The sequence below is a fragment of the Bacillus nakamurai genome (genome assembly GCF_001584325.1).
Taxonomy (GTDB): Bacteria; Bacillota; Bacilli; order Bacillales; family Bacillaceae; genus Bacillus; species Bacillus nakamurai.
Genome location: NZ_LSAZ01000001.1, coordinates 56,842 through 104,513 on the forward strand (window position 1 = coordinate 56,842; position 47,672 = coordinate 104,513).

Genomic DNA, 47,672 nt, shown 5'->3' on the forward strand with positions numbered 1-47,672 from the left:
ATGGTAATATGATAGGTCAATTGAGTAATAAAAAAATCTTTTTAAGTGCTTTTTTCATCATTTTGATCTGTTCATTACTCTTCCAATTTAGTATTTCAGATAAGATATTGAACACTTATTATTCTTCTGTCGGAGAAAATACCTATGACGTAGGGGAAAAAAGTGTGCGTACAATTGTAATGTTTCTGCAAGGTTTTATGATTTTTACGACTTTTGTAGAGATTTTGATTGGCGGATTTATTTTATTTGTTGTGGCTTTTATCCTTGGTTCGAAAAAACCAAAAAAAATATATCTTCTCCTATACACTTTAACTTCTCTGATTTTGGCATTTAAAATGTTTATTCTTGCGATTGTAAACTACTTAACTGCTGATTCCTCTCTTATATATTCAGCGAGCGGCACTTCATTGGATTTGCAGCTGCTAGACCCGTTTTTTTTGATATCGATTGCGGCTTTGTATGTTGTCAGCGGAAAATTGACTGATTTGAACAAAGGAAAGAGACTTATTTTGACAGGAAGTTTTGTTTTATTAAAGCTCATTACTATTTTCTTTAATTATTTTATGGTGGATAAGATTTAGCCCGGGGGAGAGCAAATGAGGCTGAATTTTATTATAGATTAAAAAAAGAACAGGAGATGTTACGATGAACTTAGTGAAATCTAATAAAAAATCTTTCTTGTTATTTGGTGCAGCTCTTGCTGCTGCTGCATTAGTTTACGCACTTTTATTAACTGGTACAGAGTTAAATGTTGCAGCGGCTCACACATTTTCGGCAAATGCTGAATTAGCTTCAACCCTTGGTATCTCTGCAGCAGCTGCTAAAAAAGCAATTGATATTATTGATGCTGCGTCTACAATTGCGTCTATCATCTCTTTAATCGGTATTGTCACTGGCGCAGGTGCTATTTCTTATGCTATTGTAGCAACGGCAAAAACTATGATTAAGAAATACGGCAAAAAATACGCTGCCGCTTGGTAAGGTAAATTCATAAATACCCGCTCTTTTTGGACAAGCTGCAAAAAGAGCCTCTCCCCCAAAAACATATGGTAAGGATGAAATTATGAAAGTAAAACAAATAGTTGCTCTTATCAAGTATAATACCCTGTCATCATTTCGTAAAAAGAAGGAAGATTGGAGTATTCCTCATCTAAGTAACAAATTATTGTCAGCTATCATTATTTCTTGTATATGTTTCTATTTGATTTTATTAGGATGCGGCATTGTATTCGGAACAAAAATGGTTGAGCTTCCCGTTAAAGCGTGGGGGCAATTTGTTTTAATAGCGGTTTCGCTTGAGCAGCTTTTTTGGTCGGCTGGCTTTTTTAAAGAAAACCATCATGCGTTTCTATTGGATACGCGTAAAGTCATTCATCAATTAAAAAAAGTTCGTTTTTTACAGCTGTTTTCTGTGTTTATCGGGCAGTCACTCAAAAAAACGATTATCATTTGGTACCTTTTTGTTTTTCCTTTATTTTTATTTTTAAGCAGTGCTGGTATGTCTAAAGTTTATCCTGCTGCCGTATTCATGTTAGGAACAGTTTATTTTTGTCTTAACTTATTTTTATCTATGCTGTTTTCATATGTTTTATATGCTCTTACAAATATATGGAGCAAACTATTTTATTTTAAAGTAATGAAAGGGATTTTATTTGCCTTCAGTTTGTTGATTCCGCTTGTAATTGGGTATATTGTTTATCTTCTTGTGTTTGGCGGGCATACAATGAGGGACATCTCCGATTTTATGGAATCGCCAGCTTTTAAACAAATATTAATGAATACGCCATATGTGTTTTTAGCATTCCGTGCACATTCTGTTCTGTTCTTTGTCACAGCGCTGGCTGCTGCGGGGCTTTTGGTCATAGGGCTGTTTAAAATATGGTCTGCTGCTCTGAAAAAAATGGATCTCATCCCTTATATTTATTTATCAAAAACTGATTTTTCACCGAGGCTGCAATTAAATAGTAAGCATAAAATCTTTCGTGCCATCTTTCAAAAGGATTTGCTGTTCTTATTAAGAATAGACGGTTTTTTTATCAGGAATTTTGGCAGTATGCTTTATCTGTTAATGTTGTTTATAGGCTTTAGCATTCCGCTGCTTTCCCATCATTTTACCGGATATTCAACAGCTGCAATTGTTTCAGCTTCGGTCGTCATTGCTAATTTTTCTTATCAGCTCGTAGGAGATGCGCTGAAAACAATATTGTCAGTTGACGGAGAAATAAAAAATCAGCATCTGTTTCATCGAAATATTAAAAATGCTTGGCAAATGGTGTTTCCGAAAGTATGTATTTATAATCTTTCGGTTTTAATATACTCGTTCATTATCTCCATTTTGATAACCTTGTTTTTTCCATCTTCTGCGGCGCTGACTATCTACTTGTTTATTGTATTTGTATGTTCGGGTTTTTTATACAGTCTTGCACAAATTTCAAGCACTGCGCTGTATCCCAAGAAAAACTGGGAACATCTTTATGAAATTGGAGAAGCGGGAAAAGCAAAGACGTATAACAATTTATACGGTTCCTTTATTTTCATTGTGTCGCTTCAAATAGCTGCAATTACGACATATCTGATTTATAAAAAACCTGAACTTGAAACGATACTGATTCACTCGGCTTCAGGTGTTTTGATCCTGTTCACGCTATTAAACTATGGAGTCATGTTTCTTTTTCTTCGAAGAATCAATATGGCGGAAAGGTTTGCGAACAATGATTAAATTGGTGAATATACAGAAAAATTATAGTGAAAAACAGGTGTTAAGAAATGTTTCTTTTGAAGTGAAAAAAGGTTCAATCTATGCTTTGTTAGGGACAAATGGAGTTGGAAAAACAACAACATTAAAAATTATTTCCGGGTTGCTTAAACCAACTTCCGGGTACGTATTGATTGATGGAAAAGAGATGGATTCAGAGCAGGGAGGGCAAATATCAGCTGATATTGGATTTGTACCCGACCATGCGTTTTTATATGATTATTTAACTGGAGTTGAATACTTACGTTTTACAGCCGAAATGTTTCAAGTACCTTCTCAACAGACAAATGATTATATTGACAATATGTTAGATACAGTAAAGCTTTCTCAAGACGGGAACCAGCTCATTAAAACGTATTCACACGGCATGAAACAAAAACTGTCAATTGCGGCCGCACTCATTCATCAGCCCAAAATTTTAATTCTTGACGAGCCGTTAACCGGCATTGATTTAATAAGCGGGAAGACCATACGCACGTTATTAAAAGAGTACGTAAAAAGAGGAAATACAGTCTTGTTATCTACTCATTTGCTGGAGCTTGCTCATTCTTTGTGTGATACGATCGGTATAATTCATGAGGGAATCTTTGCAGCGGAATATCAATCATCACAGCATTCTTTAGAAGAAATTGAAGAAATGGCTGAGAGTATATATACATGATGAGCCGGATCTCGCAGTCAGTTAAGATGTCCTTCTTCCCCTTGATCGCATCATTGCTGTTTTTTATAGGCGGTGTGGTTACTGCAGTGTTTTCAGATGATTTTTTTTCCGCGGCGCCTTATAACGGTTCGGCAGGCGCAGTTGAATTGTTGAAGAATAATGCAATAGCTTGTCTGTTTTTAACGGCAGGTTTTTTTACTTTTGGTTTAACCTCGATATTTTATTTGTTTTCTAATGGGTTTATTTTGAGCGGCTCGATTATAGAAAGCCTGCATAACGGAGTTCCTTTTTATCAGATTATTTTACTGCTAATTCCTCATGGAATCTTTGAAGTGCCTGCGTTATTATTAAGTGGCGTTATTGGTTTTAAGAGTGTTGAACTGGTCATTAGGCTGTGCTTTTCTAAGCAAAAAAAGATTATGATTACGATGTTTAAACATATGGGCATTATGGTGCTGTGCATTATTTGTTTACTTATCGCTGCGGCAATAGTTGAGGCTTATATCACACCAATATTTAAGTAGAAGGGGCAGAATGAATATGAGAAGTAAATTATCATTGATCGGAGTGCCGATTGTTATGATCATAGGGTATGTCATTTCTTTATCCTTTGAGTGGTTATTTCCTGTTCTTACTTTTGGGGCAGCGGGATTGTATATTTTTTTATTTGCCCCTTTTCATAAAATGATTCGCTACGTTTTTTTGCTTATCTTTCTCATTAATCTTTTGTCCAGTATTGTTCTCTATTATAATATTTAAAAAGACATTCAATACATGAATGTCTTTTTTGTAATTGCTGTTTAAAATTTATCGCCATTAAAAATCGAGTTTTTCACGATGACGTAATCAACATTTCGAATCGCCTCAAGCTTGTTTCCGCCGGCGTAAGAAATTGAGGATTGCAGATCCTGTTCCATTTCAGTCAGCGTGTCTTGTAAAGAGCCTTTATGCTCGACATGCATTTTTTTGCCCTCAACATTTTTCTTCTCGCCTTTTTGATATTCGGAAGCGGAACCGAAATATTCCTTATACAGCTTTCCGTCTATTTCAATCGTTTTTCCCGGTGATTCTTCGTGTCCGGCAAACAGTGATCCGATCATGACCATTGCTGCTCCGAAGCGGATTGATTTCGCGATATCGCCGTGCGTGCGTATGCCGCCGTCTGCAATAATCGGTTTGCTCGCCGCTTTTGCGCACCAGCGGAGTGCGGCTAATTGCCATCCTCCCGTTCCGAAACCTGTTTTTATTTTTGTGATGCAAACCTTCCCTGGACCGATTCCCACTTTTGTCGCATCAGCACCCGCGCGTTCTAATTCCCTTACGGCTTCCGGCGTTCCGACATTGCCTGCAATGACGAAGCTTTCCGGCACATTCTCTTTAATAAATTGAATCATCTCAATCACGGCATTGGAATGGCCGTGGGCGATGTCAATTGTGATGTAATCCGGCACTAGCTGCTGTTCTTTTAATTCCCGGATGAAGACATAATCATTTTCCTTCACGCCGACACTGATGGAAGAAATAAGCCCGCGCGCTTTCATGTCTTGGACAAAGGATAACCGTTTTTCCGGCTCAAAACGGTGCATGATATAAAAGTAACCGTTCTCCGCAAGCCAAATTGCGATGTTCTCATCTATAATCGTTTGCATATTTGCCGGTACGACCGGAAGCTTAAATGTGTGCCCGCCCAATGTCACGGATGTATCACATTCAGATCGGCTGTTCACAATACACTTTGCAGGAATTAATTGAATATCTTCATAATCAAATGCGTTTTCCATACATAACACCCCTAAAAACGAATGATAAAATTAATAAACAAATAAAATGTTCGTCTTTTTATAATGTACTTCGTTTTGTAGCTGATGTCAAATATTTTCATGTTTCTTTATGGTAAGGCGAATGCCGGCGGCTTGTCATCCGTACGGAGTTTGGTTATCATAGTGGTATTGGATTTTCAGATCAACTGTTTGTCTTTATAGATAGGGAAGAAACAAGAGGGAGGGTTCGGTGTGAACCAAGAGCAGCACGAACACAATCCAAAAGCCCAAAAAATTCAGGATCGGATTATTTTAGGAACGATCTGGGTCGTGTCAGCACTTGTCATTGCGCTCGTTGTCGGAACGGTCATGAATTATATTTGGATGTTTAAATAAAAAAGAGTCTGTGCCAAGATGACACAGACTCTTTTTTATTATTATTTTTCAAACATGCTTGTGGAATGCAGAGGCTGGACGCGCGCTTTCGGGTCCATGTAAGCCTTTGCGTTGTTCACGGCTGTCGGCGCTTCGCCGAAACCGCTGGCGATCAGTTTTACTTTTCCTTCATATGTGCAGATGTCTCCCGCAGCGAAGAAGCCTTCAATATTAGTTTCCATTGTGCTTTTCACCACAATGGAGTTTTTTTCGATTTCAAGTCCCCAGTTTTTAATCGGGCCAAGAGAAGAAACAAAGCCGTAGTTTACGATCAGGTCATCAATTTCGACAATTTCTTTACGGTCGCCTTTCACTTCTTCAAGCACGAGCTGCTCAATCCGGTCTTCACCGACAAGCTCAGTCGGAACAAACGGCGTAAGCACTTTTACTTTAGAATTATGCAGGTTTTCTACACTGTGCTCGTGCGCGCGGAATTTGTCGCGGCGGTGAATGATGCTTACTTCTTTCGCAATCGGCTCAAGCATAAGCGCCCAGTCCACTGCGGAATCTCCGCCGCCCAGAACCGCAACGCGTCTGCCCGCGAATTGATTGAGGTCGTCAATGAAATAATGAAGGTTCTTTCCTTCATATTGTTCAGCTGATTCAAGCTCAAGCTTTCTCGGCTTAAATGCTCCGTTTCCTGCAGTGATGATCACTGTTTTTGAATAATGCGTTTCTGAGTTCGTTACAAGCTTAAACACGCCGTCTGCTTGCTTTTCAACTGATTCAACGGCTTGCTCTAAGCAGATTGTCTGATCAAATTTTTCCATCTGCTCTTTCAGGTTATTCACGAGCTCTTGTGCGCGGATTTTCGGGAATCCGGCTACATCATAAATATATTTTTCAGGATACAGCGCGCTGAGCTGGCCGCCAAGCTGGGGCAGGCTTTCAATGATTTTGACGCTTGCCTGTCTCATTCCCCCGTAAAATGCAGTAAACAGGCCGACCGGGCCGCCGCCGATAACCGTAATATCGTAAACCTTTGAATCCTCTTGCATACCAAATTGCCTCCTAAATGAAAATTGTTATTAATTATAACATACAATTTGAAACTATGACGAGTGGAGAAACCCGCTCGGCCGCTTCATTCTTGAAAAATATTCATGCCGCCGCTAAGATGGGGACAAATTCCATTCTGTTTTTTCCTGAATGTTTTCCGTTTCTCCCGGATAGTATGGTGATATGCAGACATGTGCGGTTTTCTAAAAAATTTATAATTCATTTCATAAAATCCCGCCAATAAGCTGAAGCTATTACAAATGTTGATTTGATAATGCGTCTAACAGCAAAAAAAAGAAGGTGGATGTGATGGCATTGAATAAACCCAAAATTGTGGTTTTAGGTGCAGGTTATGGTGGATTAATGACAGTGACGAGGCTTCCGAAGCATATCAGCGCAAATGATGCTGAGATTACTTTAGTCAATAAGCACAACTATCATTATGAGACGACATGGATGCATGAGGCGAGTGCAGGAACGCTGCACCATGACCGCTGCAGATATCAAATAAAAGATGTGATAAATGAATCGCGTGTCAAGTTTGTGCAGGATACGGTGAAAGCGATTGATGTTCAAAATAAAAAAGTGAGCCTTTCAAATGGAGACATTCCATACGATTATCTTGTCATCGGGCTTGGCGCCGTTCCGGAAACATTCGGTATTAAAGGTTTAAAAGAATTCGCATTTCCGATTGCTAATATCAATACGTCGCGCCGGTTGAAGGAACACATTGAGCTGCAATTTGCGACATACAATACTGAGGCTGAAAAGCGTCCCGACCGCTTAACCATTGTCGTCGGCGGCGCGGGTTTTACCGGCATTGAATTTCTGGGTGAGCTTGCCAACCGCATGCCGGAGCTATGCAGAAATTATGATGTTGATGAAAGCCTGGCCCGGATCGTCTGCGTCGAGGCTGCCCCGACTGTCCTGCCGGGCTTTGATCCAGAGCTTGTAGATTACGCCGTCCATTATCTTGAAGGGAAAGGCGTTGAGTTTAAAATCGGCACTGCTGTTCAAGAATGCAGGGCAGACGGTGTCATGGTCGGAAAAAAAGACGAAGAGCCTGAAGAAATTAAATCGCAGACCGTTGTGTGGGCGGCAGGTGTGCGCGGACATCCGATCGTGGAGGAAGCAGGTTTTGAAAACATGCGCGGCCGTGTCAAGGTGAACCCTGATCTTCGGGCGCCCGGTCATGATAATGTCTTTATTCTCGGCGACAGCTCCCTTTTTATAAATGAAGAGACGGAACGGCCTTATCCGCCGACTGCGCAGATTGCGATGCAGCAAGGGGAAACAGTCGCTAAAAACTTAGGCCGCTTGATGAAAGGGGGCCAGCTTGAAGAATTCAAGCCGGATATTAAAGGAACGGTAGCTTCCCTCGGAGAGCATAACGCGGTCGGAGTCGTTTACGGCAAGAAGCTGAAAGGCACGCCGGCGTCCTTTATGAAAAAGGTAATCGACAACCGTTCATTGTTTATGATCGGAGGACTCGGTCTGACACTGAAAAAAGGGAAATTTAAATTCTTCTGAAAACCCGCAGGCGCGGGTTTTTATTTCTTTTAAAAAATGGCGGAACGAAAAGGATACAGAAGTAAAAATAAGATGTTTCCGCTTACATCAAATGATTTGTCACATCTTCTGACTTGGTGCTTGACAATGAGATATGTTATATTATCAGAAAATTAAGAAAAAAGGGTGATCCGCATGAAAACGACAGCAAAAAGCACTGTGGCCGCGTGCCCGTTCTGCTCTGGTAAAGGTTATTTTCAATTGCTTCTTGGCGGCTCCGAAACATGTCCCTCCTGCCAGGGAAGCGGCAAAGAGAGACGCTGATTTTTCCAGACGTTGACTTTTTTACCGCCCCCGAGGTACACTGAAAGTGCTTTAGGGGGGTGGTTGTTTATGATTAGTCTGCCTGTCGTCATCATCTCAATTGTTTTATTTTTTGTTTTGTTTTTCGGCATTGGCTTTCTGTTAAACATGCTGCTGAGGATGTCTTGGATTATGGCTGTTGTATATCCGATTGTATGCCTTTTCATTATCAGCAATAAAAAGATGATCAGTTACGTGCAGGCCCCGGGAGAATCTTTTCAAAGCTTGTTTCAGCGCGTGATGTCATTAGCGATCGCCGATGTTGTGATTTTGGCCGGCGGACTGGCCGGAGCTATTATGTCAGGCATTGCGATTAAGGCGCTTAGAAAAAGAGGATATCAAATGTTTTAAGCTCGCTTTCTTATTTGAGAAAGCTTTTTTTGTATGATGCCGCTTTTGTATAGTGTCTCCCCGAGTTGGGAACAATGACTCGGAGGAGAGGTGATTGATATTGACGATAATCAGGCGCATATTCATGATCGTGCTCTTTTTGGGTGCATGTAACGCCACATACTTTGCCATCACCGGAGTGGAAGCGAAGGACCTGTCGAACTGGATGATTAAAAATCATGGGGAACAATTGGAGAAAATACGTATCCCGCTTCAGTCATTACAGGATCATCCGAAAAGGAAGGCTTCAGGCGAAGTAAAGCCATTGGAAGAAGCTTTTGATTGGAAACGCTATCCGTCACATAAGGTGACTGCAACCGGATATACGGCCGGGGCGGAATCAACGGGGAAATCCCCGGGCCACCCGCAGTACGGCATTACATATTCAGGCGTGAAGGTCAAACGTGATTTATATTCTACGGTTGCCGCCGATCCGTCTGTTTTTCCGATCGGGACCATTTTGTTTATCCCGAATTACGGGTACGGAGTAGTGGCTGACACCGGTTCAAAAATAAAAGGCAGCCGTCTTGATCTCTACTTTGACACTGTGAAGGAAGTTTATAACAACTGGGGCAAAAAAACACTGGATGTTTATATCGTAAAAAAAGGTAACGGAACGGTTACCGAGAAAGAATTAGTAAAGCTGAATGAAACAAAGTCTTTACAAGTATTCAGAAACCAGTATAAAACCGTTAAAGAATAAAAACGCCTCAGCACTCGCTGAAGCGTTTTTTTACATAAAGAAATAATTTAAAATCAAGGTCAGCACAATGCCGGTCAGACCGCCGAAAAACACTTCAATCGGCTGGTGGCCGAGCAGCTCCTTCAATTTTTTCTGTTTTTCTTTCTCCTCCGCCTTCGGAAAATCCTTCGCCTCGCTGACAAATCGATTAAAATCAATGACCAGTTTATTGATGACCGTCGCCTGCTCGCCCGCATGGCGCCTTACACCGGTGGCGTCAAACATCGTAATGACGGCGAAAATCGCGGCGACTGCAAACAGAGGCGAATCCAGACCGCTTTCCAAAGCTATGCCCGTAGACAGCGCCGTTACGGCAGCGGAATGCGAGCTTGGCATGCCGCCAGTGCTTGTCACAAGGGACCAGTCAAGTTTTTTGGATACGATAAATTGAATGGGCACTTTTACAACTTGGGCAAAGATAATTGCAGCAAAGCTCGCCAGTAAAGGAAAATTCATAAATACATCCATATGTGACATCCTTTCTATATAAAACAGTCAAATGGAAACGAAAAACTGCAGGAAACGGCCATAGTTTGGTAAAATAAAATCAATGGAAAAATGTTTTATCATTATACCATTTTACATAACAAATACCCACCTAAGGAGTGTGTGTTCATGTTTTATGCGGCTGATCAACTGCAGCATCCTGAAACACTGGTCGTCGGACTTTTTCAAAAAAGCAGGCTTAACGGAATCGCGAAGGAATTGGATGATGAACTGAACGGACATTTGACACAGCTGTTAAAGGACGGTGATGTGTCTGCGAAACGAAATCGTGTATCAAAAGTATACCCTCCGCTCGGCACAGGTATGAAACGTATTTATTTTATCGGGTTAGGAAGAGAAGCGAATTACTCGTTTGAAGATACAAAAGAATGCTTTGCCCGCGTATTTCAGCAAATACATCAAGACAAACAACAAGAAGTGTCTGTACTGTTTGATACGTTTGTTTCAAGCGAGGTGCCGGCAGCTGATGCCGCTCACGCGCTGTCTGAAAGCTGTCTGCTTGCTGTTTACGAGGTGCAGGATTATAAACATAAATCGAATGAGCCTGATCAGGAGTTAACCTCCGTCTGGGCGGTGACGGATGAAGATCTGCGGGAAGTGCAGGCCGGCCTGAACGTCGGCGCGGCATACGGGCAAGGAACGAATTCGGCCCGAACGCTTGTGAATATGCCGGGAAATATGCTCACGGCGACTGATTTGGCGTCATATGCCGCTGAGCTTGCGGCAAAATATGATTTTGAATGTGAAATTTTAGAGAAGGATGAGATGGAAGAGCTCGGGATGGGCGGATTACTCGCCGTCAACAAAGGCTCGACTGAACCGCCGAAAATGATTGTCCTTAAATATCAGGGCAAAGAAAACTGGGAAGATGTCATCGGCCTTGTCGGAAAAGGGATTACGTTTGATACGGGCGGATATTCCATTAAGCCGAAAACAGGCATTGTAGGCATGAAAAGCGATATGGGAGGCGCAGCTTCCGTCTTAGGCGCAATGGAGATTATCGGGGAACTTCGTCCTGAACAAAATGTGCTTGCCGTCATTCCGTCAACGGACAATATGATCTCCGGCGATGCCATGAAGCCCGATGATGTCATCGTGTCGCTCAGCGGAAAAACCATTGAAATTTTAAACACCGATGCGGAAGGGCGGCTCGTGCTGGCAGACGGCATTACATATGCCAAGCATCACGGGGCATCTGTCCTCGTAGACGTTGCAACCTTAACGGGGGGCGTGGTGGTCGCGTTAGGAACGGAGACGACCGGCGCCATGACAAACCACGCGGCCTTTTATGAGCAGGTCGCCGACTCGGCAAAAGAATGCGGAGAGCCGATCTGGCAGCTGCCGATTACAGAAAAGGATAAAAAACGGGTGAGAAACAGCCAGATGGCCGATCTGAATAATTCGCCGGGACGGGAAGGACACGCGATTATGGCGGGAACGTTTATCGGCGAATTTGCCGAGAACACGCCTTGGGTTCATCTCGATATTGCCGGGACGGCAACAGCCAATAAGGCGACGTGCTTCGGGCCGTCCGGCGCAACCGGCGTCATGGCAAGGACCTTGGCTACATTGGCCGAGCGATTTACGCCCCAAGCATAACCGCAGCCCGCTGCCCTGGAGCAGCGGGTTTTTGATTTCCAAAATCTTTAGTTGACTAAAGCGCAGAATATATGTTAACTTTAATTATCTACTACATTAGCAAACTAAAGGATTTTTGGAGGGAATATCATGAATGCTGTTGTTGTCGCAGTGCTGCTTATGCTCGTATTAAGCCTGCTGCGTGTCAATATAATCATAGCCTTAATGATCGGGGCGTTGGCCGGCGGCCTGACAGGAGGTTTGGGGCTCGGCGAGACGGTGAAGGCTTTTACGGACGGTCTCGGCGGCAATGCCACTGTCGCTGTCAGCTACGCGCTTCTCGGTGCGTTTGCCGCAGCGTTAACGAAGACGGGGCTTCCTGATGCAATGGTTGAAGCGTCTGTCAAATTAATCGGAAAAAAGGAAGATACACGAAAAAAAGCACTCTCTAAAGTGTTAATTGTCCTGATTATTTTAATCATCTCATGTTTTTCGCAAAATGTGGTGCCCGTTCACATCGCGTTTATTCCTGTACTGATTCCGCCGCTTTTGAAAATATTTAATGAACTTGAAATGGACCGCAGATTGGTCGCGTGTGTGATGACATTCGGTCTGACGGCGCCGTATATAGTTCTGCCTGTCGGTTTCGGTCAGATTTTTCAGGGCATGCTGAGAGACAATATGGAATCTGCCGGTTTAAAGGTGCCGCTCGGCGATATTCCTTATGCCATGATCATCCCGACGGCGGGAATGGTCGTCGGCTTAATTTTGGCTGTTATCTTCTTCCGTAAGCCGAAAAAATATGAAATGAAAGAAATTCCCGGATTATCGTCTTCCCCTTATACGAAAAAAAGCATAGCGATCGCCGTTTTGTCGATTGCTGTGTCACTTGGGGTTCAGCTCTATCTTTCACAGGTGTTGGGAGTAGAGGGTATGATCATGGGGGCGCTTGCCGGCCTGTTTACACTGTTTGTCACCGGTGCGATGAAACGCAATGAAGCTGATAAGCTGATAACAGACGGCATGGTCCTAATGGCTTTTATCGGCTTTGTCATGCTCGTTGCGGCAGGTTTTTCAAATGTATTGAATAAAACAGGCGATGTAGCCTCATTAGTAAAAACGTCAACAGGCCTTATCGGCCACAGCCAATCAATGGGCGCGATCCTGATGCTGATTGTCGGTTTGTTAATCACAATGGGAATCGGTTCTTCATTTGCAACTGTACCTGTCATTACCACCATTTTTGTGCCGCTGTGCGTTCAGCTCGGTTTCAGTCCGATGGCAACAATTGCGGTGATCGGGGCGGCCGCTGCGCTTGGAGATGCCGGATCTCCTGCAAGTGACAGTACGCTTGGCCCGACTTCAGGCCTCGGTGCGGACGGACAGCATCACCACATTTGGGATACGTGCGTACCGACGTTCATCTTTTACAACATTCCGCTTATTTTATTCGGCTGGATTGCTGCGCTTGTTCTGTGAAAAAAGGCTCCCTTATCAGGGAGCCTTTTTGGCCGTTCTTATATGGATGACGTATGATTTCTTTTGAAACCTGTCGCTTTATGAATAGAACGATAAATGGCGGGTGCAATAAAAGCCAATAAAATGGCTAAGATGATATCTTTTATGAAAAACCAAACCATATAAAACCAGGCTGTACCATAGCTGATCGGCGCATGAAGCCACAGTTTCAGCGCAATATACATATAAGTCGTGCCGATCACATAAATGACGCCGGTCCCGATGAGAGAAGCTGCGATATAAAGAAACCGGCCGGGCTCAGCTTTTCTTTCTAACAGCCAGCCTGCGGCAAATGCTGCCGGAATGTAAGCGAGAATAAATCCGCCGCTTTTTCCGAGAAATGGGGCAAAGCCCGCTGAGAATTGAGCAAAAATGGGTGCCCCGGCTAATCCGGCCAGTGCATAAACCGTCATCGCAATGGCTGCGCGCCTGCTGCCGAGAAGCATCGCCGCTAACAGACAAAAGAACGGCTGAAGAGATAAAGGAATTCCCGCAACTTGCAAAAAGGGAGCCATTGATGTAATGTTGGCGCCGACACCCATCAGTGCGGCAAACATCCCGATAAGCGCCATATCGCCGGCACGAAGTTTACGTTGATTCATCTGTTTTCCCCCTTATACTTGTACCAGAATAGCGTAATGGAAGCAAAAATAATTGTCAACATGATTTTTTCGAAGGTTTACAAAAATGGAGGTGCCATATGTTTTTCGGGAAAACGAAACAAACAGCACAATCGGAAAGAGTGCCGCCCAACCAAAATGTCACCACGAAATTCCCCGTGCTGCACGCCGGAAATGTTCCTTACTATGAAGATTTGTCAAAGTGGAACCTGCAAGTTTACGGTCTTGTTGATCAGCCGATGCTGTTAAGCTTTGAAGATATAAAATCATCATTTCCGAAAACCGAATCAGAAAATGATATTCACTGCGTAACGGGCTGGTCCCGGCTTGACAATGTATGGGAAGGAGTGCGGGCAAAAGATATCGCTGAGAAAGCGGGGGTGCAAAAAGAAGCGGGATACGTCATTCTTCACGCCGAGGAAGGCTGGACCGCCAATCTGCCGCTCTCCGATTTCACACGGGAAACATCTTTACTCGCATACGCCCATAACGGTGAGCCTTTAACGCCGGAGCACGGCTATCCGCTCAGAGGCGTTTTTCCCCATCTCTATTTTTGGAAAAGCGCCAAGTGGCTGCGCGGCATCCAATTCACGAAGGAAAACCACCCCGGTTTTTGGGAGAAAAACGGCTATCATATGAGGGGTGATCCGTGGAAAAATCAGCGTTTCGTATGGGATTAATTCATATCACGCAATAGTGCTTAGGTACCTTATTGATGTAAGGTGCCTTTTTTATATGGAAATCCATTGACTTTGTTTGGCAAAAAATCTATTATTTGAGGTGTCTTTTGATATTGAAAATCATTATCAATAAGTATATATAAAGCAATTAATAAAGAGGGGATGGACTGATTATGGACGGAAAAAAAACAAAGCAGGAAATTGTGACGGGCGGGCAATTTACGATTCCGGGTACAGAAGTGAGAAAGATGCGTTCTCGGAAAGGAGACCGTGTATATCAAATTTTTTTGTCCAGTCCGCTGGAAGAACCGCCTCCGTCCGGTTTCCCCGTCATTTACCTGCTTGACGGCAATTCCGTGTTCGGAACGATGGCGGAGGCTTTACGGGTGCAAAGCCGCCGGCCTGAGAAAACAGGTGTTGTTCCTGCTGTGATTGTCGGAATCGGTTATCCGACTGACCAGCCGTTTTCTGCCGTGCGCCACTGTGATTTTACGCTGCCTCTGCCCGAATCAGAGCTGCCGGTGCATCCGAAAGGGGCGGCGTGGCCTGAGCATGGAGGAGCAGAAGAGTTTTTGTCATTTATTGAGGAAGAATTAAAGCCTGAAGTGGAGCGCGATTTTCGCATCGACACAGGCAGACAGACGATTTTCGGCCATTCATTGGGCGGCCTTTTTGTGCTGCAAGTGCTTTTAACAAGACCTGAGCTGTTCCAGACCTATATTGCAGGAAGCCCGTCCATTCATTGGAACAAACGGTTCATCCAAGAAGAGGCGGAGCGCTTTGCAGCACGCCTGCGGGATGCAGAGCTTGACGTAAGCGTTCTCTTAGCGGCCGGAGAAATTGAAAAAAGCCATAAGAGCCGGATTCCCGAGCATGCAAAAGCACTGTTTTCGGTATTATCAGAGCTTGAGAGCAAAGGAGTGCGTGCCGAATACCGCGAGTTTGAGGGCGAGGGCCATATTTCCGTTCTCCCGGTATTAATCAGCCGGGCCCTGCGGTTTGCCCTAAATCCGGGCGGGCCTCATACCTCATTTTCATCTGTCTGAAAAAAACGGGTACTTCGGACTAAAAACGGCTGATTCCAAATTTCTAATTGACTGAGAGATTTGATTTGGATATGATTGTCTTGAATCATAATTGATAATGATAATCATTATCAATACAGGAAGGGTATGATGATATGGACGCATTGGGAATGAAAGGGAAAACCGCTTTCGTCACCGGCGCCGCTCAAGGCATTGGAAAAGCAACGGCGCTGGCCCTTGCTGAACAAGGCGTGAATGTGGCCGCTATAGATACGAATGAAGAGAAGCTTCAAGAGCTTACGGAAAGACTTCAAAGTGAAGGCGTGCGCGCTCAAGCTTTTACCGCTGATGTATCGGACAGTGCTGCTGTAAACGATGTTACTGCGGCAATTGAACGTGAGATGGGGCCTATTGAGATACTGGTCAATGTCGCCGGAGTGCTTCGGCCGGGGCTGATCCATTCCCTCAGCGACGAAGACTGGGCAAAAACATTCTCCGTCAATACAACCGGCGTGTTTAACGTCTCGCGCGCAGTCAGCCGGTACATGATAGAGCGAAAAAAAGGCGTCATCGTTACGGTCGGATCAAATGCGGCCGGCGTACCTCGGGCGTCCATGGCTGCTTATGCCGCGTCAAAAGCGGCAGCCGTCATGTTTACGAAATGCCTCGGACTGGAGCTTGCGGAATATAACATCCGCTGCAACATCGTGTCTCCCGGTTCAACCGAAACGGAAATGCAGAGGGCGCTTTGGCAGAATGAAAATGGGGCCAGAGATGTAATTGCAGGCTCTCTCGACACATATAAAACAGGAATTCCGCTGAAAAAACTGGCAAAGCCTTCTGATATTGCAAATGCCATTCTTTTTTTAGCCTCTGAACAGGCAAATCATATTACGATGCACGATTTATGCGTCGATGGCGGCGCTACTTTAGGCGTTTGATTCACGATAAGGAGGTACGGACATGTCAAACCAACATTTATTGACGGAGATGTCAGCAAAAGAGGTGCTTGAAGCTTATCAGCCAGGGGCATTCTTTTTAGCTTCCCCCCGCAGCACGATGCTTGCGGAAGGGATATTTGCGAAGGTGCCGGAAGCAGAGGCCGATTCGCAGCTGGACACGCTGCCTGAACGTGTAATGCGTACGCTTGATCAGGCGAAACGCTCCGGTATAAAACATCCGATTGTGGCAGGGGCCATTCCTTTTGACGGCACAAAGGCTTCACAGCTTTTTGTCCCGAGAGACGTTCATTTGGCCGAATCGCTTTTATTTATGCCAATTACACCTGAAAAACCGCAGAGAAATACATACGACATTTTGCCCGTGCCGGAGCCTGAGGGCTACATGAGCGGTGTGGAGAAAGGCGTTTTCAACATTACGGACGGCCCGCTCAGTAAGATTGTGCTGTCAAGAACGCTCCTTCTGACCGCAGAAAAGGATATTGATATTCATCAGGCCGTTAAGCATTTGGCGCAGCACAATCCGCACGGCTATACGTTTGCCGCAGATGTGACAGGAACATCAGAGACGCGGAAAACACTTTTCGGCGCAAGCCCTGAGCTGCTTCTTTCTAAAACCGGAACGGAGATTATGTCCAATCCTTTGGCGGGCTCAAGACCGCGAAGTGCAGATCCGATTGAGGATCAAAGAAGAGCGGATGAATTGCTGGCTTCAGCCAAGGACCTGCATGAACATGCCGTTGTCGTCGCTGCCGTTGCCGCTGCCCTTAAACCGTTCTGCCGGGAACTTGATGTGCCGGATAAACCGTCGCTCATCCAAACGGAGGCCATGTGGCACCTTTCAACCGAGGTGAGGGGAGAGCTTTCTGATCCGTCAACGACTTCACTTGAGCTGGCTATTGCTCTTCATCCGACTCCGGCGGTATGCGGAACGCCGACAGATGCGGCACGGGAGGCGATTTTTGATATTGAACCGTTTGACCGCGGATTTTATACGGGAATGGCAGGCTGGTGTGATGCGGAAGGTGACGGAGAATGGATTATCGCACTGCGCTGCGCAGAGGCGGAAGCGCGTTCTCTCCGCCTGTTTGCAGGCGCCGGAATTGTCGCCGGATCAAAACCTCAGGATGAATTGGACGAGACATCTGCTAAATTCCGCACGATGCTCCGCGCGATGGGGCTTTATCAAGATGACATGTAATGGAGAAAGGGGAAATGGATCGTGCTGACTGGATTTACGCCGTGGCCGAAAGAGTTAGAGGATCAATACCGCAAAAACGGCTGCTGGAAGGGTGAAACCTTCGGAGGAGTGCTGAAAGAGCGGGCCGCTTTATATGGAAATTGTACTGCCGTTACATGCGGAGACGCACATTGGAGCTACAAAGAATTAGATGAAAGAGCAGATCGTTTAGCGGCCGGCCTGTACAAGCTCGGAATTCGAAAAGAAGACCGGGTCGTGATACAGCTTCCGAATATAGCTGAGTTTTTTGAAGTGATTTTCGCGCTGTTCCGCTTGGGGGCGCTGCCTGTTTTTGCGCTGCCTTCCCATAGAAGCAGTGAGATTACGTATTTTTGTGAGTTTGCAGAGGCGAAAGCCTACATCATTCCTGATACGCATTCAGGATTTGATTACAGAGGCCTTGCAAGGCAGGTAAAAGACAAGCTTCCGTCTTTGGAACATGTGATTGTGGCGGGAGAGGCTGAAGAATTCCAGCAGCTGAGCCGCCTGCATACGGAGCCTCTTCGGCTGGAGGAAGTAAGCCCGGCGGAGGTTGCCTTTTTGCAGCTGTCCGGAGGCAGCACAGGGCTGTCCAAACTGATTCCCCGAACCCATGATGATTACATATACAGTTTGCGCCTCAGTGCGGAAATTTGCGGACTCGATGATCAAAGTGTCTATTTGGCTGCCCTGCCGACTGCACATAATTATCCGCTCAGCTCACCGGGTGTTCTGGGAACTTTATATGCGGGGGGACGGGTTGTCTTATCACCGACGCCGAGTCCTGATGATTGCTTCCCTTTGATTGAACAAGAAAATGTGACCATTACCGCGCTCGTTCCGCCGCTTGCGATGGTGTGGATGGAAGCTGCGGGTTCACGCCGAAATGATTTATCCAGTCTCCAAGTGCTGCAAGTGGGAGGCGCGAAATTCAGCGCCGAGGCGGCCCGCAGGGTGAAGACCGCGTTCGGGTGCACGCTCCAGCAGGTTTTCGGTATGGCGGAAGGCCTGGTGAATTATACGAGACTGGATGATCCTGAGGACATCATCGTCAACACTCAAGGTAAACCGATGTCACCATTTGACGAGGTGCGGGTGATAGATGATGACGGACGGGATGTAGAACCCGGCGAAACCGGCCATTTGCTTACGCGCGGTCCTTACACGATCCGCGGTTATTATAAAGCGCCTGAGCATAATGAAAGGTCATTTACCGCTGACGGTTTTTATCAAACAGGCGATATCGTCAGACTGACGCCGTCCGGCTATATCGTCGTCGAGGGGCGTGCGAAAGATCAAATCAATCGGGGCGGTGAAAAAATCGCCGCTGAGGAGGTAGAAAACCATCTTCTTGCCCATCCTGCCGTTCATGATGCAGCCATGGTGTCAATGCCAGATGATTTTCTCGGCGAGCGGTCCTGTGTGTTCGTCATACCAAAAGGAGAAACGCCAAAACCGGGAGAGCTGAAAGCGTTTTTGCGAAAACGGGGACTTGCTGCGTATAAAATTCCCGACCGGATTGAATTTATCAGCTCATTCCCGCAAACGGGCGTCGGGAAGGTCAGTAAAAAGGACCTTCGGGAAACGATCGCCCAAAAACTGAAGCCTGCCCAAATCGAACTATAATCATAAAAGGAAGTGTTTACATGGCTATTCCGGCTATTCCTGCATATGCGCTGCCAACAGCGTCAGATATGCCGAAAAATAAAGTATCATGGAATCTTAATCCTAAACGCGCGGTGCTTTTAATTCATGACATGCAAAATTATTTCGTCGATGCCTTTATGAAGGGAGAGTCCCCGATCACGGATGCGGCGGCCAATATCAGCAAATTAAAAGAGCAGTGCAAGGCGCTCGGTATTCCGGTCGTATATACCGCTCAGCCGGGGAGCCAAGATCCGGCCGATCGTGCCCTTCTGACAGACTTTTGGGGTCCGGGGCTTAAAAGCGGCCCTTACGAGGAAAAAGTCATCAAGGAGCTTGCCCCCGACGATCAGGATATTGTCCTGACAAAATGGAGATACAGCGCGTTTAAACGAACCAATCTTCTGAACATCATGCGTGAAAGCGGGAGAGACCAGCTGATCATTACGGGAATTTATGCGCACATCGGCTGCCTCGTGACGGCCTGTGAGGCGTTTATGGAAGATATCCAAAGCTTTTTTATCGGGGATGCGGTTGCTGATTTTTCTGCAGAGAAGCACAAGATGGCTTTAACATACGCGGCAGAACGCTGTGCGTTCACTGCTTTGACAAGTGAGGTGCTGGAGTGTCTGAACGGAGTGTCTCACTCCGGTGAGGAACCGGGGGTTGAGACAGGTTCCGCGGTTCTGACGAAAGGCAGGGTGCTGGAGCAAATTGCGGCGCTCCTTCAAGAATCGCCGTCTGATATTGATGAGCATGAAGATTTACTGGACAGAGGGCTTGATTCGGTCAGAATCATGAGTCTTGTCGAACAATGGCGCCGTGCGGGAGCTGAAGTCACTTTTGTCGAACTGGCGGAAAACCCGACGCTTGAAGAGTGGTGGAGACTGCTTTCTTCCCGATCTCAAAAAGTCTTGCCGAACGCAGATTATTTATAAGGGAGAGAATAGAATGCATGATACACAACAGCTGCCTCTGACAGGCGCCCAGGCCGGTATCTGGTTTGCACAGCAGCTTGATCCTGATAATCCGATTTACAATACAGGCGAGTATATTGAGATTAACGGCATAATTGATGTTCAACTGTTTGAAACGGCGCTTGAGCGCGTTTTAACGGAGACTGCATCGTTACACGCCCGATTCGGAGAGGATATGGACGGGCCGTGGCAAATCATCAATCCGTCTCCAGAGATTACACTTGATGTGATCGACGTCAGTGCGGAAGCTGATCCGAAACAGGCGGCTCTCCGCCTGATGCAGGCCGATCTGGCTGAACCTGTTGATATTACTAGCGGCCCGCTGTTTCGTGAAGTTTTATTTAAGGCGGGGCCGGAACGCTTTTTCTGGTATCAGCGCATTCACCATATTGCGATAGACGGCTACGGTTTTTCACTGCTGGCCCGGCGTACGGCACAAATGTACACCGAAATCACAAGGGGACGTCCGGATGATGGGCGCTCCTTTGGTTCTTTGCCGCAATTGATTCAAGAAGATCACGATTATCGCGCCTCGGAGAGGTTTCGGGAGGATCGTGCCTTTTGGCTGGAGCGGTTTGCGGACGGGCCTGATGTCGTCAGTTTGGCGGAAAGGGCGCCGAGAACGTCGAATAGCTTTCATCGCTGCACGGCTTATATGTCTGAACCGGCTTTAACCGCCTTGAAGTCATTCCCCAATTGGCATGAAGTCGTCACGGCGGCGGCAGCGGTCTATATTCACCGTTTGACAAATGCAAGGGATGTGGTGCTCGGATTGCCGATGATGGGCCGTATCGGATCGATTTCACTGAATATTCCGATCATGGCGATGAACCTTCTTCCGTTACGCCTTTCTCTCCGCCCGGATATGAGCTTTCACGAGGCGGTCAGCCAAGTGTCAAAAGAAATCCGCAGCATCCGGCGCCATCAAAAATACCGTCATGAAGACCTGCGCCGCGACCTTAAATTGATAGGTGAAAACCGCAGGCTGTTCGGCCCGCTCATCAATGTGATGCCGTTTGATTACGGACTTGATTTTGCGGGGGCGAAGGGCACTGTTCATAATTTGTCAGCAGGGCCGGTTGATGATCTGTCGATTAACGTCTACGACAGATCAGACGGCACCGGTTTGCGGGTGGACTTTGACGCGAATCCGGAAGTATACAGCGCGCAGGATGCAAAAGATCATCAAAACCGCTTCCTGCTTCTGTTGGAAACCGCCGTACACAATCAAACGGAAAAAATCGGGAGGATCAATCTTCTGCTTGAGAACGAGCGCAGCAGCGTGCTGAAACATTGGAATGACACAGCAAAGACACAAAGGCAAAAATGTTTGTCAGACCTGTTTCACGATCAGGCTGCCAAAACACCGGACCGCCCGGCGATCATCAGTGAAAACGAAGAACTGAGTTACGCCGAACTGAACAGGCGGGCGAATCAGCTTGCGCATTTGTTAAAGGAAAAGGGGCTTGGGCCAGAGCAATTTGCAGCATTGCTGCTTCCCCGGTCAGCGGACTTGGTGATCAGCATGCTCGCCGTTTTGAAAACGGGAGCCGCTTACCTGCCGCTTGATCCTGATTTTCCATCTGACCGGATCACATACATGCTCAAGGATGCACAGCCTGTCTGTCTGATTACCTCTTCGGATTTGTCAGACCGTTTGCCGGGAGAAAGCAATGCGGAAAAGATCATACTGGATGATCCGGTGACAGTAAAAGCAGCCGCCAAGCATACCGCGGACAGCCCCATTCAAACGGACGGCATTTCACCTCTTCACCCCGCATATATCATTTATACTTCGGGGTCAACAGGCAGACCGAAAGGCGTTGTTGTCACTTTAAAAAGCGTCAGCAATTTCCTATTATCCATGCAGGAAATGTTCCCGATCGGAGCGCAAGACCGCCTGCTAGCCGTCACTACTGCGGCGTTTGATATTTCAGGGCTTGAGCTGTTCCTTCCGCTCATCAGCGGAGCGGGCTGCGTCATTGCCCGCAAAGAGACTATCCGGGAACCGCAGGCGCTTTCGAAAATGATCCAATCGTTTGGTATTACGATCATGCAGGCGACGCCGACATTATGGCACTCGCTTGTCACGAATGAACCGGAAGCGCTCCGAACGCTTAAGGTGCTTGTCGGGGGAGAAGCGCTTCCGAGCTCACTTATGCAGGCGCTGCTCGCATTAGGCTGTTCGGTTACTAATTTATACGGGCCTACTGAAACAACAATCTGGTCATCCGCTCAGCCGCTTAAAAAGGGACAAGCCGGAGTGCCTCCGATCGGAAAACCGATTTGGAATACGCAGGTATATGTATTGGATGCTGCACTGCAGCCCGTCCCGCCGGGAATTGCGGGCGAACTTTATATCGCGGGCGCCGGGCTTGCCAGAGGCTATTATAATCGGCCTGATTTAACGGCGGAGCGCTTTGTTGCTGATCCGTTCGGCCCGGCGGGTGCAAGGATGTACCGTACCGGAGATCTCGTGCGCTGGCGCGAGGATGGCTCGCTCGATTATATCAGCAGGGCGGACCATCAAATCAAAATCCGCGGGTTCCGAATTGAATTAGGCGAGATTGAAACGGTGCTGTCGGCGTATCCCGGTATGATGCAGGCCGCTGCGGTTGTTCGTGAGGATCAGCCGGGAGACAAGCGTTTGGCGGCTTATGGCGTGGCAAAACACAATCTTGATATCGCTGAGCTGCGTGCGTATATGGGCGAAAGCCTGCCGGATTACATGGTTCCGAGCGCCTTTGTCCAGCTTGAAGAACTGCCGTTAACACCGAACAAAAAGCTGGATCGCAGCGCTTTGCCTGCGCCGGATTTTGCCGCTGTCCTTTCGGAAAGAGGGCCGCGCACACCGCAGGAGGAAATATTGTGCGAACTGTTTGCAGAGGTACTCGGTTTGGCACGGGTCGGCATTGATGACGGATTCTTTGAATTAGGCGGACATTCGCTGCTGGCGGGACGCCTGATGAGCCGGATTCGTGAGACGATGGGAGCGGAGCTTGGCATCGGCCGGCTGTTTGATACGCCGACCGTTGCCGGCCTTGCCGCACAGCTTGATACCGCAAGAAGCGCACGGCCTGCATTAAAGCCGCTTGACCGGCCGGAGCATATCCCGCTGTCATTTGCGCAGCTGCGCCTGTGGTTTCTCTATTGCCTTGAAGGTCCGAGCCCGACTTACAACATCCCGGTTGTCGTCCGTATGTCAGGTAAGCTGGATCAATCAGCGCTGGAAAACGCTCTTTACGATGTCGTCAGCCGCCATGAAAGCCTCCGCACCATTTTTCCGGAGAATAAGGGTTCATCAAGCCAGCTTATTTTACCTGCTGATGACGCGCGGCCGGTATTTACCGTGACAAACACAAACGACAGCGAGCTTCATGATCTGATTGCGGCGGCGGCCCGCTACCGGTTTGATCTCGCAAAAGAGCCGGCCATCCGCGCCGAGCTGTTTGACCTTGGCGAGGACGAGTATGCGCTGTTGGTGCTGCTGCATCATATTGCAGGTGACGGCTGGTCCTTAAATCCTCTCATGCGTGATTTGTCTGCGGCCTATACCGCGCGCCGTTCGGGCAGAAAACCCGAATGGGCGCCGCTGGGCGTTCAGTACGCAGATTATGCGCTCTGGCAGCAGCAGCTTTTAGGCAGTGAGAATGATTCTGAGAGCTTAATCGCGCGCCAGCTTGATTTCTGGAAGAAGACGCTTGAAAACGTACCGGATCAGCTGGAGCTGCCGGCCGATTTTCCACGGCCTGCCGAATCAAGCTACAGGGGAGGCGCCATTCCGCTCAAAATAGATCAGGATCTTCATGCCCGCCTCTTGACACTTGCCAGAGACCGGCGGGTGAGCCTGTTTATGGTGCTGCAATCAGGGCTTTCAGCATTGCTGACCCGGCTTGGTGCAGGAACGGATATTCCGATCGGCAGCCCGATAGCCGGCCGGAGTGACGATGCATTAGGTGAGCTTGTGGGCATGTTCATCAATACACTGGTGCTCAGAAGCGATACATCGGGTGATCCTAGTTTTTCTGAACTCCTTGAGAGAGTCAGAGAAGTCAATCTGGCGGCCTATGAAAATCAGGACGTTCCGTTTGAGCGTCTCGTTGAGGTGTTGAATCCGGTTCGTTCCCGGTCGAGACATCCGCTCTTCCAAGTAATGCTCGCTTTCCAAAATACGCCTGATCCAGTGCTCAGCCTTCCCGAAATCGAAACAAGCCTTCAAATCAACAGCGTCGGTGCGTCCAAATTTGATTTGACGGTGGAATTGGCCGAACAGCGCCATGCCGACGGCACACCTGCGGGTATTGAGGGGCTTCTTGAATTCAGCACTGATTTATTTAAAAAAGAAACGGCGGAAGCACTTGCGGGCCGTCTGCTTCAACTGCTTGCCGAAGCCGCGGCTGATCCGAACAGGCCGATCGGGAGCTTATCTATTCTTTCTGATGAAGAGCGCCGTAACCTATTGCCTGACTGGCGAAAAAAACATCACATTCAGCCTCAGAAGAGTCTGCCTGAATGGTTTGAAATGCAAGCCGCCCGAAAGCCTGATGAAACGGCGGCAGTATTTGAAGAAAGGGAGCTCACGTACGGAGAGCTGAATCAAAAAGCCAATCAGCTTGCACATATGCTGATTGCCCGGGGCGTCAGGCCGGAGCAATTTGTCGCACTGGCGCTCCCGCGTTCCCTGGACATGATTGTCGGACTGTTAGCCGTCCTGAAAGCAGGAGCCGCATATTTGCCGCTTGATCCGGATTACCCGGCTGACCGTATCGCTTTTATGCTGCATGATGCCAAACCTGTATACATGCTCACCAATCGAGAGGCTGCGTTAAAGGTATCTGCCGGATGCGATGTGCCGTCATTTATACTTGATGACCCGCACAGTGCAGAGGAGCTCAAACAATATGCAGGTACGAACCCTGAGGATGCCGACCGTATGTGTCCGCTGTCGCCGCTTCATCCGGCTTACGTCATTTATACGTCAGGCTCAACGGGCGTGCCAAAAGGCGTCATCATTCCGCACCATAATGTGGTCCGGCTGTTTGAATCGACGCAGCACTGGTACCATTTTGATTCCGAAGATGTGTGGACGATGTTTCATTCCTACGCGTTTGATTTCTCTGTCTGGGAAATTTGGGGGCCTTTGCTTCACGGGGGACGGCTCGTCATCGTGCCGCATGACATCAGCCGATCGCCTGAAGCATTTTTACGCCTTCTAGCAAAAGAGCGGGTTACAGTGCTTAACCAAACTCCGTCTGCGTTTTACCAGCTGATGCAGGCGGAAAAAGAAAATAAAGAGCTCGGACAAAAGCTTGCGCTCAGATATATCATCTTCGGCGGCGAGGCGCTTGAACTGAGCAGGCTGGAGGACTGGTATACCCGCCATCCTGACAGTAAGCCGAAGCTTATTAATATGTACGGCATTACAGAAACCACGGTGCACGTCAGTTATCTCGAATTAGACAAAAACATTGCCGAACTCAGGGCAAACAGCCTCATTGGCTGCGGCATTCCTGATCTGAGCGTATATGTGCTTGATGACAGATTGCAGCCAGTGCCTCCCGGAATAACCGGTGAGATGTACGTTTCCGGACAGGGTGTGGCACGCGGTTATTTAGGGCGGCAAAGCCTGACTGCGGAACGCTTTGTTGCTGATCCGTACGGGCCGCCGGGAACCAGAATGTACCGGACGGGAGATTTAGCCCGTCTGCGGACGGACGGCTCGCTCGATTATATGGGCCGGGCTGACCATCAGATTAAAATCCGCGGATTTAGGATTGAACTGGGAGAAATTGAAGCCGTTCTCGTCAGACATCCGGATGTGGAGGACGCTGCTGTAGTCGTTCGTGAAGACCAGCCGGGAGATAAACGGCTTGCCGCTTATCTTGTCTGTTCTGATAACAGCGCTTTTGATACAGGGGACATGCGCCGCTTTGCCGGAGAAAGCCTGCCGGATTACATGGTTCCTTCAGCCTTTGTGAAAATGGATGAACTGCCGCTGACGCCGAATGGGAAACTCGCCCGGAAAGTGCTGCCCGCCCCTGACTTTCAAGTGGCGGTCACCGGACGGGGGCCGAGAACACCGCAAGAGGAAATGCTGTGTGAGCTGTTTGCCGAAGTGCTTCATTTGCCGCGGGTCGGCATAGATGACCGGTTCTTTGATTTAGGCGGACATTCATTGCTTGCAGTTCATTTAATGAGCCGCATTCGGGAAGCGATGGGAGCCGAGCTCAGCATCGGGACATTATTTGAAGCTCCTACAGTGGCGAGCCTTGCCGAACGGCTTGAATCGGGAACAGAAACAAGCGCGCTGGATGTTCTTCTGCCGCTCAGAACGGCTGGGGAAGAAACGCCGCTGTTTTGTGTCCACCCGGCCGGCGGCCTCAGCTGGTGTTATGCCGGACTGATGTCATCATTACAAGCGGAGTATCCGATTTACGGATTACAGGCGAGAGGCATCGGGAAAAAAGAACAGCTTCCGCAAAGCTTAGATGACATGGCAGCGGACTATATTCATCAGATTCGCACCGTACAGCCGAAAGGCCCGTACCGCCTGCTCGGCTGGTCTCTCGGAGGAAATGTGATTCAGGCTATGGCGACGCAATTACAGAGCCAGGGCGAAGAGGTTTCTCTTTTGGTCATGCTTGACGCGTATCCGAATCATTTTCTGCCGATTAAAAATGCGCCGGATGACGAAGAAGCTGTTATTGCGCTGCTTGCTTTAGGGGGATATGACCCGGACAGCCTCGGAGATCAGCCGCTTGATTTTGACAGCGCGCTGGAGATTCTCCGACGTGAAGGAAGCGCGTTAGCCAGCCTGGATGAATCTGTCATGATGAATCTGAAGGACACATACGTCAATTCTGTCGGTCTTTTAGGAAAATATATGCCTCAGCCGTTTCATGGAGACGTTCTGTTCTTCAGGTCCACGGTCATCCCTGAATGGTTTGACCCGATTGAACCGGACACATGGAAACCGTATATTACGGGAGAAATTGAGCGGTATGATTTAGACTGCCGCCATAAAGATTTATGCCAGCCGGGCCCGCTCGCAGACATCGGCGCGATCCTGGCAAAAAAATTAAACGGCCGGCGTACAGTCCGGTAACGGAAGGAGAGAGCTGACATGACAAATCCCTTTGAACAAGAGGACGGAATATACCATGTGCTGGTCAATGCCGAAGGCCAATACTCACTTTGGCCGGCCTATCTTGACGTGCCGGACGGATGGGAAGCTTGCGTGAAGGACGAGAAACGCAAGGTGTGTCTGGAGTATATCGAGACAAATTGGCGTGATATGAGGCCTGAAAGCCTGAAACAGACTGAACCTGCCAAGATGTAATGAAAGAAGCCTGCCGATTCATTCGGCAGGCTTTTTATACGAAAAATCAGCTGTTAAGCTGTGTGTGATCACAATCCTTAAAGGGATGCCCTTCCTCATTTGTGCACCAGGACTGAGACAAGAAAGCTAAAAAGACTGCGGCCCACTGGTCTGAAAATTGGATCAAAATGCCGCCGTCGTGCCAGATGCCGTTATCTTTTTTCCAGCGTGTATTTATCGCGTTCCCTTGGTTCATATGAATATTATGCATGCCGTTTGTCGGTTTGAACCCGAATACCTTATCAGCCGCCGGCTCAGGCCCGAATTTAGAGCCGTAAATATAGACGGTTGCTTTTTCTGCCTTGGCCTTTTGCATATAGGTTTCAATAAAATCATTTAAATCATTATCCGGTCCCGTGACTTCATGCGGGAGCGGCTCCATTTTCTGCGGATCAAACAGTCCGCCGCGCACATAATCCAGCGCCAGTTCACGATTGGTCTCATCAATCGCGGTAAATCCATACGGCATGTTCGGAAGCAGGGTAATGGCGCTTGCGTCAAAGTGATCGCGTGCCGCATACAGAACCTCTGATTCCTTTGAGCTCGACATGACATTGATCGCGCAGCGATAGCGCGTATCAGGCTCGCCAAGCATCTCGACTTGAAAATGCGGAGAATCATCATCTGTTTCCCTTCTCATATCTAAGACAGTGCCTTTTAATACACCATAGTGCTGAACAGCCATATGAATCCTCCTTTTTCTTTCGGGATATGAATTGATATTCGAGGCGGCGGGGCTGTTTTCCTTTTGATGAAAAAAGAAAAAGGACGGCCGGTCAATCGGCCATCCTTTTCATTTCTATTAAGCTCCTGTCACTGAACTTTGCAGCGCTTTCTCAGCAGGCACGTAATCGTAGCCTAAGTCTTTGGCAACCGCTTCATACGTCACATGTCCGTTTGCCGTATTTAAGCCCGCTTTGAGCGCAGGGCTGTCTGCAATTGCAGCGGCTGCGCCTTTATCGGCGATTTCAAGCGCGTAAGGGACGGTTACATTTGTTAACGCAAGCGTCGATGTGCGAGGTACGGCGCCCGGCATATTGGCCACGGCGTAGTGAACGACACCGTGTTTTTCGTATGTTGGGTTATCGTGAGTTGTAATATGATCAACGGTTTCAACGATGCCGCCCTGATCGATGGCAACATCAACAATGACTGATCCCGGTTTCATTTGTTTTACCATTTCTTCCGTAACGAGAGTCGGTGCTTTGGCGCCCGGGATGAGCACGGCGCAAATCAGAAGATCCGCTTCCGCCACGGAGTCTGCGATATTGACAGGATTTGAGATCAGTGTTTTAATCTGATGCCCGAAAATATCATCAAGCTGGCGAAGGCGGTCGGCGTTTACGTCGATCATTGTCACATCGGCACCGAGTCCGACAGCCATTTTCGCGGCGTTTGTTCCGACGCCTCCCCCTCCGATAATGGTGACTTTTCCGCGGGATACGCCCGGTACGCCCGCTAATAAAATTCCCTTTCCGCCTTTTGGTTTTTCAAGGAACTGGGCGCCGATTTGAGCGGCCATTCTGCCGGCCACCTCAGACATTGGCGTAAGCAGCGGCAATGAACGCCCGTCAGTTACCGTTTCGTATGCAATGGCTGTCACGCCTTTTTCTGTAAGCGCTTTAGCTAATTCCGGCTCTGCGGCTAAATGAAGGTATGTGAATAAGACCAGGCCTTGACGGAAATACGCGTATTCCTCAGCCAGCGGCTCTTTTACCTTCATGACCATTTCGGCATCCCATACTTGCTTTCTGTCTTCAAGAATCTCCGCGCCTGCGGAAACGTAATCTTCATTTGTAAAGCCGCTTCCAAGGCCCGCTCCGGATTCCACAAGAACCCGATGGCCGTGTCCGACAAGCTGTGAAACGCCTCCAGGTGTTAATGCAACTCGGTTTTCATTGTTTTTGATTTCCTTTGGAACCCCGATAATCATGTCTGTTTCCCCCAATGTTTGTGTGATGCTTTAAGTGTAGCTTGATTTTTGTGAAAATTCTTTGTTTGAAACAGAAAATAAAAAAACACGGATTTGTGAAATTTCACAAATCCATGCTTCGAAGTTTGATATCAAGGTAAATCGTAAACTTTTCATTGATGTTTTTTAAATCAATTTCCGCGATTTGGCTGATCCGTTTCAGCCTGTAATTTAACGTATTAACATGAATGTTGAGCGCTTTAGCGGCGGCGTTGACATTACTGTCCGCATCAATAAAACGTTCAAGCGTCTTCACCATATCTGCCTGATGCTCTCTGTCGTATTGTTCAAGTTTCGATAATGAATAGTTCATATAACCGCTGTGCTTCCGCTTTTCATCCAATACATCCAAGTATTGATATATACCGAGCTCCGAAAAGCTGAAAAGGTGTTTGGTTTCTCTCACAAACCGTTCTTTCGCTTTTAAAACAGAAAGAGCTTCCTGATAGGAACGGTATACATATGAAATAGATTCGTATATTCCGCCGAACGCAATAGACACATCCTCAATTTTATAGCGCTCTTTCAGCTGTTTTTGAATATGAAGGGCGAAATGCTTCAGGTTTTTAAAAGGCTGATCGGTTTTCGGCGCGGTTAACAAGATTAATTCATTCGAATCCGCCGTCGCCAAAAGGACGTGAATTTGCTGGGTTGTTTCCTGTAAATATTGCAGCTGCTGCTCGGTTTTTTCGGTCAGCTCCTCATTCAGACGGATAATCATCACACTGAACGCGGGCGGCAGCGCCATTCCGAGCTTATGAAACCCTTCGGCCATCTCGGTTTCTTGATAAATATGCCCGGTCAGCATCTTCCAAAAAAACTCCTGGCCGCGCTCTTCAATTTTCGTTTTACGGATTTGCAGATGCAAAAGCTTATTCCGCACTGCTTTGGCAGCGAGCTGGAGCGTCTGCAAATCATCTTCATTCAGTTTTTTTTTGACCTCCAGCGCCCAAATAAATCCGAGAACCTGACTGTTTTTCCAGATGGAAATGGCAACGCGGTTGCTTAGTCCGACCTCGTCAATTTCTTTCACTTTGATCGGCTGATCGGTTTTTAAAAGGGCGGGGATCGTCCCGTCTTTCCACAATTTATTGATGACTTTTTCAGGCACCCTCCGCCCGATAATCGTCGACGTGCGGGCCGGGTCTGTACAATCGCTGTGCGTGCTGTAAGCGAGCAGCTTATGATTGACATCTTCTATTGTAATCGGGCATTGGAGAACTTCACTGATATGATCGGCTACATCCTCAAGCCTGTCGAAACTGTATTTAAATGGGTCTGTCGGATTGGTCATAGATATCCCTACTTTTTTATAGCATCATACCTTGATCTTACCATCTTACTTTTCAGACTGGAAGGCTGTCAGATTTGACACATTTGAACAAAAATGAAATAGGACAATCTAATCATTTTCCTGTTTTAGGAATAATAAGATAATCATACTATTTTAATTACAAAATGTGTAAATTAAACGAAAAGCCTCTTATATCATAAGACTCATTTTGTAAAATTAAAACAGTTTTGTTTGACTGTACCGAATTGTTGTTTTTATAATAATGACGTTCAAAAAATAAGTGAATTAGCCCATATTTAGGCTGATGACACAGGAGGTAATAAGGAATATGTCTGGATTAATTCGTGTCACACCCGAAGAGCTAAGAGCGATGGCTAAGCAATATGGCGTTGAAAGTCAGGAGGTCATGAATCAGGTTGATCGCTTAAACCGAATGATTTCTGATTTAAAAGGCATGTGGGATGGTGCTTCAAGTGAAGCATTTGCGGATCAATATGAGCAGCTGAAACCTTCATTTATTAAAATGTCTGAATTGCTTCAAGATGTGAATCATCAGCTCGAACAAACAGCAAATACGCTTGAGTCTACTGACCAAGATATCGCTAACCAAATTCGCGGATAATAAGATGAATGAAGAAATGGAGCGCCTGATTCAATCGAGAAGACGGCGCTCTTTCTATGTAAGGGTGATATGAATATGTATATCGATATTACAATCGATTTAACACAATATAACGGCAGTGTCTTCGATCTCAGATTGTCAGATTACCATCCTGTGAAAAAAGTCATCGATATTGCCCGCCAGGCACAGAATGTATCCATTCCGCCGCGTGAAGGCTATTGGATCAGAGTGGTCAATAAAGAAACGGTTTTTTCCGGAGAACACAAATTATCTGACTGCGGCATTACGAACGGAGACCGTCTTGAAATTTTATGAAAGGACATGGTGGAATGGCAGATCATAAGCGATCCTACTTAGAAACCGAATTAGACGCCGCACGGGCAGAAACCGAATCAGGCTTCACGTTCACCTTCCAGCGGGAAAAAATCAAGCTTCTGGACGGCCTTGAGGCGAATGTTATCAAAGACGTTGATCCCTTTTTTCAAAAGGAGGTCCTTGTGTCTGAAGACGAAGTAACGATAACCGTCAGCCCCCCTTCCTCCTATCAGGCTTTCCGCTATATAAAAGGAAAAGATAAAAAAAGCAGATGGCAGTTTGCGTACCGTCTCGTCCAAGCCGTCAAGCAGCACAAACTGAAACGGCTCCATATCATCGCGGCGCCGGAAAATATCGTGTTTGATAAAGCGCTGACACCGCATTTTCTTTATTACGGCGTAAAGGAAAGCCTCCCGCCTTATGAAGAAGACGGGCAAAGGGTATGGAAAGAACTGAAAGCGGCCGCAGCGCTTGCAGCTGACGGGGCGTACACCTTTGAAGAGTATCTGAAATACAATGAGACGCTATCATTCTCTCCCGAGGCTAAAAGCATTTTAGAAGCAGAGACGTTTGAAGAGCTGGAAGAAACCATCCAAAACACAATTGACAGGCTCGAAGCCCGGGACAAAACATACATAAAAATACCTAAAAAGAAATGGAAAATACAGAGATACGCCGGACTGGCGCTGGCTGTCGCGCTTGTGCCCGCTCTTTTGTATTCTATGTACATTCTGTTTTTCGCCCAGCCGAAACAAGAAGCGATCGTAGACAGCAACCGGGCGTTTTTAAATCAGCAGTACAGCAAAGTGATAGATACGCTGGCGAAATATGACGCGGAAAGCCTGCCTGAATCGGTGCAGTACGAGCTTGCTTCTTCGTATGTTGCGGTTGAAAAGCTTTCTGAAGAACAGCGGAAAAACATTGGAAATTTAGTCACGCTTCAATCAGATCCGAAACACTTCCTTTATTGGATAGATATCGGCAGAGGAGAAAATGAAGAAGCGATCAGCATCGGCCGCAAACTGGAATACAACCCGTACATCTGGCTCGGGCTTTCGAAATATAAACAGCAATTATTAGCGGATGACAGTATGAAGGACGATGAAAAGCAAAAAGAACTGGACTCCGTGCAAAGCGAGCTGACGAAAGCGCAAAAAGAACTGGACGAGCAGAAAGCGGACGCCGATAGTGATACAGCCGCAACAGCCGGACAAGATGACGGCAAAAAACAAGCCGAAGCAAAGGATAACAATGAGAACGACAAGAAAGATGAGAAAAAAGATGAAAAAAAATAACAGAATACATCAAATGGCCGCAAGTAACGATCAGGCTGTCAGGAGGTTCGCCATATGAGTCTGTTATGGGTGTTTTATCAGAAACACGTTCAAAAAATCAGCCTGTCTGACCTCCCGGCATCTCAGCCGCTGACCATCGGGCCGGAAATGAAGGATACGATCACGATCGGCACTCTTCCGTTACGGCACACCGCAGTCTCCCTTCGCAGCAAAGAAACAGACCTGTATGATGTTTTCCTGGGAAATAACTGTGCCGGCGCATTGACGATAGGAAATGACGTTTCGTTTCAGATTGAAGGAGAGGACATTCGGCTCCGAATCACTGAAGATCAGCAGGAAACGTCTGTTTATTTTATTGGTGAGAAGGATGAGATTGTCTTTTCCTCAGAGCTTTTGGAAGCGGATATTGTTAAAGAACCGTCCTCCGCTCAAAAAGGCACATTTTATTTGCAGAAAGCGGGAGACAGCTGGTCTGTCATTCCCGGCAGTCAGGAAGTTTACGTAAATGGTGAGCGTGCTGCTGCCTCTCAAAAACTTCAGGCGGGAGACGAGCTGCTGTGGAATTTTCTGAGGGTGAGGCTGACGGAAGAGGATCTATTAGAAATCATTCACCACGAACGGTTTCAAACAGGCTTACTCAAGACAAAAAAACCAAGCACCGAAATGAAAAAGAAATACCCGCAATATCGCAGAACGCCCCGGATGGTCTATGATCTGCCCGAAGACCGGGTCTCGTTCAGCTTTCCTTCGCAAGAGAGCGATCAAAACAACAGAGGCCTCTGGCTCGTCATTCTTCCGCCGCTGGTCATGCTGATCGTCATGACGGTTGTCGCCATCATCCAGCCGAGGGGAATTTTCATCCTCGTCTCCATGGCGATGTTTATCATGACGCTGATTACGTCCACGGTTCAATACTTTCGTGAAAAAAGCCAGCGGAAAAAACGCGAGGAAAAGCGGGAGCGCGTGTACAAGCTGTATTTAGATAACAAACGGAAAGAGCTGCAGGCGCTGTCTGAAAAGCAATTGCAGGTGCTCATGTTTCATTTTCCATCCTTTGAAAACATGAAATACTTAACCTCTGAAATCAGCGGGCGCATTTGGGAAAAATCGCTGGAAAGCAGGGATTTTCTCATGCTTCGGCTCGGAACAGGAACGGTTCCCGCAAGCTATGAGATTTCCATGAGCGGCGGCGATTTGGCAAACCGCGACATAGATGACTTGATGGAGCAGTCACAGCAGATGCAGCGTGTGTACAAGGACGTCCGAAACGCACCCGTCACCGTTGATTTACAAGAAGGGCCGATGGGGCTCATCGGAAAATCACAAATCGTAAAAAATGAGATTCACCAGCTGATCGGCCAGCTCGCTTTTTTCAACAGCTACCACGACCTGCGTTTTGTCTTTATCTTTCATGAAGATGAATATAAGGAATGGGAATGGATGAAGTGGCTGCCGCAATTCCAGCTGCCGCATATGTATGCGAAAGGGTTTATTTACAATGAACAGACCCGTGATCAATTGTTATCGTCCATTTACGAGCTGTTGAGAGAGCGGGATTTGGAAGAAGACAAAGAAAAACTCGTCTTCCAGCCGCATTTTGTCTTTGTCATCACAAATCAGCAGCTGATTTCAGAGCACGTCATTTTAGAATACATCGAAGGACGCCACGAGCATCTCGGCATCTCAGCGATCATCGCCGCGGAAACGAAGGAAAGCCTGTCAGAAAACATTCACACCCTCGTCCGCTATATTAATGAAGATGAAGGCGACATTCTCATTCAAAAGAAAAAAGCGGTGCAGGTTCCGTTTAGGCTGGACAAGCATGAACGGAAAAACAATGAACGGTTTGCCCGAACGCTGCGGACATTACAGCATCAAGTCGGGATGACAAACTCCATCCCTGAAACGGTCTCATTTTTGGAACTGTTTCATGCAAAAGAAGTAAAAGAAATCGGCATCAGGCAGAAATGGCAGACAAGTGAATCAGCGAAATCACTGTCCGTTCCGATCGGCTACAAAGGAAAAGATGACATCGTGTATTTAAACCTGCACGAAAAAGCCCACGGACCGCACGGATTGCTGGCGGGAACGACGGGTTCCGGGAAAAGTGAGTTTCTCCAAACGTACATCCTGTCACTGGCCGTTCATTTTCATCCGCATGAAGCTGCATTCTTACTGATTGACTATAAAGGCGGGGGAATGGCGCAGCCGTTTCGCAAAATGCCTCACCTGCTCGGTACGATCACCAATATCGAAGGAAGCAAGAACTTCAGCATCCGGGCGCTTGCCTCGATTAAAAGCGAGCTGAAAAAACGACAGCGTTTGTTTGATCAATATCGCGTGAATCACATCAACGACTATACAAAGCTGTATAAACAGGGAGAAGCGGAGATTCCGATGCCGCACCTGTTTTTAATTTCAGATGAATTTGCCGAGCTGAAAAGCGAAGAGCCAGACTTTATCAGAGAGCTTGTCAGCGCCGCGCGCATCGGGCGAAGCCTCGGCGTGCATTTAATACTTGCAACGCAAAAGCCGGGCGGCATCATTGATGACCAAATATGGAGCAACTCGCGCTTTAAAGTCGCGCTGAAGGTGCAGGATGCAAGCGACAGTAAAGAAATTTTGAAAAACAGCGATGCGGCGAATATTACCGTAACCGGGCGCGGATATTTGCAGGTCGGCAATAACGAAGTGTACGAGCAGTTCCAGTCTGCATGGAGCGGTGCGCCTTATATGGCGGATGTGTACGGCACGGAGGATGACATCGCAATTGTTACCGATACGGGCTTGATTCCGCTCTCAGAAGTCGATACAGACGAACTGGCCAAAAAAGACGCGCCAGCCGAGATCGAAGCAGTGGTTGATGAAATAGAACGCATCCAAAAAGAAATGGGCATTGAAAAACTGCCGAGCCCGTGGCTTCCGCCGCTTGCCGATCGCATACCGCGCACTCTTTATCCGGCAGAAGAAAAAGACCGCTTCTTCGTTGCGTACTTTGATGAGCCTGATCAGCAAAGACAGGCCCCGCTCGCTTATACGATGATGGATGACGGCAACATCGGCATTTTCGGCTCGTCCGGCTACGGGAAGTCAGTAGCTGCGATCACCTTCCTGATGAATTTTGCGGAAGGGTATACGCCGGAGCAAATGCATATGTACATCTTTGACTTCGGAAACGGCACGCTTCTGCCATTGGCGAAGCTCCCGCATACCGCTGACTATTTCTTAATGGATCAAACGAGAAAGATCGAAAAATTCATGATCCGCATCAAGGAAGAGATCGAACACCGGAAACGGCTGTTCAGGGAAAAAGAAGTCAGCCATATCAAAATGTACAATTCGCTCAGCGAAGAAGAGCTGCCGTTCATATTTATAACAATTGACAACTTTGACATCGTAAAAGACGAAATGCATGAATTAGAAACGGAATTCATCCAAATTTCCCGCGACGGGCAAAGCTTAGGCATTTACTTCCTGCTCACCGCAACGAGAGTAAACGCCGTCCGCCAGTCGCTTTTAAACAACTTAAAAACAAAAGTCGTCCATTATTTAATGGACCAATCCGAGGGGTATTCCATTTACGGACGTCCGCCATTCAGCCTCGAACCGATCCCTGGCCGCGTCATGATTCAAAAAGAAGAACTGTATTTCGCGCAAATGCTTCTTCCTGCTGATGCGGAAAATGATCTCGAGATGTTCCAAGCGCTGAAAAGCGATGTGCAGGCATTAGCTGAGCGCCATGCAGGAAAACCCGGACCGGTCCCGATTCCGATGCTTCCGGATATGCTGTCGGCAAAAGAATTCTCGCTCCGCCTCGGTTCGGACCGGGAGCCGTTTCGTATTCCTGTCGGGCTTCATGAGGAAAAAGTCAGCCCAGTGTATTTTGATCTCGGAAAACATAAACACTGCCTTATCTTAGGCCAGACACAGCGCGGCAAAACAAATGTTATGAAAGTGATGATTGAACATCTGCTGCGTGAAGAGACGGAACTGATCGGCCTGTTCGACTCCATTGACCGGGGGCTGTCGCATTATGCGCAGGAAACAAACGTCAGCTATTTGGATACAAAAGAAGACGTGAAGGAGTGGATCGAAACGGCCGAACGCATCTTCGAAGAGCGGGAAGCGCTGTACGCGCAGGCCGTTAAGCATGGCGATGTGCACAAGCTCAGCTTCTCTCCGGTCGTGTTGATGGCAGACGGAATTACGAGATTCCAGCAGACGATCGACACCTCCATTCAGGATGCGCTGGCGATGTTTATGAAATCATACGCGCACGTAGGCTTCAGCTTCATCCCGGCAGGCAATCACAGCGAATTCTCGAAAGGCTATGACTCCTTAACGACGGAAATGAAGCAGATTCGCCATGCGATGCTGCTTGTGAAAAAATCTGAACAAAATGTGATTCCGCTGCCTTATCAGCGGCAGGAACCGGACATTCAGCCGGGCTTCGGCTATTTGGTTGAAAACGGGAAGGAGCAAAAAATTCAAATTCCTTTATGTTCTGCGGAAAGGGAGGCTGTTAGATGACTGAACAACGAAAAAGCCTGATGAAATTAATAGCCGCGGTCATCATCATTTTGCTGCTGCCGGTGCTGTTTTTCCGGTTTATCGGCGATGACCCGACGAAACAAAAAATAAACGCCACACGACAAATCGCGGTCGTAAACGAAGACACGGGGTTAAATGAGGAAACGGAAACGAGTGATGAACAGCCGCAATCCGTCCATTTTGGCAAAGAAGTGGCGGCCGCTCTCGGTGACCGTCCGCATTATTCTTGGACGGTCGTAAACCGGAGTGCGGCGGAAAACGGCTTGGCGGCAAAGAAATATGACGCCATCGTCTACATTCCCTCTGATTTTTCAAAAGACATTTTGAGTTATGACAAGGAGCGCCCTCAAAAAGCTGCGCTGACTTTCAGCATTCAAAACAACCTGAATGCCGTCAACAAAGAAAAAGTGCAGCGCGAGCTTGAGGATGCCCAAAAATCAATGAATAAAAAAATGTCGGCCTTGTATTGGAATTTTGTCTCGCAAAAAGTGAACAATGTCAGAGGCGAATTTGACAAGATCGTTAATAAAGAATCAGAATTCCAAAACGTCATGTACAACTTTTATAAGCCAAGCTCCAATGACTTGGCCGGTGAAATCAAGCGGCAAAAAGACTTAATTGACGAACTGAAAGCATCAATGAATGAAGCGCAGGGCACGTCAAAAGAAAAATTGTCAGCAGCTGACGAAGCAAAAAACACACTTAAAGATTTTGCCGATACGGTTGAACGATATAAACAATATCAAGAAAACCAGAAAAAACTGCTGCTGGCAGCCCAAGAACAAAATCAGCAGCAAATCACAACCGGGTTAAACGCCATTAAAGCACAGCAGGCCGCCAACCAATTCAGCACTCTCATGAGCGGACTGGCTACAGGCATAAACCAGGCAAAGACACAGCTCGGCCAGACCGGCTCAGCAATAGCGGCAGCCCAACAGGTGAGAGAAAAACAAGTGCCGGAGCAGGAAAACGGCATGGGTCTTATCCAAAGCAATTTAATTAATGTCTACCAAAACGGGGCTAAGCTAAATAAATTAAACAGCCTCCTTGTGGAATTAATACCGGCTCGTGAAAAATTAACTGTTGCAGAAAGACCTGATACGGAAAGTCCTGACGATGGTAATCAAGATCAAGATAAAGATAAAGATCAGAATCAAGAAGATAAAGATGATCTAAAATTAGAATTACAAGACCAGCGTGATGAGTTAAAAGAGATTGCTGCGCAAATTAAAAACATTTCAGAAAGCCTAAAAGAAGAGTCTGATACAGAAAATCAAGATACTGATCCAGATACGCCAAAACAAGATAATGGAAAAGAAACAAATTCTGATAATCAAACTGACGATAACGGACAAAATGATGATGGTAAGTCAGATGACCAAGCTCAGGAGCATACCGAAGATACTGAAAAGGAACCTATAGATAGCTCAGGTGCTGAACAAACTGCATCTTCTCAATCAGTTGAGGTTGTCAAACTGGCTAATGAGAGTGAAACTGGAGACGAAAATGAGGGACAACCTGAAGAGGATTCAGATATCAAAAAGGCTAAAGAACAGCTTATTCAAGCCTCAGAACGTATTCAAAAAATTGAAGAGGAATTGAAAGAAAAAGAAAATACGCATAATGAAAAGTTGAAAAAGAAGCTTGAAGAGCTGCAAATACAAATAGACAAACTCAATAATCAAATTGATGATCTGAACATTCAATTAAAAGACCTTAATAAAGATTTAAAGACGCTAAAGGCAAAGAGGAAAGAAGATTTTGATGGCATAAAGACAGCCATTATGGAGTTGGAAAATAAAGATCAATTACAATTCATAAAAGAGATCAATACATTCAATATCTCTGATTTAATGAAATATTATAAATATTTATCTGCATATGATTCTACTCTATTTGGTACGGTTGATAGTGAAGCAAAAGATAAGGCAATCACTGACAAGCAAGGCAATGTCCAATCCGTCCTCGCCATCAAACCGGAAGAAACGGCAAGCTGGGAAAACCTGAAAAACAACAAGATGGAAACCGATGAAGACATCAATCGTTTCATCAGCGGCATGACCGAGTTCACCGATAACTACAACAGCTATATCAGAGATGAACAATCGGGAGTGCTCGATGAGCTGGCCAAAATTTCAGAAAGCGCCGCCAATGCAGCTGATCAGCTCGCAAAAGGCGCCATGCAGGAAGCGGCAGCGTTTAACGAAAACGGTTTAACCGGTACGATGGCGCTGAGCGCTCAGGATACCGTCGGCCGCGAAGTGCTGCAAATGTCAGACACGATGGGCCATCTATCGGAACGCCAGTCAGGCATCATCAGCTACACCGACAACATGCAGCAAAGCGTAAATGACGTGCAGCATAAAGCCGACACCCTCAACAGTAACTGGGGCAAAAACGTGGATTCCACAAAACTGATCAGAAACGACGTCTACGGCATTTTAGGAAATGCGCTCGTCGACGGGCAGGAGAACGGATACGTTTACGATTATTTGGCCAATCCGCTTAAAATCAGCGGCGAGGTGCCGGAAGAACACACCCAAAACGTTCCGCCGGTTGTCATTTTGGTCATTGTCCTGATCAGCAGCCTTCTGATCGGATATTTCAGCTCGTATTATCAAAATGCCCCGCTTCCGGTAAAAGGTGCGCTCTTTGGCATCTTAAACATCCTTGTCGGCCTGATGATCAGTTTGTTCGGTTTGAATATTTACTCGCTTCCGGACGATCAGACGATTAAATGGTCAGTCTTTACCATTCTGCTGCTTGCCGCAAGTTCAGCTTTTATCCGGGCAGCCTTTATCTTCGGATCGATCTCCGGATGGATCGCATCATCCGCGCTGATTCTGTTTTACGTTGCGCCGCTGATCGACCTGATTATGCCGAACTTCAGCTTTGACAGCCCTGTTTCTAAAATCTACATTGATATTCAATACGGAACGGGCCATCTATTTACGATGGGAATCATGGTCCTGCTGATCATTACGCTGATCGCGGCGGCGCTTCCGCTGATTCTTCGTCTGATTACGGAAAAAACGGAAGAAAGCGATCAATCTTATGAAGCGTAAAAAACAAATGGAAAAGGGGATCATGCTTTTTATGCTCTCCTTTTTCCTTTTCATACCCGCCGCTCTTGCTAAGACTGAGGAAAATACCGACGTCAAGCCGAATGAATATGAAAAGAAAGACATTGAGATTCGTACGAATTATTTGCACGACGATGCCTATTCCGAGGAAAAAACGGCGCTCCCAAAAGAACAAAGGGACATCACGTTTGAGAAACCTGCCGAAGGTCAGGATGAAAAACTGATATCAGGCCTGTTCACATCATCAGACATCGAACCGAATACGATCACAGCGCAATCGAAGAAACTGGGAATTACTTTTTCAGAGCCCGCTGTGCAGCATACCTCTGAAACTGAAAAAGAAGAGGAAAAGACATCCTTTTTGCTTCCCGTCATTTATTCTGTTTTGATCCTGCTCGGTATCGCAGCGATTATCTATCTGATCCCGAAAGTTACGGTGCAGGAAAAGTCCAAACCGTAGACGGATTGCTTGTATTTCCGCTGGAGCAGAACGTAAAATAAGAAAAAAGGAGGATTTTCATGCAGTTTTTTCTTATTACAGGCGCTTCAAAAGGCTTGGGCCGCGCTCTTATGGAGCAGGCGCTCAAAGAAGGCCGCGAAGTATCGGCGTTATCCAGAACGGTAAGCGGAGACAAACGCGAAGGGCTGACAGAGTACAGCGTTGATTTGACGAATCTGACAGACACGGAACGGCAAATGAAAGCGATACTCGATCAGGTTCAGCCGGAACGGTACACGGCCGTCACACTTATCAATAACGCCGGGATGGTAGCGCCGATCAAGCGGGCGAAAGAGGCTTCCATGGAAGAATTGGAGCGCCACTATACCCTTAATCTGACGGCACCCGTTTTGCTCAGCCAAATGTTTGCGAAACGTTTTGAATCGTTCGGCGGAAAGAAAACGATTGTAAACATCACATCAGGAGCGGCGAAAAACCCTTACAAAGGGTGGAGCGCGTATTGCAGCTCAAAAGCGGGGCTCGATATGTTTACGAGAACATTCGGGCTTGAACAAGAGGATGAAGAGCTTCCGGCACACATGATTTCATTCTCGCCGGGCGTTATGGACACATACATGCAAGGCGTCATCCGCGCCTCATCGAAAGAAGATTTTCATGATATCGAACGGTTCCGCAATCTGAAAGAGACAAAAAGCCTGCGCAGCCCGGAATATATCGCCGGCGTCATCCACTCGCTGATTTCAGGTGAAGTGGAAAACGGCCGGATATACGACATAAAAGAATTTTTATAGAGCAGGTCAAACTGCTCTTTTTTTTATTGGCTCAATCATTTTGCGGTATCCATGCATATAATGACTGAAACCCTGTACAAGGGGTATAAGAAATAAAGGGTGATGTAACAGATGAATTGAGTTTTTTCTCAATATATGTTAGGATTCTAAAAATATATATAAGGAGGGGTTTCCATGAGAAATGTTACATTAATGGATGTCTTCACCCATCCAATCGCACAAAAATATTTACAGCGCTCCGGTGTCGCCCATGCGATAGCGTGTGCGTTCCATGCATATCGTCTGGCCATAAAAGCAGGCGTCAGCCCGGACCTTGCGGCGAAAGCGGCTTTACTGCATGACGTCGGCCATTATGAATGGTACACAGACGGCAAATGGGATTATGAGAAGTACAGAAGAAACGATATCCATGCCATTAAAGGTGCGGAACGGGCGCATAAGCTGCTCATACGGCTCGGTGAAGAACCGAAAGCGGCGAAGGAAATTGCGCTGGCGATTCTGCTTCATACCGATTCTTATCTGCCTGAGGGCGAACTGGACAAGAATACGCTCCAGCAAACTGTAAAAAAAGCGGATGAACTGGATGAAGAACCGGGCGGGCACCATCACTACCGCCAAATCGACCATACGGCTGCGCTGAAACAAATCCAAAAGCTTGATCAGTTAATTGACCAAGCCCAATATCCCATAAGAAAGTCAGTATAGGCCTCTCCTGCGGCCTTTTCCGCTTTTACATAAATCCGCATATTCCCTATCACCTTTTTGCCCCCATAGACGTACTGTGTCATATTATTTGTCTGCTGCATATACTGATGGAAAACATAGAAAAGGGGAACAGCGAAAATGGCCCATCATGGAAGCCCGCAAATCGTATCGTTAGCAGACCCTTATGTTTACCAGACCATCCATAAGCTTATCGGCTCAAGGCTTATCATTCAAACCGTCAGACGTATTTTCAGGGGGCGGCTGATTGATGCCACGCCTGACCATATCGCCATTGAAGAAAACTGCGATCATGTGTTTTATATCAGAAACCGCCACATGGTTTCTGTCATGCCTGACTATACTGAACGGGTGTAATCAACCGAAATAGGCGCAAACCGGAGGCGGCCCTTCAAGATCCCCGGTGCGTCTTCTTTTTTGAGATACATAGATGCACGATCCTTTTTTTTGGTACAATCACAGTACAAGTTCACTTGACAATAGGAGGAAAAAGCTTGTTGAAATCAAAGGTCCACTTTTGGACGCTGCAAATTTTGCTCGTTTTGCTCATTATTTATGTATCAACGAAAGTATCGTTTATTTTTCAGCCGTTTTTCGGATTTATCACGACCCTGTTTTTCCCCATCCTGATTTCAGGAATTTTATTTTTTATCTTTAATCCGATCGTGCGCCTGCTTGAGAAAAAAATTCCCCGGACGCTGGCAATCCTGCTCATTTATTTGGTTTTTATCGGCCTGATTGCTTTTATGTTTGCCGCAATCGGCCCGATCGTCGCCTCGCAAGTCACCGGGCTGTTTAACAATTTTCCTGATTATATCAATCAAATTCAGGGCTTAACGAATGAGTTATCCCATTCTAAATGGTTTACGTGGATGATGACCCAAAATTATGTCTCGATTGAAAAAATTCAGCAGTCGCTGACAGGTTTTTTACAGAGTCTCCCGCAAAATATTACCGCAAGCCTTTCTGCGGTTTTCGGCGTCGTTACGAATATTACGCTTGTCGTAATCACCGTTCCGTTTATTCTGTTTTATATGCTGAAGGACGGGCAGCGTTTTCCGCGATTGGCGGTCAAAATATTGCCTTCTGCCTACCGGGCGGAAGGCCTGAAAATATTTAATGATTTATATGTCACATTGGCCGCTTACTTTCAAGGCCAGCTCTTAATCTGCCTCTTTGTCGGAACGGCTTGCTTTATCGGGTACTGGATCATCGGCCTGCCGTATGCGTTAATTCTCGGGATGGTGATCGCCGTTACCAATATCATCCCGTATCTCGGGCCATTTCTGGGAGCGGCGCCGGCAGTGATTATCGCCTTTATGGATTCGCCGGCGAAGGCGCTGTTTGCGATTATCGTCGTCGTTGTCGTTCAGCAGCTTGACGGAAATCTGCTGTCTCCGCTTGTGATCGGGAAGCGGCTGAATACCCACCCGCTCACCATTATCCTGCTGCTTGTCGGAGCGGGCAGCTTCGGCGGCATTCTCGCGATGATTCTGGCCGTGCCGGTTTACGCCGTCTTAAAAGCCTTTGTCTTAAATATCTTCCGGCTCATCAGGCTGCGCCAGCGCTCAAAGCGTGAAGACAGCCGCAAGCCGAAATAAAAAAAGGGCACACCTCCGCCTTCAGCGCATAAAATGCTGTAAATAAAGGCGGAGGTGTGGGGTATGCCTGCAATTGTGGGGCCGATTTATATTATGAGTTTAAACGGAGACGCCGCGGCGAGCTTCGGGGATGTGTTTGCCATCTCTCCAAAAGCCGTCGACCACTCAGGCACGGGAGCCGGATGGTTTCATGCCGGCGACTTTGCCAAAGTGAATAATAAATTCAACAAAACGCTCTTCGAAGATATTGATCTGTTTGACGAACCGGATTTGTTTAACGGGTGACAGCCTCCTTTTGGGAGGCTGTTGCTTTTTTGTAGTATAATAGGATCAGTCTTTATAAAAGGGGAATTTCTCATGAAAATCAGAAAAGCGAACATTACCGTGCCGGCCGGAATGATCGGCGATGTGTATCTTCACGAAAATAAAAAAGAACAGCATACCCTCGTTGCCGTTCCTGAGCTGGAATGGAGCACCATCATTTCCTACGAGGAAGACAAACATGCGCTCGTGAAAAGACTGCACCAATCGTTCAGCAAGCTGACAGAGGCAGAGCCTGCTTTGGAATTGGCGGAAAAAATCACCCACTGGGTGACTGAAATGTAACGAAAAACGGTTTACCGCCTCCGGCCAGGGGTGATAATGCTATAACACGCAGAGGAGGGAAGGCCGATGAGCGACAAAACGGTTGATCTTTATTTACAGCAGGGAATGTACGGGCCTCTCCAGACAAAACCGGATGAGCGCCATTTATTTTTAGGCTCGCTTCGTGAAAGAGTCATTATTGCCCTGACGAAGGGGCAAATGCTGCAAAAGTCACCGTATGAAGAAGTGAAGCAGGCGCTGAAGAGCCGCACAAAAGCGGTGCTTTATATAAACGGAAAGCTTCCTTATCACGCCTATTCGCCTTATATGAAGCTCGCCGCAGCAGCCGGCGTCAGAAGCTCCGTCATCTCGGATCTTCAATTTGAGACGCCGCTCGGCCTTGTGTTTGCCGCCGACAATGCCGTGAACCATGACAGCATTTACGTTCAGGATGACATTTTTAAGCGCTCACTCCTGAAACCTTAAGGACAAACCGCGGTTTGTCTTTTTTACAATGCCAATTCACTTACAAGTGGAGATAGGATATAATGTTCACATATGAATGGCGGGGAGGCCGGCTATGAAAAAAGCATTTATCTGCATTGATTATACGAATGATTTTGCGGCAGAGAACGGAGCATTAACTTGTGGCGAACCCGCAAGGCAAATTGAAGATACGATTGTCAAATTGACAGAAGCGTTTATTGAAAATGGTGATTACGTTGTCTTTGCAGTAGATTCACACGATGCAGACGATGGCTTTCATCCTGAAACACGCCTGTTTCCTCCGCATAACATCAAAGGTACAAAGGGGAAAGAGCTGTACGGAAAGCTATTGCCTCTTTATCGGAAACATGAATACGCAAAGAATGTAAGCTATATGGAAAAAACGAGATATTCTGCTTTTGCGGGAACGGACTTAGAGCTGAAACTGCGGGAGCGGCAGATTACTGAACTGCATCTGGCGGGTCTGTGCACCGACATCTGCGTCTTGCATACGGCGGTTGACGCCTATAACAAAGGCTTTCAGATCGTCGTTCATAAGCACGCTGTGGCAAGCTTTAATCCGGATGGGCACGAGTGGGCCCTGTCCCATTTTAAGAACAGCATCGGAGCGCAAGCGGCAGAGTAAGGAAGGGGAAAACAATTTTGGTGGAGCATGGTTTTAAAGACGACAGTTTGTCTTTACATACAGATCTTTATCAAATTAATATGGCCGAGACGTATTGGAGAGACGGCATTCATGAGAAAAAAGCGATTTTTGAGCTTTTTTTCAGAAAGCTTCCCTTTGAAAACGGCTATGCGGTATTTGCGGGCTTAGAAAAAGCGATCGAATACTTGGAGAACTTCAAATTTACCGACAGCGATCTTAATTATTTAAAAACGGAATTAAACTATCAGGATGATTTCATTGAATATTTGCGGGGGCTGTCTTTTACGGGCTCTCTTTACAGTATGAAAGAGGGAGAACTCGTTTTTAACAACGAACCGATTATGCGTGTCGAAGCGCCCCTCATCGAAGCGCAGCTGATTGAAACGGCTTTGCTCAACATTGTGAATTACCAAACATTAATCGCTACGAAAGCGGCCCGCATTAAAGGCGTGGTCGGCGACGAAGACGCGCTTGAATTCGGAACGCGGCGCGCCCATGAAATGGATGCGGCGATGTGGGGAGCGAGAGCGGCCTTGATCGGGGGCTTCAGCGCAACGAGTAATGTAAGAGCCGGTAAGCGCTTTAATATCCCGGTATCGGGCACACACGCACATGCGCTCGTCCAGGCATACCGTGACGAATATACCGCTTTTAAAAAATACGCGGAGACGCATAAAGACTGTGTGTTTTTAGTGGATACGTACGATACGATCCGTTCAGGCATGCCGAATGCGATTAAAGTCGCAAAAGAATTCGGCGACCGCATTAATTTTATCGGCATCCGCCTGGACAGCGGGGACTTGGCGTATCTTTCTAAAAAAGCGCGTGAAATGCTTGATGAAGCGGGATTCAAGGACGCAAAGGTGATTGCCTCAAGCGATCTTGACGAGCATACGATATTAAACCTTAAATCGCAGGGAGCGAGAATTGATACGTGGGGAATCGGTACAAAGCTGATTACCGCATATGATCAGCCGGCTCTCGGCGCGGTTTACAAGCTCGTGGCAATTGAAGAAAACGGCAAATTGACGGATACCATTAAAATTTCATCAAACCCTGAAAAGGTGACTACTCCGGGCAGAAAGAAAGTGTACCGGATTATCAACAAGCTGAACCATCACTCTGAAGGGGATTACATCGCTCTTTACGACGAGAATGTCAATGACCAGAAACGCTTAAAAATGTTTCATCCCGTTCACACATTCGTCAGCAAATTCGTGACCGACTTCTGCGCGAAAGACCTGCATGAGCCGATTTTTGAAAACGGCGTTTTGTGCTACGATAATCCTGAAATTACGGATATCCAGCAATACGTGCAGGATAACCTCAAGCTTCTGTGGGAGGAATACAAACGGATCAGCAAACCGGAAGAATACCCGGTTGATTTAAGTGAAGACTGCTGGAGCAATAAGATGCAGCGGATTCATGAAATCAAGAGCCGGCTGAAACGGGAACTTGAATAGATGACAAAAAGGCCTTTCCGATCGGTGGACTGACCCCATAGAGTG

General features: G+C 46.9%; 43 protein-coding genes. 36 read left to right on the top strand and 7 right to left on the bottom strand.

Annotation, left to right across the window (positions count from 1 at the left end; all coding sequences use genetic code 11):
- The first annotated feature begins 8 nt into the window (after positions 1-8).
- The 6 genes from AXI59_RS00310 to AXI59_RS20200 all read left to right on the top strand — a co-directional run bounded on the left by AXI59_RS00310 (position 9) and on the right by AXI59_RS20200 (position 4,175).
- Positions 9-581 carry a hypothetical protein gene (locus AXI59_RS00310; protein WP_061527067.1) on the top strand — a complete coding sequence of 191 codons (573 nt, stop codon included), beginning with the start codon at positions 9-11 and terminating at the stop codon, positions 579-581.
- 64 nt (positions 582-645) lie between these two features.
- On the top strand, positions 646-981 hold the full coding sequence (locus AXI59_RS00315; protein WP_061527068.1) for an uberolysin/carnocyclin family circular bacteriocin: 336 nt from the start codon (positions 646-648) through the stop codon (positions 979-981).
- A gap of 82 nt (positions 982-1,063) precedes the next feature.
- A complete protein-coding gene (locus AXI59_RS00320; protein ID WP_061527069.1) occupies positions 1,064-2,719 on the top strand; it encodes a hypothetical protein in 1,656 nt (551 codons plus the stop codon).
- Positions 2,712-3,416: an ABC transporter ATP-binding protein gene (locus AXI59_RS00325; protein WP_061527070.1), complete on the top strand. Its 705-nt coding sequence runs from the start codon at positions 2,712-2,714 to the stop codon at positions 3,414-3,416. Before AXI59_RS00320 ends, AXI59_RS00325 begins: the two co-directional genes overlap by 8 nt.
- Positions 3,413-3,940, top strand: a complete 528-nt coding sequence (locus AXI59_RS00330; protein ID WP_061522263.1) for a stage II sporulation protein M — start codon at positions 3,413-3,415, stop codon at positions 3,938-3,940. The genes AXI59_RS00325 and AXI59_RS00330 overlap by 4 nt, the downstream gene beginning before the upstream one ends.
- Positions 3,941-3,956: 16 nt before the next feature.
- Entirely contained in the window at positions 3,957-4,175 is a 219-nt protein-coding gene (locus tag AXI59_RS20200; RefSeq protein WP_061522307.1) for a DUF5970 family protein, read from the top strand.
- A gap of 41 nt (positions 4,176-4,216) precedes the next feature.
- On the opposite strand, the gene guaC is transcribed toward AXI59_RS20200, so the two are convergent.
- Positions 4,217-5,197: a GMP reductase gene (gene guaC, locus AXI59_RS00340; protein WP_061527071.1), complete on the bottom strand. Its 981-nt coding sequence runs from the start codon at positions 5,195-5,197 to the stop codon at positions 4,217-4,219.
- Between the two features lie 231 nt (positions 5,198-5,428).
- Between guaC and AXI59_RS19600 the strand changes: the two genes are divergently transcribed.
- Complete coding sequence (locus AXI59_RS19600) at positions 5,429-5,572, top strand: hypothetical protein (RefSeq protein ID WP_156476189.1); 144 nt, start codon at positions 5,429-5,431, stop codon at positions 5,570-5,572.
- A 41-nt stretch (positions 5,573-5,613) separates the two neighbouring features.
- On the opposite strand, the gene yumC is transcribed toward AXI59_RS19600, so the two are convergent.
- Positions 5,614-6,609, bottom strand: a complete 996-nt coding sequence (gene yumC, locus AXI59_RS00345; protein ID WP_061527072.1) for a ferredoxin--NADP reductase 2 — start codon at positions 6,607-6,609, stop codon at positions 5,614-5,616.
- A gap of 310 nt (positions 6,610-6,919) precedes the next feature.
- Here yumC and AXI59_RS00350 point away from each other — a divergent pair, with 310 nt between their 5' ends.
- The 4 genes from AXI59_RS00350 to AXI59_RS00360 all read left to right on the top strand — a co-directional run bounded on the left by AXI59_RS00350 (position 6,920) and on the right by AXI59_RS00360 (position 9,575).
- Complete coding sequence (locus tag AXI59_RS00350) at positions 6,920-8,140, top strand: NAD(P)/FAD-dependent oxidoreductase (RefSeq protein ID WP_061527073.1); 1,221 nt, start codon at positions 6,920-6,922, stop codon at positions 8,138-8,140.
- Positions 8,141-8,314: 174 nt separating this feature from the next.
- On the top strand, positions 8,315-8,443 hold the full coding sequence (locus AXI59_RS19605) for a YuiA family protein (protein WP_156476190.1): 129 nt from the start codon (positions 8,315-8,317) through the stop codon (positions 8,441-8,443).
- Between the two features lie 69 nt (positions 8,444-8,512).
- Positions 8,513-8,833, top strand: coding sequence for a YuiB family protein (locus AXI59_RS00355; protein WP_061522267.1), 321 nt, complete (start codon positions 8,513-8,515; stop codon positions 8,831-8,833).
- Between the two features lie 100 nt (positions 8,834-8,933).
- Positions 8,934-9,575: a 3D domain-containing protein gene (locus tag AXI59_RS00360; protein ID WP_082791686.1), complete on the top strand. Its 642-nt coding sequence runs from the start codon at positions 8,934-8,936 to the stop codon at positions 9,573-9,575.
- A gap of 30 nt (positions 9,576-9,605) precedes the next feature.
- Here the strand turns inward: AXI59_RS00360 and AXI59_RS00365 are convergent, their stop codons facing one another.
- The gene (locus tag AXI59_RS00365) at positions 9,606-10,082 is read right to left on the bottom strand and encodes a divergent PAP2 family protein (RefSeq protein ID WP_061522268.1); all 477 of its coding nucleotides are present in this window, start codon (positions 10,080-10,082) and stop codon (positions 9,606-9,608) included.
- Between the two features lie 147 nt (positions 10,083-10,229).
- On the opposite strand from AXI59_RS00365, the gene AXI59_RS00370 reads away from it, so the two are divergent.
- Both AXI59_RS00370 and AXI59_RS00375 read left to right on the top strand, forming a co-directional pair.
- Positions 10,230-11,720: a leucyl aminopeptidase gene (locus AXI59_RS00370; protein ID WP_061522269.1), complete on the top strand. Its 1,491-nt coding sequence runs from the start codon at positions 10,230-10,232 to the stop codon at positions 11,718-11,720.
- 129 nt (positions 11,721-11,849) lie between these two features.
- Complete coding sequence (locus AXI59_RS00375; protein WP_061527074.1) at positions 11,850-13,178, top strand: Na+/H+ antiporter family protein; 1,329 nt, start codon at positions 11,850-11,852, stop codon at positions 13,176-13,178.
- 38 nt (positions 13,179-13,216) lie between these two features.
- On the opposite strand, the gene AXI59_RS00380 is transcribed toward AXI59_RS00375, so the two are convergent.
- Complete coding sequence (locus AXI59_RS00380) at positions 13,217-13,819, bottom strand: biotin transporter BioY (protein ID WP_061522271.1); 603 nt, start codon at positions 13,817-13,819, stop codon at positions 13,217-13,219.
- A 98-nt stretch (positions 13,820-13,917) separates the two neighbouring features.
- Between AXI59_RS00380 and AXI59_RS00385 the strand changes: the two genes are divergently transcribed.
- The 8 genes from AXI59_RS00385 to AXI59_RS00420 all read left to right on the top strand — a co-directional run bounded on the left by AXI59_RS00385 (position 13,918) and on the right by AXI59_RS00420 (position 27,680).
- Positions 13,918-14,517, top strand: a complete 600-nt coding sequence (locus tag AXI59_RS00385; RefSeq protein WP_061527075.1) for a sulfite oxidase-like oxidoreductase — start codon at positions 13,918-13,920, stop codon at positions 14,515-14,517.
- Positions 14,518-14,690: 173 nt separating this feature from the next.
- Positions 14,691-15,563 (top strand): alpha/beta hydrolase, encoded by an 873-nt coding sequence (locus AXI59_RS00390; RefSeq protein ID WP_061527076.1) that lies wholly within the window; start codon positions 14,691-14,693, stop codon positions 15,561-15,563.
- Positions 15,564-15,697: 134 nt separating this feature from the next.
- The gene (locus tag AXI59_RS00395) at positions 15,698-16,483 is read left to right on the top strand and encodes a 2,3-dihydro-2,3-dihydroxybenzoate dehydrogenase (RefSeq protein WP_061527077.1); all 786 of its coding nucleotides are present in this window, start codon (positions 15,698-15,700) and stop codon (positions 16,481-16,483) included.
- Between the two features lie 22 nt (positions 16,484-16,505).
- Complete coding sequence (dhbC, locus tag AXI59_RS00400) at positions 16,506-17,702, top strand: isochorismate synthase DhbC (protein ID WP_061527078.1); 1,197 nt, start codon at positions 16,506-16,508, stop codon at positions 17,700-17,702.
- 21 nt (positions 17,703-17,723) lie between these two features.
- Entirely contained in the window at positions 17,724-19,346 is a 1,623-nt protein-coding gene (locus AXI59_RS00405; RefSeq protein WP_061527079.1) for a (2,3-dihydroxybenzoyl)adenylate synthase, read from the top strand.
- Positions 19,347-19,366: 20 nt separating this feature from the next.
- Positions 19,367-20,302, top strand: coding sequence for an isochorismatase (locus AXI59_RS00410; RefSeq protein WP_061527080.1), 936 nt, complete (start codon positions 19,367-19,369; stop codon positions 20,300-20,302).
- A gap of 13 nt (positions 20,303-20,315) precedes the next feature.
- On the top strand, positions 20,316-27,446 hold the full coding sequence (locus tag AXI59_RS00415; protein WP_061527081.1) for an amino acid adenylation domain-containing protein: 7,131 nt from the start codon (positions 20,316-20,318) through the stop codon (positions 27,444-27,446).
- Between the two features lie 18 nt (positions 27,447-27,464).
- Entirely contained in the window at positions 27,465-27,680 is a 216-nt protein-coding gene (locus AXI59_RS00420) for an MbtH family protein (protein WP_061522279.1), read from the top strand.
- Between the two features lie 46 nt (positions 27,681-27,726).
- Here AXI59_RS00420 and AXI59_RS00425 read toward each other — a convergent pair whose 3' ends face one another.
- From AXI59_RS00425 to AXI59_RS00435, 3 genes are all read right to left on the bottom strand, one after another.
- Positions 27,727-28,404 (bottom strand): YukJ family protein, encoded by a 678-nt coding sequence (locus AXI59_RS00425; protein ID WP_061527082.1) that lies wholly within the window; start codon positions 28,402-28,404, stop codon positions 27,727-27,729.
- A 117-nt stretch (positions 28,405-28,521) separates the two neighbouring features.
- A complete protein-coding gene (gene ald, locus AXI59_RS00430) occupies positions 28,522-29,652 on the bottom strand; it encodes an alanine dehydrogenase (RefSeq protein ID WP_061527083.1) in 1,131 nt (376 codons plus the stop codon).
- A 103-nt stretch (positions 29,653-29,755) separates the two neighbouring features.
- Positions 29,756-30,985, bottom strand: a complete 1,230-nt coding sequence (locus AXI59_RS00435; RefSeq protein ID WP_061527084.1) for a PucR family transcriptional regulator — start codon at positions 30,983-30,985, stop codon at positions 29,756-29,758.
- 328 nt (positions 30,986-31,313) lie between these two features.
- Between AXI59_RS00435 and AXI59_RS00440 the strand changes: the two genes are divergently transcribed.
- The 15 genes from AXI59_RS00440 (at position 31,314) to AXI59_RS00510 (ending at position 47,627) form a co-directional block, all read left to right on the top strand.
- Positions 31,314-31,607 carry a WXG100 family type VII secretion target gene (locus AXI59_RS00440; RefSeq protein ID WP_013353414.1) on the top strand — a complete coding sequence of 98 codons (294 nt, stop codon included), beginning with the start codon at positions 31,314-31,316 and terminating at the stop codon, positions 31,605-31,607.
- Between the two features lie 75 nt (positions 31,608-31,682).
- Positions 31,683-31,922, top strand: coding sequence for an ESX secretion system protein YukD (gene yukD, locus AXI59_RS00445; protein ID WP_061522283.1), 240 nt, complete (start codon positions 31,683-31,685; stop codon positions 31,920-31,922).
- A 14-nt stretch (positions 31,923-31,936) separates the two neighbouring features.
- Positions 31,937-33,217: a type VII secretion protein EssB gene (gene essB / locus AXI59_RS00450; protein ID WP_061522309.1), complete on the top strand. Its 1,281-nt coding sequence runs from the start codon at positions 31,937-31,939 to the stop codon at positions 33,215-33,217.
- A 54-nt stretch (positions 33,218-33,271) separates the two neighbouring features.
- A complete protein-coding gene (gene essC / locus AXI59_RS00455) occupies positions 33,272-37,747 on the top strand; it encodes a type VII secretion protein EssC (protein ID WP_061527085.1) in 4,476 nt (1,491 codons plus the stop codon).
- Positions 37,744-40,833, top strand: coding sequence for a type VII secretion protein EsaA (gene esaA, locus AXI59_RS00460; protein ID WP_061527086.1), 3,090 nt, complete (start codon positions 37,744-37,746; stop codon positions 40,831-40,833). Before essC ends, esaA begins: the two co-directional genes overlap by 4 nt.
- Before the next feature lie 7 nt (positions 40,834-40,840).
- On the top strand, positions 40,841-41,311 hold the full coding sequence (essA, locus tag AXI59_RS00465; RefSeq protein WP_061522310.1) for a type VII secretion protein EssA: 471 nt from the start codon (positions 40,841-40,843) through the stop codon (positions 41,309-41,311).
- A 59-nt stretch (positions 41,312-41,370) separates the two neighbouring features.
- The gene (locus AXI59_RS00470; RefSeq protein ID WP_061527087.1) at positions 41,371-42,102 is read left to right on the top strand and encodes a (S)-benzoin forming benzil reductase; all 732 of its coding nucleotides are present in this window, start codon (positions 41,371-41,373) and stop codon (positions 42,100-42,102) included.
- A gap of 174 nt (positions 42,103-42,276) precedes the next feature.
- The gene (locus tag AXI59_RS00475) at positions 42,277-42,807 is read left to right on the top strand and encodes an HD domain-containing protein (protein WP_061527088.1); all 531 of its coding nucleotides are present in this window, start codon (positions 42,277-42,279) and stop codon (positions 42,805-42,807) included.
- Between the two features lie 138 nt (positions 42,808-42,945).
- Positions 42,946-43,182: a DUF2642 domain-containing protein gene (locus tag AXI59_RS00480; protein ID WP_061522288.1), complete on the top strand. Its 237-nt coding sequence runs from the start codon at positions 42,946-42,948 to the stop codon at positions 43,180-43,182.
- A 137-nt stretch (positions 43,183-43,319) separates the two neighbouring features.
- A complete protein-coding gene (locus tag AXI59_RS00485; RefSeq protein WP_061527089.1) occupies positions 43,320-44,426 on the top strand; it encodes an AI-2E family transporter in 1,107 nt (368 codons plus the stop codon).
- Between the two features lie 63 nt (positions 44,427-44,489).
- Positions 44,490-44,711 carry a spore germination protein gene (locus AXI59_RS00490; RefSeq protein WP_061527090.1) on the top strand — a complete coding sequence of 74 codons (222 nt, stop codon included), beginning with the start codon at positions 44,490-44,492 and terminating at the stop codon, positions 44,709-44,711.
- A gap of 72 nt (positions 44,712-44,783) precedes the next feature.
- Positions 44,784-45,032, top strand: a complete 249-nt coding sequence (locus tag AXI59_RS00495; RefSeq protein ID WP_061522291.1) for a YueH family protein — start codon at positions 44,784-44,786, stop codon at positions 45,030-45,032.
- A 66-nt stretch (positions 45,033-45,098) separates the two neighbouring features.
- Positions 45,099-45,497 (top strand): YueI family protein, encoded by a 399-nt coding sequence (locus tag AXI59_RS00500; RefSeq protein ID WP_061527091.1) that lies wholly within the window; start codon positions 45,099-45,101, stop codon positions 45,495-45,497.
- Positions 45,498-45,591: 94 nt separating this feature from the next.
- A complete protein-coding gene (locus tag AXI59_RS00505; RefSeq protein ID WP_061522293.1) occupies positions 45,592-46,143 on the top strand; it encodes a cysteine hydrolase family protein in 552 nt (183 codons plus the stop codon).
- A 17-nt stretch (positions 46,144-46,160) separates the two neighbouring features.
- Positions 46,161-47,627, top strand: a complete 1,467-nt coding sequence (locus tag AXI59_RS00510; protein ID WP_156476191.1) for a nicotinate phosphoribosyltransferase — start codon at positions 46,161-46,163, stop codon at positions 47,625-47,627.
- Positions 47,628-47,672: the final 45 nt, after the last annotated feature.

Excerpts from the sequence above, each read along its gene's own strand:
- AXI59_RS00500 (WP_061527091.1), top strand. The coding sequence starts at position 45,099 with ATGAGCGACAAAACGGTTGATCTTTATTTACAGCAGGGAATGTACGGG.
- AXI59_RS19605 (WP_156476190.1), top strand. The coding sequence starts at position 8,315 with ATGAAAACGACAGCAAAAAGCACTGTGGCCGCGTGCCCGTTCTGCTCT.
- AXI59_RS00390 (WP_061527076.1), top strand. The coding sequence starts at position 14,691 with ATGGACGGAAAAAAAACAAAGCAGGAAATTGTGACGGGCGGGCAATTT.
- AXI59_RS00470 (WP_061527087.1), top strand. The coding sequence starts at position 41,371 with ATGCAGTTTTTTCTTATTACAGGCGCTTCAAAAGGCTTGGGCCGCGCT.
- AXI59_RS00310 (WP_061527067.1), top strand. The coding sequence starts at position 9 with ATGATAGGTCAATTGAGTAATAAAAAAATCTTTTTAAGTGCTTTTTTC.
- AXI59_RS00495 (WP_061522291.1), top strand. The coding sequence starts at position 44,784 with ATGAAAATCAGAAAAGCGAACATTACCGTGCCGGCCGGAATGATCGGC.
- AXI59_RS00420 (WP_061522279.1), top strand. The coding sequence starts at position 27,465 with ATGACAAATCCCTTTGAACAAGAGGACGGAATATACCATGTGCTGGTC.
- AXI59_RS00375 (WP_061527074.1), top strand. The coding sequence starts at position 11,850 with ATGAATGCTGTTGTTGTCGCAGTGCTGCTTATGCTCGTATTAAGCCTG.
- AXI59_RS20200 (WP_061522307.1), top strand. The coding sequence starts at position 3,957 with ATGAGAAGTAAATTATCATTGATCGGAGTGCCGATTGTTATGATCATA.
- AXI59_RS00325 (WP_061527070.1), top strand. The coding sequence starts at position 2,712 with ATGATTAAATTGGTGAATATACAGAAAAATTATAGTGAAAAACAGGTG.
- essC (WP_061527085.1), top strand. The coding sequence starts at position 33,272 with ATGAGTCTGTTATGGGTGTTTTATCAGAAACACGTTCAAAAAATCAGC.
- AXI59_RS00410 (WP_061527080.1), top strand. The coding sequence starts at position 19,367 with ATGGCTATTCCGGCTATTCCTGCATATGCGCTGCCAACAGCGTCAGAT.
- essB (WP_061522309.1), top strand. The coding sequence starts at position 31,937 with ATGGCAGATCATAAGCGATCCTACTTAGAAACCGAATTAGACGCCGCA.
- AXI59_RS00365 (WP_061522268.1), bottom strand. The coding sequence starts at position 10,082 with ATGGATGTATTTATGAATTTTCCTTTACTGGCGAGCTTTGCTGCAATT.
- AXI59_RS00490 (WP_061527090.1), top strand. The coding sequence starts at position 44,490 with ATGCCTGCAATTGTGGGGCCGATTTATATTATGAGTTTAAACGGAGAC.
- esaA (WP_061527086.1), top strand. The coding sequence starts at position 37,744 with ATGACTGAACAACGAAAAAGCCTGATGAAATTAATAGCCGCGGTCATC.
- AXI59_RS00395 (WP_061527077.1), top strand. The coding sequence starts at position 15,698 with ATGGACGCATTGGGAATGAAAGGGAAAACCGCTTTCGTCACCGGCGCC.
- AXI59_RS00440 (WP_013353414.1), top strand. The coding sequence starts at position 31,314 with ATGTCTGGATTAATTCGTGTCACACCCGAAGAGCTAAGAGCGATGGCT.
- AXI59_RS00425 (WP_061527082.1), bottom strand. The coding sequence starts at position 28,404 with ATGGCTGTTCAGCACTATGGTGTATTAAAAGGCACTGTCTTAGATATG.
- AXI59_RS00385 (WP_061527075.1), top strand. The coding sequence starts at position 13,918 with ATGTTTTTCGGGAAAACGAAACAAACAGCACAATCGGAAAGAGTGCCG.
- AXI59_RS00480 (WP_061522288.1), top strand. The coding sequence starts at position 42,946 with ATGGCCCATCATGGAAGCCCGCAAATCGTATCGTTAGCAGACCCTTAT.
- AXI59_RS00330 (WP_061522263.1), top strand. The coding sequence starts at position 3,413 with ATGATGAGCCGGATCTCGCAGTCAGTTAAGATGTCCTTCTTCCCCTTG.
- ald (WP_061527083.1), bottom strand. The coding sequence starts at position 29,652 with ATGATTATCGGGGTTCCAAAGGAAATCAAAAACAATGAAAACCGAGTT.
- AXI59_RS00355 (WP_061522267.1), top strand. The coding sequence starts at position 8,513 with ATGATTAGTCTGCCTGTCGTCATCATCTCAATTGTTTTATTTTTTGTT.
- AXI59_RS00350 (WP_061527073.1), top strand. The coding sequence starts at position 6,920 with ATGGCATTGAATAAACCCAAAATTGTGGTTTTAGGTGCAGGTTATGGT.
- AXI59_RS00475 (WP_061527088.1), top strand. The coding sequence starts at position 42,277 with ATGAGAAATGTTACATTAATGGATGTCTTCACCCATCCAATCGCACAA.
- dhbC (WP_061527078.1), top strand. The coding sequence starts at position 16,506 with ATGTCAAACCAACATTTATTGACGGAGATGTCAGCAAAAGAGGTGCTT.
- guaC (WP_061527071.1), bottom strand. The coding sequence starts at position 5,197 with ATGGAAAACGCATTTGATTATGAAGATATTCAATTAATTCCTGCAAAG.
- AXI59_RS00380 (WP_061522271.1), bottom strand. The coding sequence starts at position 13,819 with ATGAATCAACGTAAACTTCGTGCCGGCGATATGGCGCTTATCGGGATG.
- AXI59_RS00415 (WP_061527081.1), top strand. The coding sequence starts at position 20,316 with ATGCATGATACACAACAGCTGCCTCTGACAGGCGCCCAGGCCGGTATC.
- AXI59_RS00320 (WP_061527069.1), top strand. The coding sequence starts at position 1,064 with ATGAAAGTAAAACAAATAGTTGCTCTTATCAAGTATAATACCCTGTCA.
- AXI59_RS00315 (WP_061527068.1), top strand. The coding sequence starts at position 646 with ATGAACTTAGTGAAATCTAATAAAAAATCTTTCTTGTTATTTGGTGCA.
- yukD (WP_061522283.1), top strand. The coding sequence starts at position 31,683 with ATGTATATCGATATTACAATCGATTTAACACAATATAACGGCAGTGTC.
- yumC (WP_061527072.1), bottom strand. The coding sequence starts at position 6,609 with ATGCAAGAGGATTCAAAGGTTTACGATATTACGGTTATCGGCGGCGGC.
- AXI59_RS00370 (WP_061522269.1), top strand. The coding sequence starts at position 10,230 with ATGTTTTATGCGGCTGATCAACTGCAGCATCCTGAAACACTGGTCGTC.
- AXI59_RS00435 (WP_061527084.1), bottom strand. The coding sequence starts at position 30,985 with ATGACCAATCCGACAGACCCATTTAAATACAGTTTCGACAGGCTTGAG.
- AXI59_RS00505 (WP_061522293.1), top strand. The coding sequence starts at position 45,592 with ATGAAAAAAGCATTTATCTGCATTGATTATACGAATGATTTTGCGGCA.
- essA (WP_061522310.1), top strand. The coding sequence starts at position 40,841 with ATGGAAAAGGGGATCATGCTTTTTATGCTCTCCTTTTTCCTTTTCATA.